Below are 57,671 nucleotides of genomic sequence, written 5' to 3'. Positions count from 1 at the left end.
GGCAAACTATTCGGGCATTATTGTTTTGTTTTTCTTTATTCTGGCTATGTTTATAGTTAAAGACGGTTTAAAGTATGTGCTGCTAGGCACCTCTGTTATTTATTTGTTTATTGCCTGGGGAGCATATTTTACCGGTTTTAACTTCTTTATGTTTGAGTACTTTCCGTATTTCAACAAGTTCAGAGACAGCAAGATGATTCTTACCTTGCTGCACCTGTGTCTGGTGGCTGGTTCAATGTTAGGTATCAAGCAAATTGTTGATAACAACCTGTCATTTAAAGATATCAAAAAGCCATTAATTTATTCGTTGGGTAGTATAGCCGTATTTATAATTATTGGTTATTCGCTTATTGATTTCCATTCGCCGACTGATGACGGAATGGTGAAGAGCATGGCGCAGGCTAACGGTCAGGAATTTGCCAATTCTTATCTTTCAGCAATCATTGCCGACCGTCAATCGGTAGTTTTAAGTGATATTTTCCGCTCATTTTTTTTATTGGCCGCCGCAGCCGGATTAATCTGGGCGTTTACCACGCAAAAAATAAAAGCCAATGTTTTTGTTATTGTAATAGGCGTGCTGGCTGCTCTTGATTTGATACTGGTAGATAAACGATATGTTAACAACGAAGATTTTAAACCGAAATCGGCAATCATAACACAATCGTACACCCCTTCGCCTGCCGACGAACAGATTTTGCAGGATAAAGACCCTGATTTCAGAGTACTTGACCTGCACACCGACCAGGGCTTCTGGTCTGATGCCCAGATTTCATACTTCCACAAGTCGGTAGGTGGGTATCACGGCGCTAAGCTGAAAAGAATGCAGGAACTATACGAAAATGCCATGATAAAAGATGGCAGACTCAACCTGCCTGTCTTTAATATGCTGAATACGAAGTATTTTATAACTTCAGGCCAGAACGGTGAGCCAGTAGCACAGAGGAATCCGGATGCACTGGGCAACGCATGGTTTGTGAACGAAATAAAGGTTGTGAAAAATGCTGACGAAGAATTGAAATCGGTGGCTAATTTTAATCCTAAAACTGTAGCTTTTGTAGATCAGCGATACAATAGCTACCTGAATGGCCAATCACTGAAACAAGATACAACGGCAACTATCAGGTTAACAGATTATAAGCCCAATGCACTAAGCTATGAGTCAAACTCACCAAGTAATCAGGTGGCGGTTTTCTCTGAGGTTTATTACAGAGGTAACGAAGACTGGAAATCTTATGTTGACGGAGTGGAGACGCCTCATTTCAGGGCTAACTATGTTTTGCGTGCAATGGTTGTACCAGCCGGAAAACATAAAATTGAGTTTAAATTCCAGCCGAAATCAGTGGTTATAGGTACAAAAATAGATTTATTTTCATCAATAATATTCGTACTGTTGGTTGTTGGTGGTCTGGTAATGGAGTTCAGAACAAATTTTTCACCAGACAAATCAAAAAAATAACTGATTGCAGACTTATTGAATAGTAAACAAAAAACCACAGCTATGGCGGTTGTTTCGGTGTTAATGCCTGTTTTTAATGCAGAAAAGTATGTAAAAGAAGCCATTAACAGTATTTTAAATCAAACGCTGAAAGACTTTGAACTGATTATATTGAACGATTCGTCTACTGATAACAGTAAAGATGTTGTTCTTTCAATACAAGATAACCGTATCAGGTACATTGAGAACGAATCTAATCAGGGGTTGGCGTTTTCCAGGAATCGACTGCTCAGAGAAGCCAAAAGTAAGTATATTGCCTGGCTGGATGCCGATGACATTGCTTATTCTACAAGGTTACAGGATGAGGTTGAGTTCTTAAAGGCAAATCCAGGCCATGCGATGGTTTCAGGTTGGGCAAGGCTGATTGATTCAGATGGAAATGCCACTGGTGATTTCATTAAATCGTACATTCCGGACAAGTACCTGGGGACCTTGCTTTTGTTTGTAAACTATTTCGTTCAATCTGGCATGATGTTGAGAAGAGAATATCTGCCAGAGGTACATTACAGACCTGAGTATCCGCCGGCAGAAGATTACGAGCTCTGGGTTCGTATAGCCGCAAGCCATGCTGTTGCTATTTTGCCGAAAATACTGGTAGACTACCGAATTCATGCTACTAATACAAGTTCTACGCAGCAGGAAAGGTCTGAGAGAGGCATAAAAATGAATCATCGCCATCAGTTAAGCGAATTGGGAATTTATGCCACGCAGGAAGAAATAGATTTGCACTATTCTATTGCATTTAAAAAAGCCGAAAGCATTGAATACCTCCGGAAAGCATCGGTGTGGCTTCAACGCATTAAGGCACAAAATAAAATATCCGGTAGGTTTGATGCGACTTCCTTAGAATATATTTTATCTCACAGATGGATAAAAGTATGTACAAGCAACAAAGCATTGGGTATGCAGGCATTAAAGATTTACTTCAAAAGCCCATTGGTAGAATTAAGTTTAAGGAATATTTTTTTGATATTACAATATTGTATAAAAAATTAAGAACATACACCGAAGCCAAATGTATAGCGCTATCTTTAAATTATTGCCACTTTTTGATGCTATTAGGCTGAGTATATTGTTTTTTGTAAGAAGATACATTTTCAAATTCGGTAAAGTGATTTTCTCGCAAACAGGTGAAGAAATCCTGATTCAATGGATATTAAAAGACGTAAAGAATGGCTTTTATTTAGATGTGGGTTGTCATCATCCATATAAGATTTCTAATACTTTTCAGCTATATTTAAAAGGCTGGCATGGCATAGCTATTGATGCAAACCCTGCCCTAATTGCCAAGTGGAAAAGAAAGCGTAAAAATGATATTCCGATTATGGCTGCGGTATCGGACCAGGAAAAGGAAGTAACATTCTATGAATTTAAAGAGAGTGAAGTCAATACAATGGATGAGGGGATGATGAGAGAATGGAAGCAAAAGTTTAATTACAGGAGCGCGAGAAAACTGACAACTCAGACCCTGACATCGGTTTTAGATGCGCACTTACCCAAAGGGCAGAATATTGATTTGATGACCGTTGATGTAGAAGGTAACGATTTCAATGTGATTAAATCAATTGACTTGGCTGTTTATCGCCCTAAGCTAATAGTGGTTGAGATTCATAATACTGATTTATCTGATATTCATGAGAACGAAATTTACAAATACCTTTCAGGTAAGAATTATACGCTGGTAAGTTTTGCAACTATGAATGGCTATTTCCTCGATGCCACGCAGGCTTGATTAGAATAGCCTTTTGATTCAGAATTCTAATATGTATCAGAATCTTAATTGTATAAATGATTAACTTCTTCTAATAGGCAAATTACCTGAATTAATATCCCAAACACCTAACAACACTGGTGTTTGGGTTCTTTTTTATAAATAATAGCCTTAACTTTGCGCTCATTTGAAATTTTCTGTTTCTAATCATCAATTAAAACTGAGAAAATAGTGCTTATTACTCCTAAACAAAAAGGTTTTTTCTTTCCAGCTGAATGGCATCCGCATCGCGCAACATGGTTGAGTTTCCCACAAAGTTCTGATTCCTGGGATTACGGCGAGCGTTTGGAAAGAATTTATCCCTCATACATGGCTTTCATTAAAGCAATTGCTGAAAGTGAGAAAGTATGCATCAATGCCACTAATGAAGAGCAAAAATCATTAATAACGAAATTACTTGAGCAATACGAGATAGACCCCTTGCAGGTTGAGATTCCTGTGCATCCATCAAACGATTCCTGGTGCCGGGATCACGGCCCGGCTTTCCTGATCAACCCCAACTCAAAAGAGCGGATGATAGTAGAATGGGGCTATAATGCCTGGGGCGGAAAGTATCCACCCTATGACGATGACGACCGCATACCGGTTAGAATCGCTGAGTATCTGCGTTTGCCTTATGTAGAGCCGGGTATTATTATGGAAGGTGGGTCTGTTGAATTTAATGGCAAAGGAACCGTTCTTACCAGTAAATCCTGTTTATTGAATCCCAATCGGAATCCACATCTGAATCAACAACAGATTGAACAATATCTGCAGGATTACTACGGAGTTGAACAGATTTTATGGGTAACTGATGGCATAGTAGGAGATGATACAGACGGACACATTGATGATACCACACGTTTTTATAATGAAGACTCGGTGCTGACGGTAGTAGAACATGATAAAACAGATGATAATTACCATCCGTTAAAGCAGAATCTGGAAGACCTCAGTAAAATGACATTGCTGAACGGAAAGTCTTTAAATATTAAAGAGTTACCAATGCCGGATGCTGTATATGACAGCGGCATACGTTTACCGGCATCTTATGCTAATTTCCTGATTACAAACGGTTCTGTTATTGTGCCAACTTACAGATGCAATAAAGACGATGTAGCACTGGATATTATACAATCCTGCTTCCCGGACAGAAAGATAACAGGTATAGATGCCACAGAGATTATCTGGGGGTTGGGTAGTTTTCATTGTTTATCTCAACAAGAGCCTATCGTTTAAATGTTAAATCTTCATAAAAAAACTTTCCGTGCTGTGCGCAATGCTGCCAATGGCGATGTTGACGATGAAACCCTTTTCCACTATAGTCAGGAAGCAGATGTGGTATGGGCTGAGTATGCGGGTGGCGCAGTTGTAAAAGGATTTATTATTGCTAAGATGCTGCAAAACAGTGTTTTAGATATGAGGTACGAGCATTTGAATACAGCAGGCGAGCTAATGACCGGCAAATGCATATCTACACCAGAATTACTGCCCGACGGGCGTATCAGGCTACATGAAAAATGGCAGTGGACAAGCGGGGATTTATCGTCTGGAGAGTCTGTTGTGGAAGAAATAATCGGTTAAACTTCGTAAAAAGCAGATTTTTCCGTTATTTTTGATTTCTTTAAGTTATATAGTTTTATGCGACTTTTTTAAGAGGTGGCAAACCTAAACAAAGTTAGTATTCATCACAATAATTTTTAAACGCTCAGAGTTTAGTTATTGTAAAGCAGTAGCATGTATTTTTCATGTTGCTTTGATGATTGACAAGTGCAATTTATGAAGCCATTTTATAAGATACTTACATATACATTATTGATATCTTCCCAGTTTTCGTGCCAGATTCTGAAAAAGGCACCAACTGATACAGATAAGACATCAAACAACAAGTCGGTTACCAAAAGCCAGTCGGTGCCGGAGCAGGGGGTTCCTGTAGGTCAGGTTAACTCAGAACCAGTGGGGCTAACGGTTGGTAATCAGGAAGTTCGTGTTTCTGAAGTAAAAAGGGAAGTTGAAAAACTGGTAGTTTCAGACTCGGTTACTGTTGAAAAGGCATTAGAACAGGTTATTCAGGATCAGCGTATAATGTTAGAAGCGCAGAGAAGAGGCTACGATAAATCTAAAGAGTTTAATGAAGAATTGCAGACCTACCACAATATTCTGGCAGATGCTTACCTGACAGATAGCGTAACAATTAAGGCTTTATTGAAAGAAACCTATGACTGGCTGCTACAGGAAGTGAGTGGGGGGCATATAATGTTACAGCTACCAGAGTTTGCAAGCCCGGCTGATACTGCTGCGGTATATAGCCGTTTGGTTGATATACGCCGTAGAGCCGTAGAAGGAGAAAGTTTTGAGGTATTGGCCAATCAGTTTTCTGACGATAAAAAGACAAGTATTAAAGGAGGTGACCTGGGCTGGTTTACTGCATTGCAACTTGTGTATCCGCTTGAAAAAGCCGCCTTTACTATACCGGTAGGCCAAATATCAATGCCGGTAAGAACCAAAGCCGGGTATCATCTGGTAAAAGTACGCGAGCGCAGACCAAACAGCGGAAAAGTTCTGGTGCAGCATATTTTAAAAGTAGTGCCGCCCAACGCAGCAGATTCAGTAGCTTTGAGAGCCAAAACAGAGATAGACTCATTGTATGCCGCTTTAAAACAGGGAACTGTTTTTGAGGCGCTTTGCGAAAAACATTCTGACGATTACCGGACCAGGAATAATGGTGGTTTACTGCCTGTTTTTGGTATTGGTACCAGAGAAGAAACGGCGTTTGAAGAAGCCGCTTTTGCGCTAAAAGAAGGTGAGATTTCAAAGCCTGTACGAACTTCAGCAGGCTGGCATATTATCAGGCTGGCAAGAAAATTACCGCTGGAGTCTTACGAAGAATTACTGCCTAAATTGAAAGAAAAGGTTGTTACAGATTCAAGAGGAGATCTGGTAAGAGATAATGCACTGAGCAGATTGAAACGAGATATGCACTTTGCTGAAAATGATGAAACCGTTAAAGGTGCCATTGCCACAGCAGATACTAACCTCTTTAAGCGCCGTTGGGGGTACTCGCTGAGCAGCCCGCTTGCTGCAAGTACCATTTTTACCATTAATAGTAACGAAATAAAAGCCAAAGCATTTTTTGATTATGTAATGGAGAGGCAATTGGTTGAAAGAGTGCCGTCTGGCTATACTCCCGAAATCTGGATGCGAAACTTTTATAAAAAGTTTGTTGATAAAAATGTAAAAGAGTATGCCCAATTGCATCTGGAAGAGGTTAATCCTGATTTCAAATCAATGATGCAGGAATACAGCGCGGGTTTCTTGAAGGTGCAGTTGTTGAATGACCTTGTTTTTGAAAAATCTGTTGCCGATACGCTGGGTCAACGTGCGTTTTATGAGAAGAACAAAGAAAAATACAGAATGCCAGAGCGTATTCAGGGTAGTCTGGTTGTAGCCAAAGACGCCAGAACGCTTGAGCAGGTAAAGGAAATTTTTGCTAAGGGTGTTCCGTATCCGCTTAACAGCACCATGAGAACCCCACTTTATTACGATAAGTATGCCAGTGAGCTAACCGCCGAACATAAAAAAATACTGGCCAGCCTTCTGGAAATAATGCGAGCCAACAAAGGGTATATAGTTGAAATAGGCGGTTACGCAGATCATAACGAAAACAATAGCAATTCGGCAGAAAGAATTGAGAAAGTAAAGAGCTTTCTGATAGCAAACGGTTTGCCAATAGAAAGAATAATTGAAAACGACTATGTAAAAACAAAACCTGCCGACCGTTTTGACTGGACAAAAAACCAGCGCGTAACGTTTATTTTCTTTAGCAACTCTAAAAAAGATGTAGAAAAAAGATTCAATAGAAAAGATAACGAGGCTGTTTCAATTGAAGAAGGGTATTTTAAAAAGGGTGACAATATTTTTGTTGATGGATTTAAATGGGAGCCGGGAAGCCGTTCAATGACTAAAAATGGTAGTTTTGTAGAACTGAATATAGAAAGGATTGAACCGGCAAGGTATAAAACATTGCGTGAGGCTCGCGGACAGGTCTTGGCTGATTATCAGAAGCAACTGGAGGTCCAGCTAAACAAGGAGCTGGAGCAGCGATATCCGGTTAAGATAAATAAAGAAGAATTAGAAAAGGTAATTGATAACCGAAAACAATAAGTTATAGTACTGCAACGATAGAAAATAACAGACTCCCAATTTTATGCTTAAGAAATTAGTTTTATTCATTTGCCTTCCCTTTATGGCTCTTGCACAGGAAAGCAAGCCAATTAATATTGACCGTATAATTGCCAAAGTAGATAACTATATTGTACTTCGTTCTGAGGTAGAACAACTCTACCTCCGCTCAACGCAGCAACAACAGCCTATTACCAAATGCCAGGCGCTTGAAAGCCTGGTTGTAAACAAACTGTTGGTTGCTAAAGCAGAGATTGACTCAGTGGTGGTTGATGATAAAATGGTTGATGACCAGCTTACTGCCCGTATGCAACAAATGATTCAGCTTTATGGTAACGAAAAAAATATTGTTGACCAGTTTGGTAAATCACTTGAAACATTAAAAAACGAGGTACGGTCGCAGGTAAGAGAGCAGCTTACGGCGCAGAAAATGCAGGGCGAAATAACCAAGAATCTGAAAGTTACCCCGAATGAGGTAAAGAAATTCTTTAATCAGATTCCGAAAGACAGTATTCCGGAGGTGCCGACTGAGGTGCAGATTGGGCACATTGTGCGACTGGCCAAGGTAACTAAAGCGCAGAAAGGAGAGCTGTCTGAACGCCTGCTTGATTATAAACGAAGGATATTGGCAGGCGAAAAATTTGAAGACCTTGCCAAAGAATATTCAGAAGACCCTGGTTCTCGCCAGTATGGTGGTGACTTGGGATGGTCAAAAAGAGGGCAGATGGTGCCGCAGTTTGAGGCAGTTGCCATGAAGCTGAAGCCCAACGAAATGTCTGATGTGGTTGAATCTGACTTTGGCCTTCACCTGATTCAGACACTTGAAATCCGCGGTCAGGAGTTCCATGCACGTCATATTTTATTACGCCCTGATTACAACCGTCTGGACTTGTCGGAGCCAACCAGATTTCTGGATAGCCTGAGAAGAGAAATTGTTCGCGACAGTATTACATTCGAGAAGGCCGCCAAAGAGTTTTCAGAAGACAAGCAAACGCAAGATGCCGGTGGCATGATTTCTGACCCGCAAACAGGCGCTTCAAAACTGGCATTAGACCAATCAATGGACCCAACATTGTATTTTACCATCGACAGCATGAAGGTAGGCTCTATTACACCTCCTATGCCGTATAGAAGTGAAGATGGCAAAACCGGTTCAAGAATTATATATTATAAGGCCAAGTATGCTCCGCACATAGCCAGTTTAAAGGATGATTTTGAAAAAATAAAAGATTTTGCCCTGATGGATAAGCGAAGCAAGGAAATAGATGTTTGGTTTAAAAAGGCAATCGCTGATGTGTACATAAAAATCGACCCGGAATTTGAATCCTGCAATATATTCGGGCAGGCCAAAGTCGGAAACTAGAAAAGATTTTCTTATCCATACCTTATATTAATGAGCAAAGTTCAATTTAATTCAGATGTTGAAGCAGCCGATGCCCTGAAAGCTTCTTTTAATGATTTAAGAAGCGAAATCGGACAAATAATTGTAGGTCAGGATGACACAGTAAGATTATTGTTAACTGCTATTTTTTGCCAGGGGCATTGCCTGCTGGTGGGGGTGCCGGGTCTGGCAAAAACATTGTTGATTCAGACAATTGCTTCTGCACTTGATTTAGACTTTAACAGGATTCAGTTTACGCCAGACCTTATGCCTTCTGACATTGTAGGTTCAGAAACACTGGACAACGAACGCAATTTCAGATTTATTAAAGGGCCGGTATTTGCCAATATTATTCTGGCAGATGAAATAAACCGTACGCCTCCAAAAACGCAGTCTGCACTATTAGAGGCCATGCAGGAATACGCAGTTACAGTTGCCGGACATAAACACAGCATCGGCCGACCGTTTTTTGTATTGGCCACCCAAAACCCAATTGAACAAGAAGGAACATACCCGCTTCCTGAAGCTCAGCTGGACCGCTTCATGTTTATGGTGCATTTAGACTACCCATCTTATAAACAAGAGCTAGACATTGTAAAGAGTACTACTTCTGATACAAAAAAGACAGTTAAGAAGATATTAACGGGAGAACAGATACTTTATTTCCAGCATTTGGTTCGCAGGGTTCCAGTGGCTGACAACGTGGTTGAATACGCTGTTGGCCTTGTACATAAAACACGCCCCAATTCTGAACTGGCCATTGCCGATACCAATAAATATCTCGAGTGGGGCGCTGGCCCGCGTGCATCTCAGAACCTGATACTGGCTGCCAAATGCAATGCGCTGATTAATGGCAAGTATTCGCCTGATATTGAAGATGTAAAAGCAGTGGCGATTCCGGTTTTAAGGCATCGGGTAGTAAGAAACTTCAAGGCTGAGGCAGAAGGGGTTTCGGTGCAAGATATAATCAAGCGGATGTTGTAATATTCAGGCATAAAAAAAGAGAGAAGCGGCCGCTTCTCTCTTTTTTTATGCTTTGTCAGTACTTTATTGCCCAGTACGGATTCCTGTATGATTTTATACTATCTTTAATATGATTGGCTATAAGGCGGTCAAAATCTACATCTTTAATCTTTTTACCTTTCAGCTTCGGTAATTTCAGTTCGTCGGTAAGTTTCTTAAACTGAACAGAGCTGGCAGTAATTATTACGTCGCCATCGTTTATTTCCAGTTCCATAATCAAGCCGGGCAGGCCATAATATCTTTCCGGGCCAGCCGAAATCGGGATATCTCCCGTGAACCACGCAGTTATTTTCTGATGTTTAACGGTGTCTTCGGTAACGGCTTTCATACAGATATAACCTGCTACATCCTTTATCTGGTTTAGTACTTTCCAGTTAGGTGCCTTTAAAGAATCTTCAACAACATAAGTTTTACCCATCATTTCTATCAGCTCAATTTTCTTTTCTTTCTCAAAATTGCGATAAATGTAGTAATCCTCTGTTCTGGAAGACCACCCATATTCGCTGGCTTCCTCCACATTGGTTAACAGACTTTCATTGGCATTAAAGGCAAGCTTGGTTTTTGATTTCCAGCCATCATCATTCTTACCCCAGGTTTGTTTCACGCGGTCTTTTTCTTCATTTGAAAGATACGTGAGCTGTCCGATAATTTTCGTCCAGAATTCCTGGCGTTCATATATAACTACACCCTCAGTTTTTTGAGAAAAGCCAAGTAACGGACTTAACAGCGCAAAAAACACTAAGCTGAACCGGAATTTTAAAATAGCTTTCATAAGTATATTTTTTAATAGTAATTAACTAGTTTAAATTAGAACCAACCCTGGCGGCGCATCTTTGCGCTTACACCTCTCATATTATAAGTAAAGCTTAGCATAAAGTATCTCGACAACGTCTGGGTTTGTTCCTGAGAAACGAAGTTCTGAGAAGCATATTGGTTAATACCTATGTTTTTCTTTAGCAGGTCATAGCCAGATACGCGTATTTCAGCCTTTTTAGCCTTACCAACAATTTTATAAAACGATGCATACAGAATCGGGATATGCTGGTTGAAGCCAAAACGGTCGTTTTTATAAATGCGATAGTTAAGGTTTGAACTGAAATAAACACCAGCAGGCAAAGCAATATTCATTTCTCCACCCAGCGTATGGTTAAAAATCTGCTGGTTCTGGGTATCATTAATTGAATACTTGGTATTGGTAATACCAAAATTACCGTTTGCATATAAGGTGAATTTATCACTTGGCGTCAGGTCAAGTCTGAAACCTATGTTATAGTTGTTATTGGTGGTAGTATTAAGCACATTGTTAATGTAAACAAGGTTTTTAGAGATGTTGGTACCACCGCTTAAATTAAGGTTACTTTTGGTCTTTTTAATTGGGAAACCAAAGCCCAGATAAGAACCAATATTTTGCCCGCCCGAAATATTGGTTGGCTTGGCAGTTGTTACCAATGTTACAGGGTCTACTGTCTGGTTATATATTACCTGGTTTATGCGGTAACTATAGTTAACATTAATAAACATATTGGTAAAGCTGGCAGGGTTAAACATGTTATAACCAATATAACCCTGATGCGAACTCATCGGTAATAAATCGGGGTTACCAACGCGCAGGTAAAGAGTATTACTGTTGTCAACAATTGGTTGCAGGTCTGTTATAGATGGTTCAGAAACCTCTTTGCCGTAGTCTGCCCATATATATCGATTGTTTTTAAGGTCAATGCTAATAGTTGAGGCCGGTATCCAGGCAAAAACATCACGGTTGATTTTCTGGAAATTGTTCGCATTTTTGCTGCGGGCAAAATTTCCTGTAAAATGGAACTGTTGCGCAGCCACACCAAATGAAATGTTTACTCCTTTATGATTATACCTTAAGCTTGTTCCGAGCCTGTTATACACAAAATCGTTGTTGTAATAATTGCTCAGCGAGTCAATTCTTATGCCGTCTGTGGTTTGTACATTTCTGTCAACGGCATCGCGGCGCAGGCTGAAGTTATAGAAGGTCTCAGAGAAGAATTTTTTCGATAATGGCTCAACATAAAGCAAACTCGCCTTTACTAAATTACGAGGACTATTGGTGGTATTAAGCTGGTTGATATTTCCCGGTATCAGGCCTTCTGGTGCACCAAATAATTCATTGACCGAGCTCTGGCGGGCCTCGCCATCTGATATGTTATAATTGTAGGTAAGGCTGGCTGCAAAGTTCTTGCCCTTTTTCTTGAACTTATGACGATAAATACCAATCAACGAAATTGCTGTTGAATTGAAATCGTTGAAATTGTTGATATTGGTTTCATTTGATTTCGTTGTGCCATTTCTAAAAAACTCTTGTTTACTGTTAAATTTAGTTGTTCCGTCTCCAATACGGCCATTGCCTATCAGAATTAAAGTATTCAGTGAGTCAATATTCTGCTCATATCTCATGCTAACTCTGTGGTTTCTGCTGATACGGTTCTGATAGCTGTTTTCCTGGCTTTTGAAAGAAACATTATTTTGCAGGAAGTTCTCTCTTTGAGATTTCTTAGATACCAGTTGCTGTGTTTGGCTATAATAATAATTTGAGCTGAATTTGGTTTTCTTGGTGTCAAAGTTATAGTTGGCACCACCGGCATAATTTTCTGAAAAGCCCTGGAAATTACGACCACCAACCGGTATGCTGATACTTTCTTCGGTGTCGTTATCATAGAAGTAATACACACCGCTACTGAAGCCGAAGTCGGCGGCGTCTCCCCAGTTATTGGCCTGGCTTCCTCTGAAATCCTGAAAATCATCTCTTGATATACCCGTCTGGTTAACATTGTTTCCAAGGCCCAGTACCGAAAACTGTTGTTTGGTATCAAATCGGTTATAATTACCTCTCAGCTCGGCACGTTCATTGGTACCTGCACCGGCAATTATTTTACCAAACCCACCTTTCTTAAAGTCTTCTTTCAGTTCCAGATTTACAGTCTTTTCTTTTTTTCCATCATCTACGCCTGTTGCTTTGGCCTGCTCAGATTTATCATTAAAAATCTGAACTTTGGTAATTGCATCTGCCGGAAGGTTTTTGGTGGCAGCTTTGGGGTCATTACCAAAAAAGTTTTTGCCATCAACCGTTACTTTTTTAACATCCTGCCCTTGTGCTTTGATGTTGCCGTCCTGGTCAATCTGTACTCCGGGGAGTTTCCTTAACAGATCCTCAACGGATGACCCCGGCGGCACCTTAAATGAGGCCGCATTGTACTCAATGGTGTCACCTTTAATATTCAGGGGTGCCCGGGCTGTTCTTACAACCACCTCCATCAGTTCTTTGGCAATGGGTTTAAGTTTCAGGTTACCCAGGTCATTCACGGCGCCTTCTACGGGCTTTACATCAATCTGAAAGGGGATATATCCCACAAAAGAGATTTTCAAAACATAATTGGCCTTTTTTACGTTTTTAAATTCAAATGCACCGTTTTCATCGGTTCGTCCGAAATTGACAAGCGTAGAATCTTTGGGCTGCAAGAGCATAACAGTGGCAAAGGGCATTGCTGCATTTCCTGAGTCAATCGCTACGCCTTTGATAGTGAATTTTGCCGGATTTTGGGCAAATAAGAGGTTACAAGCCAGCAGGAGAGCTGCCAGCAGAGGTAATTGCTTTTTCATAAATTGTTTAGTAAAGGATAGTTCCCGTTTTAAATAACTAATTGCTTAGTTCATAATGGTGCGAAGATATACATAATTTTAAAGCTAATAAAGATTTTAACTTTTTTTAATGTATAATTTTCCACAAACGTTTTTTTTAAGTGGCAGGCGTTCTATATTTGGCTTTACGTTTATCTGGCACCATTAAATAAATGCTGGTTTAAAGCCGCCGAGTTATTTGCAAAGCATATTACTGCTATTGGCTTTCTTAATAGCAGACTTCTATAATGCCTGGTGATTATTGTTGAACCCAATCAATATTATGCTGAAAAAAATCATATTGAGTTTGTCTTTTTTTGTTGCTGTATGTACTTGTAATGCACAAGAGGCCCCTTTAATGGCTGAAGCACATCAGCCTGAATCTACAGATTCTGAATGCCTTAGTTTAACTGATGAGATTCAGGTATTTGCCAGGCAACTATTAGGAACCCGATACAGATATGGCGGTAAAGCTACTCATGGATTTGATTGCTCAGGACTTGTAAATTATGTTTTTGGTTATTTTGGCATTCAGGTTGCCCATGCAAGCCGCGATTTATACAGGCTGGGCAATAAAATGAGCATTGAAGAGGCGAAGCCTGGCGATTTGATTTTTTTCCGGACCAGTTCCAGAAGGAAGGGGGTGTCTCATGTAGGCATCGTGCTTGAGCCTGACGAACATGGCCTGAGATTCATTCATTCAGCTACCAGTAAGGGCGTTATTATAAGTTATTTGAAAGAAAAATATTATAATCTGAGGTTTGTTGGCATACGCAGGGTTATAGATAATGGCAAAGTGGGTAATTCATGATTTTTGCCAAATAATTGTTTAAGAAATTATTAAATTTCAAAATAAAGAGATGCTTTTTATTAGAAGTATCTCTTTGCTTTTTATAGGCTGCGGTTATCGGTAAATTATAAGTAAAGGTAAAATATCGGCAATTGGGCGGTATTAATAGATAATTTGTCCAACCAAAAAAGTATTTAAAGATAATTTCGATAAACAAACTAAGTATTATAGATATATTTGCAGATTAATTTTTGCATTTGTTTCACTAATTAGCTTATTTTGCGTAAGTATCAAGAAATTCCCTTATGCGGAAACCCAACCGAGTAGAAACACTACGGTGGTAAAAAGATGCGGGCAGTAGAACTTTCGTTTTCTATTTGTCAAAAACAGTTTCTTTTTCTTTCTGCACAGAGTTTTTGCATACTCTTTTTGAAAAATCATTTAACAAATAACAAGATTTATGGCGTACCTATTTACTTCCGAGTCTGTTTCGGAAGGACACCCCGACAAAGTTGCTGACCAAATTTCTGATGCCCTTATTGATAATTTCCTGGCGTTTGACCCTTCTTCTAAAGTAGCGTGTGAAACGCTGGTTACCACCGGCCAGGTAGTTTTGGCGGGGGAGGTAAAAACCAAAACCTATCTTGACGTGCAAACCATTGCGCGCAATGTGATTGCAAAAATTGGTTATACCAAGTCTGAGTATATGTTTGAGGCTAACTCTTGCGGTATCCTGTCGGCTATTCATGACCAGTCTGACGATATAAACCGTGGGGTTGACCGCTCGGCGGATGAAAGAAATTTTGAAGAAAAAGCCGATGCTCAAGGTGCCGGAGACCAGGGTATGATGTTTGGCTATGCCACCCGCGAAACCGACAATTATATGCCGCTGGCATTAGACCTGGCACACAAAATTTTGCAGGAGCTGTCGGAGATTCGCCGCGAAAACAAGCGCATCAAGTATCTGCGCCCTGATGCGAAGTCGCAGGTTACGATTGAATATGCCGATAACAATAAGCCTATCAGAATAGACACTATCGTTGTGTCAACACAACATGACGATTTTGCCGCTGACGAAGCGATGCTGGCCACAATAAGGAAAGATATTATCAGTTACGTAATACCGCGCGTAAAGGCAAAATTGAAGCCTTCTTTACGTAAATTATTTAACGACCAGATTACTTACCATATTAACCCGACGGGTAAGTTTGTAATCGGCGGGCCGCATGGCGACACCGGTCTGACAGGCCGTAAGATTATTGTAGATACCTATGGCGGCAAAGGTGCACATGGTGGTGGGGCATTCTCAGGCAAAGACCCGTCTAAAGTTGACCGTTCGGCTGCTTATGCAACGCGCCATATTGCCAAAAACCTGGTGGCAGCCGGCGTTTGTGACGAAGTGCTGGTGCAGGTATCTTATGCCATTGGGGTTGCTAAGCCTTGTGGTGTTTATGTAGATACCTACGGCACAGCTAAAGTTAAAGGCGCCAACGGCAAAAAGTTATCAGATGGTGAAATAGCCAGAATAGTTGAGAAAGTATTTGATATGCGCCCTTTTGCCATTGAGCAACGTCTGAAATTACGAAACCCAATATACTCTGAAACCGCTGCTTATGGCCACATGGGTCGCGAGTCTAAGTGGGTAACAAAAGTTTTTAAAGGACCAGAAGGCGAAAAACAAGTTGAGGTTGAGTTATTTACCTGGGAAAAACTTGATTATATAGATAAAGTAAAAGAAGCATTCGGTATCTGATAATGATTGAATATACAGTGGTAAGGAGAAAGTAGAACTTTCTCCTTATTTTTTTGAATAAGCTATCTGTACTGAAATTACTATTTAAATAGAATATATTAACAGAAATGTTTAAACGAAATAAATAAAATATATGATATAGTTAGTTTATATTGAAGTTTCAATAATAATTGAATGTTTAATTTAAAAAGTTAAAAACTAAAAAGCCAATAGCTGCTTTTGTATAAAGCAATCCTATTGGCTTTTTAATAAATATGATAGGTGTTATCAGCGTGCTACTTCTACAAACTTGCCGTCTTCATATTTAACGATTGGAACAATCTTGTTTTCATGCGAGCGATTGGTGTAATCAAAACCATCGAGCGTGTAGCCTTGGGTATAATCTATGGCGTCCAGATTAGCTCTGAAACGGCTTTTACCCATTCTTAGCATTCTACCATAAAACAGCACCATATCGTAACCCCAATAAGCGTAGTATGAAGGTGAAATGTTCTGTGCATTAATAAACGCACTTCTGAAATTTTTGACTTCCTCTTTGTCGCGGTTTATATAATCTAACTGAATAAGAAATAACTCGCGGTTGAAAATACTTAGAGAAGATGATTCAAAATCAAATGCAGAAGATGCCGCTACTACCGGCGCCGAAACTTTCTTTTTATCTAATGCACTGATTATTTTCGGGCCCAAAGTAGGGTCACTGCATGACACAAAGATGTGATCAGCCTTTCTTTTGGTATCAATGTCGTCAATAGTGTTGAATCTTCTGATTGTAACAACGCTTAAACCTTTGGCAACGGCTTTGTCGCGGTATATATAAGCGAATGTAGAGTCTTTGCGGGTGTTACCATAATAGATGCTGACAGAGCGCGCTGATTTCTCGTTTACAACGTATTCAAGCGCTTTCTGCGACTGGGTTTCATAAGACGGAGACGCCAGAAATGCAGACTTATCATCGCTGACCAGCTGTAGATTATTTGAAAGCGGATGCACCTGAACTGCATCATTCGACTTCGCAAACGTGTTTACTATTTTGTTTACTTCCGGATATAGTGGCCCTATAATAACATCAACCTTACCAAAACCTCTGTTTGCTACCAACTGATTCATTTGCTTGGCATCTTTCTCAATGTCAAAAGCAAATAAGTTCAGGTTGATTTGTTCAGAGGCTAGTTTTTCCTGAGCCAGTTTCATACCTGCATACAAATCATACACATACTGATTTGCCCTTGTTGCTTTGCTGGCATCAAATTCAAACAACCGGAAAGGCAGCATCACAGCCACGTTAATGGCATCAGAATCATCATTCTGCCTGGGTTTTTTCGGCGAATTACTGCCAGCGTTTCTCTGGCTAAACTGATTGGTAAGCCTGTCTGACAGTTCCAGGTCATCTCGGCTTGCATTTTTACTTCTCTGAATAGCATCGATAATCAGTTGTGCCAGCACCGGGTTATCCGGCGACTTTTGATACAACTGCTTTAACTGGCTTAAATCTTTTATCTTGCTCAGAAACGCATACTCCATGTTCTCGATAGAGGCTTTCCAAGACTTTGAACTAACACGGTTTAAAGCCTGCAGGGCTTCTTCAGGTTTGTTTTCGGCAAAAGCAACATTGCCATAAAGATAGTAGGCGTCGTCTATTTCGCTCCAGCCCGGAAAACGCTCCAGAAGCTGTCTCAACATAATACGTGCATCATAATACTTGTTCAGCTTATAAGAAGAAGAAGCAAAATAATAATGTGCGTAAGGAGAAACCGCGTTATTGTATTTTTTACTGGTCAGAGGGGCAAGTAAATCTCTTGCTTCGTTAAATTTCTGGTCGGCATATAGTTGCACAGCTTTTTTATATCTCAACAAATAATCTTTCTCATTCAGATTGGCCTGTTGTTGAGCTATGGCAGAATATGATAGGAATAAAAAAATGAAGAAATTTTTTGTCCTTCTCATAGGCATTGTAATGGAGTTTATATGAAAGCGAGCGCAAAACCCTGTAAAGATGTTTTGCGCCCAGCTTTAATTTTTATTTTTTACCCTGTTGTTTCTTTTTCAGCTCTTCCTGCTGTTTACGGGTTTCTTCGGCCATTTTTACCTGTTTTTCCATAAACTGGGCAAACTTGCCTTTCTTGGCACCTTGTGGGTTGGTCTGATACTTTATTTTATTATTCATCAGTATCTCCCGTATTTTATCTTCATCAACGAATCTGCGCACAATTTGTTGCTGCGCAATGGTAATAACGTTTGAAACAAGATAATAAAAACTTAGCGCTGCCGGAAAACTGTTCAGTACAAAGAAGAAAACAATCGGGAAAACATAGCTTAACTTCTTCATGTCAATTGGGCCCGGCTGGTCTGGGGTTATCTGGTTGTTGTAGTAAGTAAAAGCCAGACTGGAAACCGTCATTAGCACTACAAACAAACTGATGTGATTACCAACAACAGGCAGGTTAGTCGCCCAGCTAATCGGGTAGTCGTAAGTTGAAAGGTCAGATGCCCAAAGGAAATTTTTCTGACGGAACATAATCATATTCGGGAACAGGAAAAACACCGACATCAGAATAGGCATCTGCAAAAGCATAGGCACACAACCACTCAGCGGATTGACACCAACCTGCTGGTATAGCTTCATTTGCTCTTGTTGCATTTTTACCTGGTCGTCACCTACTTTCGCGCGAATTTCGTTCAGTTCAGGTGCAAGAATTCTCATTTTTGCCGAACTCACATAAGAACGATAAATAAGAGGGGTTAATACCAGCTTAATGGTTAATACAACCACAATGATTAGCAAACCATAGTTACTTATCAGACTTTCTGCCAGATTAAACAGCGGAACAAAAATGTAACGGTTAATGGGCTTCACGAAGTCGTATCCTAGATAAACGTTTCTATGAAAACCAGTGGCTACTGTTTTTACCAGATTATAATCGTTCGGGCCAAAATAGAAACGGTAATTACCTTTGCCGGTCTTTAAATCTGACATTGGTATGTTAGCCTCAACTTCGGCTGTTTTTACAATATCAAGACTGGTTTCTGGTGTGGTTAATTTGAATTTCGGTGTTGCCAGCGGCTGATTCTTAGCTACAAAACCTGTAATAAAGTATTTTTGTTTGAACGAAAACCACTGAATAGGGTCTACAATATTTAGTTCGTCGCTTTCAACTTTGTTTGAACCCAGGTCGTCAAAGTCATCAGCTTTGGCATCCCAGTAGTTAATCTGGGCTGCTTTACGGTTTTCTGTGATGTCATGCTCAAGCACTTTCAGGTTGTCCTGCCAGTAAAAACGAACCGGCTGATTTTGAACAACGGCGTCAAGGCCTGTCAGATTAACGTCGTAGTCAACCGTATAGCCTGTACCTTTAATGGTATAAACCTGCTCAATAAATTGGTTTTCGGCCAATGCCAGTTTGAAAACTACTTTAGTTGAGTCTCCTGATTTGATAACTGCCGATTGATTGTCTGAAGCATAGTAAAGCTTTTTTAAATCAATTTTACCTTTATTGGTTTGTACTTCCATGCTCATAGTTGAGCTTTTGGAGTCAATCAGGGTCAAAGGTTTTTTATTGCCACTTTTAAAGTCGTCATAAGCCGAATACTTTTTAAGAACTACTTCTTTTACATTACCACCCAGGGTGCTGAATGTAAACCGGGCATCTTCGTTTTCAACAACTATGTCGCGGCTGGTTCCGGTGGCGGCAGAAGCAAAGTCTCCGAAAGCGGCCTTCAATGCAGTTGTATCGGTGGTTTGCTGAGTATTCTTGGGTACAACCTTTGTAGCTTCTGCCGGAACCGCAGGTTTAGGTTCCTGAGGTGGAGGAGAAGGCATAAAATACGTATAGCCTGCCCACATGGCCAGCAACAACACAATACCAATTATCTGGTTTTTGTCTATTAATTTTTCCATTAAAAATTTAAAATTCGTAAAAAATGCAATCGCAACTTTCATATTGACGCACAAAAGTCGCAAAGAATCGTAATAAATCCTAATGATTAGGCACTCACTAAGGCGCTGGCGTTCAAAGAATTAATTTAGTTGAGCACCTGTTTTTTCTTCAAAGAATAATCAATTGCCGCTTTTACAAAATTAACAAAAAGCGGGTGCGGATTCATAACCGTACTTTTCAGCTCCGGGTGAAATTGCACACCAATAAAGTAAGGGTGGTTTGGCAATTCTACTATTTCAACCAGGCCGCTGTCCGGGTTAATGCCCGATATCACCATGCCTGCTGCTTCATAGTCTTTCTGGTATTTGCTGTTAAACTCCCAGCGATGGCGATGACGCTCGCTGATATTAGCCTTGCCGTAAATTTTACGTGCCAGTGTTTTTTCTTTCAATTTACAGGCATAAGCCCCCAAACGCATGGTACCACCTTTGTCGGTTACATTTTTTTGTGCCTCCATCAGATCAATAACAGGAAAAAGCGTTTCAGGTGCCATTTCGGTTGAATGCGCCTCTTTCATGCCTATTACGTTTCTGGCAAATTCAATACAGGCCATTTGCATACCCAGGCAGATTCCGAAGAATGGTATGTTGTTTTCTCTTACATATCTTACGGCCTCAATTTTACCTTCAATACCACGTTCGCCAAAGCCCGGGGCAACCAACACGCCATCAAGCCCGGCAAATTTCTGAGCAATGTTGTCTGTTGTCAGGCTTTCAGAGTGTATCCATTCTACCACTACCTTGCATTCATTGGCCGCGCCAGCATGTATAAACGACTCCGCTATTGACTTGTAAGCATCCTTTAATTCAACATATTTACCAATCAGGCCAATGGTTACCTGCTCAATCGGATTCTTGAAACGGCTCAGGAATTTCTTCCACGCATCCATATCGGCATCCTGATCGTTATAGATGTCGAGCATATACAATACGCGCTGGTCAAGTTTTTCTTTCTGCATCAACAAGGGCACATCATAAATCGTTTCAGCATCCATTGCCTCAATAACAGAATTCTGCTCAACGTTACAGAAAAGCGCAATTTTTCTTCTGATATCCTGCGGTAGCGGGTGTTCGGTTCTGCATACAATAATATCAGGCTGCACGCCAGACTCCTGCAGTTGTTTAACCGAGTGCTGGGTTGGTTTGGTTTTAAGCTCACCAGCCGACTGCAGATAGGGCACCAGTGTAAGATGAATTACAAGCAGGTTGTCTTCTCCTAAATCCCATTTCAACTGGCGAACAGCCTCTACATAGGGTAAAGATTCGATATCACCCACACAGCCACCCAGCTCGGTAATAATAATGTCAAAATTGCCGGTTTCGCCTAGTTGCAGAATGTTTCTTTTGATTTCGTCTGTAATGTGTGGAATCACCTGTACGGTTTTACCCAGATAATTACCTTTCCGCTCTTTCATAATTACATTATAATAGATGCGGCCGGTAGTTACGTTGTTAGCCTGAGAAGTAGGCACATTCAGGTAACGCTCATAGTGGCCCAGGTCAAGGTCTGTTTCGGCGCCATCGTCTGTAACATAGCATTCGCCATGCTCATACGGATTCAGCGTGCCGGGGTCGACATTGATATACGGATCAAATTTCTGGATGGTTACTGATAAGCCTCTGGCTTGTAGTAGTTTGGCTAAGGAAGAGGCAATAATGCCTTTACCGAGTGATGAAGTTACACCGCCAGTAACGAAAATATACTTCGGATTTCGGGGTTGCCCGTTCATTGACATGTGGTCTAAATATCTTTGATTACGGGATACAAAGGTACGCTTTTTTGCTGAACTCTTTTGGTTAAAATTTGATAAGTTTTAGTTTTTTATTTTATCTGTTTGATTGTCAGTAGCTTAGAAGAATCCCCGATTGCCAATGTGTTTTTAGACAAATGATTTGTTTTGCTGCTTCATACAATTTTTTTTGGTTATTTAACAGGCTCTGCTTAAACTTTTCTGATGGATTTAAACCGGTTGGTATTTATAAAACGGAATCTGGAAAAAGTTGTGCTTTTTATATACATTTGCTAAGCTGATTTGATACACTTTCATGTATGCAATGGCATTTAAAACAATTGTCTGAACCTTTTTGATTGACTGACTAAAACTACTACCATGAAAAGAATTATCCTTTTTCTGAGCATAGCGCTCATTATGTTTTCATGCCATACATCGCGTTTATCTGGTTCCAGACAGGGCGAAGTGGCTGTTACTTTTCTCCATCTGAACGATGTATATGAGATTTCGCCGCTTGACAATGGCAGAATAGGCGGCTTAGCCCGTGTAGCTACTTTACGGCAGGAACTGCTAAAAGAGAACCCGAATACGATTACTGTTCTTTCCGGCGATTTCCTGAGCCCTTCTGTTACCGGTACGCTCAGATACGAAGGTAAAGGTATTAAAGGCAGACAAATGGTAGATGTTATGAATGCCGTTGGGTTTGACTGGGTATGCTTTGGTAACCATGAGTTTGACCTGGACCAGAAAGATTTACAGGAACGCATTAATGAGTCTGGGTTTGAGTGGCTCAATACCAATGCCCTGGAGCAAATTAATGGCAAACTTGAGCCTTTTGGTAAAGTAGTAAAAGGGGTAAAGGTGCCTTTTGCCAAAACCAGAATTTTTAGTTTTAAAAATGCAAAAGGTGATGAGGTAAAAATGGGGATGTTTGGTATTGTGTTGCCCTCAAACCCGAAAGAGTATGTTTATTACGATGATTTCTTCGAGGCGGCAAAGAAAGCGTATGAGGAGCTGAAGCCCCAATGCGATTTTGTGGTTGGCCTTACGCACATTAATAAAGTAGATGATATCAGGCTGGCTGGTATGTTGGCCGATGTAAAACTGATTATGGGTGGCCATGACCATGACAACATGATTGAAAAAATAGGAAACGTGATTATGGCTAAGGCCGATGCTAACGCCAAGACCGCATACATACACCGGATTGTCTTTAATAAAGCCACAGGAAAAGCCTCAGTTAAATCTGAATTAAGAAAAATTGATAATCAGATTCCTGATGAACCCACCACAGCTGCAGTTGTGAAAAAATGGGAAGACATTGCCGATGCCAGCTTTAAAGCCATTGGAATTAATAAAAATGAAGTAATTGCTGATTTGAAAGAACCGCTTGATGGTCATGAGTCTACTGTCCGTAATCAACAGGCGCCTATGGGCAATATGATAGCCAGAGCCATGACAGCCGCCACACCTGGAACAACCGATTGTGCGTTTTTTAATGGTGGGTCTATCAGAATAGACGATGTGGTGTCTGGCAGAATAACCCAGCTGGATGTACTCAGAATTTTGCCTTTTGGGGGTAAAGTAATAGAAATAAAGATGAGAGGGCGTTTGCTGGAACAGATTTTAGAAACGGGTCTGAAAAACAAAGGCAGTGGCGGGTATCTGCAATGGGACAGAATTAACTACGATGCCTCTAAAAACGATTGGCGCATCAACGGGAAACCCCTGGATGTGAATCAGGAATATACAGTGGTAACAAACGATTTCCTGATTACGGGCAAAGAGAGAAACCTTGATTTTTTTGTAAGAACCAACCCCGATATTATTTCAGTGAATGATACATTTCCTGAAAACGATGTTCGAAATGATATCAGAAAAGCAGTAATTGCTTATCTGAAAAAAAACTGAATAACTTTTACAACCTTTCCTAAGCTGTGGCTGTCATGGCCTTAAAGGCTCATGAAACCATCCTGAAAACCAGATTTTTATGAAAAAACTATACCTGCTGTTTGTCATGGCTCTGGCAAGCGGCTGTGTTCCACACCTGGATGATGAAAACACAAATAAAAAAGTAATGGGTTATAAACCTGTTTACATTGATTATGCATCAGCCAGAAAAATTGAAGTCCAAAAGGCCAGAAGTTTGTCTCATCCAGGCAAAATTTACATAAAAGGTAATTATCTGTACGTGGGCGAAGCCGGTGAGGGTATCCATATCTTTGACAACACAGACAAGGCCAGTCCAAAACCTGTGGCGTTTATTTCTATACCTGTCAATAAAGATATTTCTATTAAGGGCAATATACTTTATGCAGATAATGCAGACGATTTGGTAACCATAGATATTTCAGATTTGCAGAAAATTAAAGTCTTGAAACGCATTGAAAAAGCTTTTCCTTTTCCTTCTTTTCCGAACGAAACAGGTTGGTTTGAGTGTGTGAATCCTAACAAGGGCTATGTAAAAGGCTGGGAATACGTAGAATTATCGAACCCTAAATGCCGCCGGTAACCATGAATAAAATTATTTGCCTTTTTATGCTTACGGCATTTATGTATGCCTGTAAGGGTGATTCAATGTCAACAGGCCCCGAAACAGTTGGCAAAGGCGGGTCAACAGCCCGTTTTACCATTGCAAAAGACTATTTATATACGGTTGATAATCAATCTCTAAGGGTATTTGGTCTCACAAACCCTGCCGACCCTGTTTTTATCCGGAAAATCAACCTTTATACAGTGGTAGAAACCATTTTTCCGCTGGGCGAGTACCTGTTTATAGGTACCCAGACAGGTATGGTTATTTTCAGCATTCAGGACCCGCAAAACCCTTTGAAGGTGTCTGTTTATGCCCATATTGCGGCCTGTGACCCTGTTGTAGTGGAAGGCGATTATGCTTTTGTAACGCTGCGTAGCGGAACCAACTGCAACCGTGGGGTAAATATGCTTGATGTGATAGACATAAAAAAAATGAACAGCCCCCAACTGATTAGCAGTTATCCGATGCAAAGCCCGCATGGCCTTGGTGTAGACGGCAACCTTCTTTTTGTAACCGAAGGCGAAAACGGACTTAAAGTATTTGATAAGTCAAACCCCAAAGAATTGAAGTTAATTAAGCATTTCCAGGAGTTTTCAGCGTATGACGTAATACCCGACAACAACGTGCTTATAGTAACCGGAAGACAGGGGATTTATCAATATAGCTATACCGACCAGCAAGAACTGAAACTGCTAAGTGTAATCAGAACAGAATCATGAAACAATTTATACTCATTTTGCTCGCGAATATGTTTTTTCTGAATCTGTCTTTGGCACAGGATTCACTTCAAAAGAAACATTTAATTGTAAAGTTTGCTCCACTGGCTATGTTTGATGTCGACAACACCTTTCAAATGGCCGCCGAACACAATTTGAGTGGCAAACGCTGGACACTTTCTGAAGAATTTGGTTATGGCACAGGTAAAGCTAATTTATGGGGCAACAGCTTTAATAGCTCTAAAAGCGATTTTCGCGAGAATTTTAGAGCCAAAATTGAAGCAAGAAAATATAAAGAGGCATTTACCGGAAGGTACGCCGCCTACGAACTTTTTTATAAGCAGATAAATGACCGTTACAGTAAAAACGTTGCAAGAGAATGCGAAAACGGCGCTTGTAATTATTACGAAACCGTCAGTTATCCGGTAAATAAATTTGTGGTGGGTTTAACGGCCAAAATAGGTTATCAGTTAAGAATACGTGATGAATTCAAAAAAAACACCAAATTTGTATTTGATTTTTATGTGGGCGCCGGAATAAGAAGAATCATCATCAATCATCATGACAATAGTGGGCCGGGTGAAGACTACTGGAATTATGGAAGAAAAAGCTTGTTTGATAACTCAGGGCTTGGCTACAAAGATGCACGGTTCAATATCCCGCATCTGGCGCTGGGTTTCAAGCTGGGGTATATTATTTTCTAACCCGTTTGTTATTATTTTGTTTTTATGTGCAAGCTGTTTTTGTGCTGAATTAAACGCACAAAACAGCTTTTCTTTTTTAACCCTGCCCAATAATGCACGTCTAAATGCCATGGGGGGTGTAAATGTATCGCTTTCAGATAAAGACCTGAATCTGCATGTGGCCAACCCGGCCTTGCTGGATACGGCGCAGGGTGGGCAAATTGGGTTTAATTATTCTCCGTATCTGGCGCAGAGTAATTTTTTCAGCTTAAATTATGCCCCCCGCTCTAAGAATAACCTCAAAAACAGCCAGTGGGGTATAAGCCTGCAAAATCTGAATTATGGTTCATTTCAGGGAATGGATGCCATTGGTAATCTGACTGATGTGTTTTCAGCCAATGATTTTTCTTTAGGCGTAACTCATGCCCGGCGTATTAGCCATATTTCTTTTGGGGTATCGGCAAAGCTGGTCGGGTCGGTGCTTGAATCTTATAATTCAATGGCTGTACTGACCGACTGGGGTGGTACCTTTAAACACCCTGAATATGACTTGAATATCGGAATTGTGGCCAAAAATGTTGGTTTTGTTGTGAAGAGCTATGGAAGTATCCGTCCCGATATACCTTTCGATTTACAGTTGGGTGCCTCTTTTAAACCAGCGCACATGCCCGTCAGGTTTTCGTTAACTGCCCATCATTTATATGTTTTTGACATTGCCTATAACGACCCCTCATTCAATTATATTTACGATAACCAGGGTAATAAAGTTTCAGAAAAAATATCGGTGGCCGATCAAATGCTAAGGCACCTGGTTGTAGCTACTGAAATTCTTGTTCACAAAAACTTCAGGCTAATGGCAAGTTACAATCATCTGCGTCATAAAGAACTGGCGGTAAACAACCTTGGTAGCGCCGGAGGGCTTTCTTTTGGGGGAAACATCCGCCTCAATAAATTTGGCTTTTCATTTTCGCGCGCTGTGCTTACCAACGGCAAAGGATACTTTACGTTTAGTTTAATTTATGACTCGCTCGCTAAATAAATTCCTGTTATAGGGTTTCTCCGCGTCCGTTTACTCTTTGTAGTTTTCCTTTTATTGGGTTTGTGTATTCAAGGTAAATATCCTGGGCATTATACTTACCTGCGGGTAAAACCACCACCTCGTTTAATACCGCTTTTGAAGCGATAGTTTTGGTAATTGACGTACTATTTTTAGTGTTTTTAATGGTTATTTTAAAGCTTTCGCCAATTTCCAGCTTAGATTCAACCGCTGTCAGTTTCAGTATGTTTCCCTGCAGGCGGCCCACAGCCGGAAACTGCCCTGTAATAATCTGTTCGGGGTGGGCAAATGCCAGCACTTTGTCGGTTTTTTGCCAAAGGCCATAAACACGGTTTTCGGCTTGCATCTGGTACATTTTAGCAGCCCATTGCCGGTAATTTCCCAAATGCCCCTCTTTTTTGGGTTGTCCGGCGCCGTCTCCAAAGTATTCCTGTGCAAAAGGTTTGCCCTCTGGTGCAGAAACGTGCAGGCCGGGTATAAAACTGCCGTTAATCCAGGCTCCTTTTTGGGTAAGACCAATATTTCCACCTGTAACGTTCGACCATATTAATAGGTTATTAAGCAGTGTATATACTAAAGCCGCATGCCATTCTGAAGTAATGCGGTCAATGGGACGGTAGATATTCGTAAACGGATTTGACTCCAGGTCATGTCTCAGAATACCAATGGTTTGGTATGGGTTATTAATAGCATGGATACTCTGAAAATCATCGCCCAGGCCGCAGTCTTTGGCAAGCATTTGAAGCCGGAAGAAAATTTCTGAATAATAGCCCCCAAACTGATTAACTGCATGGTAAAGCTCCGGCTTAAGCCTGTATTCGCCAAATTTGTGCCCTTCATCAATAGAAATTTCATTCCTGCTGCCCGCAGCCGAAAACCGGATAATTTCCCCGCGTTGCGATTCTTCAAAAAAATCGTTCCTTAGAACTCTGTCATCATTAGAATCAACAATAAACCGGCCCTGGGCATCTTTCTGATACATAGGAGTGGTAATGGGCAGGTTCACTTTCGGATAACTGACCATAATGTTATACATCAGGTCTTTACCGCGGAAATAGTTATTGATAATGCCATTGCCTGCCTTGGCCTTAGCCTCATTGTAGCTGTGCTTGGAGTAAGGGAAAAATTTCTTGTCTTGCGGCACTTGGTCTCCATCATAATAATAGCCGCTTTGCCAGTAGGTAAAGCCCTTGTTGGGTGCAAAACTATACAAGATAACCACGTGTTTGGGGTTATCTGATTTGGCGGCATTGTAATAGCCTTTCAGAAAAGAACTGATTTTCGAGAAGTCAGTTACACCGGCTTCAATATCAAGCATGGTGTATGAAAACGGAACCATTCTGCCTTCAGAGTCAATAGATTGATGTTTAATGGCATTATAGTTTTCAGCACCCAGTTTCTCCAACTCTGTGTGGTTATTCTGCCAGAACAGAAAATCATTGAATAACGCCCATTTATATCGGTGTTCAGCCGGAACCCCCTTCGATGTATTCAGAAAGCAGTTGTCGAATCCGGTTGCCAGGCCTTTTTGAAGAGCTATGGGCGGCGTATTGCCACTATGATTCAGAAATTCAACACCGTTGCCCCAGAGAAACCGGCAGTTAAATTGAGGTGTCGGCTGGCCGTTGGTATCCGGAAAAACCTCAAAATCTAGTCGATTTTTACCCGCTATGTCATTTGTGCCGCTTATAAGCGAAGGTAGCGAGCGGGTTTCAAATAGAGTAAAGGTGCCGTCAGGAACAATTTCTTCCGGCATAGGAGGCACCGAAACGTCAGCCAGTTCGGTTTTGCTTAATGTAGATTGAATGGGGTCTCCACCGAAAACCTTTTTGTAAATTAAATACGCTGCACCTAACACAGAAGTACCTACAAAGAAACGCCGGCCCGTATTCATGATATTTAAAAGTTAATGGATAGAATCAATGAAAGAATTACTTCATTTTACCTCTTTTAACCAGAAAAGCAGAAAGAATCTGGTCGAAGCCCTGAGCGATATCAGCCTCAATAAAATCTATTTTATATTGGCCACATTTCAGGCGCAGGTCGTGGTAAAATTCTTTAATGGCAGCCTGATACTGTGTTTTAACCTGCGACGGTTGTATTTTTACCTTCTCACCCGTTTCAAGATCTATAAACTCGTAAGGTCTTTCTTCAAAATTGAAGTCTTCTTCAGTATTCTTGTCGGTTACATGAAACAGCAGCACCTCGTGCAGATTGTGGCGTAAATGCTGCATGGCCGAGAATAGGCGCTCGGTATTGGCAATGTCGTCAAACATATCACTGAAAATAACTACCAGCGAGCGCTTATGGATTTTTTCTGCAATTTCGTGCAGGGTATCAACTACCGATGTCTTTTTGTTCGGTTTGGGTTTCAGGAGAAGCGAGTCAAGGTCAAGAAATAGCTTGTGTATGTGCGAGGCCGTTGATTTTATGGGTGTCTGCAACTCGATTTCGTCAGAGAAAGTAGTTAAACTTACCGCATCACGTTGTTTCTGAAGCATATAAGCAATAGCGCCGGCTGCCATAATACTGAAATTGATTTTACCATTGGTTTTTTCAGGATAATACATCGATGACGACGTATCAATCAGCAGGTGGCACCTCAGGTTGGTTTCTTCTTCATAACGTTTTACATACAGGCGGTCGGTTTTGCCAAATACTTTCCAGTCAATATAGCGGGTGCTTTCGCCAGTATTATAGAGGCGGTGTTCAGCAAACTCTACTGAAAACCCATGAAACGGAGATTTATGCAAACCCGTAATGAATCCTTCAACCAGCTGCTTGGCCAGAAACTCAATGCTACCGTATTCGCGTATCTTTACTAAGTCAATCATAATTTCATCCTCATTCAATCAATTATATTGTAAATTTTCTCTGCGGGCAATTACCGTCTATTTATGGCCAGTTTTGCTTCTTCTCATGGCTCTTTTCTTATTGGCCGCTCTTGAAGGCTTGCTTAATATAGTTTTGTGCCTGGGTTTCATGGGCACTTTTACTTTGCCATCATGCGGCTCATTGACCATCAAGTCGGCAGAGCTTTTAATCATTGAGCCTGCGCTGGCAATGTACACTTTGTTGTTTTGGCCTACTATGGTTATTTTAACATTAACTACTCCGTGGTGCAACATGTTTAGCCTTCTGGCTGCGGCATGTGTCAGGTCCAGTACTCTTTTTTTTATAAATGGCCCTCTGTCATTAACCCTTACAATACACGAATTATTGTTTGTGAGGTTGGTTACTTCAAGCATAGTACCAAACGGAAGTGTCTGATGTGCACAGGTAAGCATATTTTTTTTAAGAATTTCGCCGTTTGCAGTTTTTTTGCCGTAAAACACATTTTCATAGAAAGATGCTTTACCGAACATTTCGGTACCCAGATAAGACGCCTGGCCTTGTAACAATGTAGAATTAAGCAGAACGAGTAAACACAGAAAGGTTACTGTTTTATGGGTCATTCAGGGTTGAAATTTGATTTTGTACTGCATATATACAAAAATTTCGGCAAGGCTGAAAACAATCAAAAATTTTGTAATGAAATCATAATTAAAATATTTATGTTGAGAATTGCTGATTTGAATTAAAATTAACATTATTTTTGTTTGAAAATCCTAATAAAATATTTTGCATAAAATAATAAAAACCTATATTTGAAAATCATTCTAAACCTCTAAAACTTAACAAGGATTGTGGAAAGAGAAGACAGAGACAAAATTTACTCCAAACGTGTAAGAGCGGGTAAGCGTACTTATTTTTTTGATGTAAGAAGTACCCGTTCAAGTGACTATTACCTGACTATTACCGAGAGTCGTCGTTTTCAGAAAGATGGCGGTTTTGTATTTGAAAAGAGCAAGATGTTTGTTTACAAAGAAGATTTTAACAAATTCCTTGAAGCTTTGCAAGATACAATTGATCACATTAAAACTGAACTGATGCCTGATTTTGACTTCGATCAGTACAAAAACGAGCAGGTTACTGCAGCCGGCGAAGAGACAGACGACTATGCTGCGGGTGGTGGCTCTGACTTGAAATGGGAGTAGTTCCTGACAAATTATCAATTATCAATTTTTGCTGCTGATTCGGTTTTATTTCACTAAACCGGAATCTGTAATTCTCTCTTTTTTTTTTGATAATTGCTTTTTGAGTATGGGAGTTAAAGACATTCAGCCTTTGGGAGTCTCTCAAAGGCTTTGCTATTATAGGCCTGTGTCAAATTATCCTTCCCTTTTGCATTTACTTTTGCCATTCTGATGCTTTTAAAGTAATTTTGCGCAAAATTTATTCAGACAAAAGTTTAACAAAATTATATGCCTTTACAAGCCGGAATTGTGGGTCTGCCCAATGTTGGGAAATCAACACTTTTTAATGCCGTTTCTAATAGTGCCAAAGCACAGGCAAGCAATTATCGTTTCTGTACCATAGACCCTAACGTGGGTTTGGTTGATGTACCAGACAGCCGTTTAACCAAACTGGCCGAACTCGTAAAACCTAACCGGATAGTGCCTACCCAGATTGAAATTGTAGACATTGCCGGGCTTGTTAAAGGTGCCAGCCGTGGTGAAGGCCTTGGTAACAAGTTTTTGGGAAACATCAGAGAGGTTGATGCCATTATACATGTAATCAGATGTTTTGAAGATGATAACATTCTTCGTGATGAGGGAGACATAAACCCCATAGGCGACAAGGAAATTATAGATACCGAGCTTCAACTGAAAGACCTTGATAGTATTGAGAAGAAAATACAGAAGATTGAAAAGCAGGCCAGAGTAGGTGGAGACGCCAAAGCAAAAGCCGAGTTTGATGTATTAAAGCGGTGCCAGGAATGGCTTTTGCAAGGTAAGAATGTACGCGGACTAGGCCTTGCCAAAGAAGATTTACCAGCTATTGCCGATTTGTTTTTGCTTACCATTAAGCCTGTTTTGTATGTGGCCAATGTTGACGAAGCATCTATGCACACCGGCAATAAGTTTTCTGAGATACTTCAGAAGGTAGCAGATGCCGAAAACGCCCAGATGATTGTGCTGAACAACTCTATTGAAGCGCAGATTACAGAAATGGAAGATCCTGACGATAAAGCCATGTTTCTGGACGAATATGGTCTGAAAGAACCTGGTTTGAACAGGCTGATAAGGTCTGCTTACAAATTACTTACTTTGCGTACTTATTTTACTGCAGGTGTACAGGAGGTAAGAGCCTGGACGATTCAGGAAGGCTGGAAAGCCCCGCAGGCGGCTAGTGTAATACATACCGACTTTGAGAAAGGGTTTATTAAAGCGGAGGTAATTGCTTATGATGATTATGTAAAATATGGCTCTGAGGCTGCCTGCCGTGAGGCCGGGCGCCTACGTATAGAGGGCAAAGAATATGTTGTAGCCGATGGCGACATTATGCACTTCAGATTTAATGTATAGTTGATTCGTAAGCAGGTTCCGGAATACCAGAACGCCGGAACCTGCTTTGGTTATGTATCTTTATCAGATAATTACCCTGCTTTTCTTCCTAATTATTACTCCGTTGACTGGTTTAACTCTTCGGACGGAATTCCTTCATTACATCCTGATTACAAACCAGAAAAGGGCCTTCTATCAGGTCTATGCAGTAGGGCACAGCCGGAAAAACAGCGTCGAGACATTGACGAATGGCTCTTGGCTTTCCGGGCAGGTTAATAATCAGGCTTTTGTTGCGTATGCCGGCGGTTTGTCTTGATAATATTGCCGTAGGTACGTATTTCAGGCTTTCCATGCGCATCAGCTCTCCAAAACCCGGCATCATTTTTTGGCATACAGCTTCGGTTGCTTCAGGTGTTACGTCGCGCCTGGCGGGGCCGGTTCCTCCGGTGGTTACTATCAGGCAGCATTCATGCACATCTGCCATTTCAATCAGAGTTTCTGAAATCAGGGCTTGTTCGTCTGGTATTACCTTATAAACCGTTTCAAACTCAGACACCAGATATTCTTTTAGTGTTTCAACTACCGCTTTACCCGGAATATCCTCATAAATACCTGCACTGGCTCTATCCGAAACATTAATCACTCCTATTTTTATCATACCGTTCAGCTAAGTTTTTAATGGCCTAAATTAATATATAAACCAGCATATCTCGAAAGATAAGGCAAAATTAAGCCAAATGAATTTGCTTTGCCTGTTATTCAGTCTTCAAAACTTAAGGCTATGTTGGCTTGGATGCTCCGTCTTGTATAGGTTCGGTTTTTTTCTTTCTTATAACAGCCATCAGGTGGTTATGCCAGTTAAGCATATTGCCTACTACAAAATAATCTTTCAGGTTGTTTCTGATGCTGCTTCTCATAATTTTAACTACCAGGTTTTTTTCTACTTCGCCAACTTCTTTTACTCTTACAAGAAACTCTAAGGATAGCAGCGCCAGCACAGCGCCAATGATAAAAAGGAAGTTCCATTGGTGAAGCGACAAAATTCTGAAAACTTTGTCGAGGCTGGGGCTTGTCCATTCTATTCTGATATTCAAGTGTCGGTTGGCAAAGTAGTCGGCCAGAAAACCACCTATAAGCGGACCCATAAAAGAAAAAACAGCGGTAACCGAATTTTTAACCGATAGATAGGCAATGGCTTCTTTGCGCGGTGCCAGCTTAAGCCCAATGTTGGTTAACGAAAGGTTAATGCCCGCCGTTGCAGCGCCCATAAAGGCGTAAATTCCCACCAGCAAAGCAAAGTTTGAGGCAAATTCGGTATAAATGCCAACAAAAGACCATGCACCAATGCATATAATGTAAATTGGTGCACAAATAGATAAAATGGTTTTATTACTATATCGGTCGGCAAACACACCCCAGCTTCGTATAGTGGCAATGCTGCAAAGCTGGCTTATAATGGTAAGTGTAATAATATATGAAATGCTGTATTTCATGTGGTTCATAAGAAATACAGTAAAAAAGGGTGTGGCAATACTAAGCGAAAATACCCAGAACGAATTAAAAATGAGCAGCCTCAGGAAGTTGTTGTCTTTAAGCGGCAGAATAAAAAGCCTGAATACGTTTTCATTACCAAGAAAAGACTTAGGTTCAGGAATGCGCGATAACATTAAAACCCCTGCCAGGCCAATAATACCACCTGCAACAAACATAATACCGTAGGCGTCTAATTCAAATGCCGGGAAGTTATCTTTTACATAATCAATTGCCAGTGCTGTAATCAGGCTCAGGCATACATTCAGCGTTTGCAGATATCCGCTTCGTCTTGAAAAATATGTACCCATTACTTTCTCCGGTATCAGGTCTTTCATCCACGCATTCCAGGTCAGTCCGGCCATAGATGCAAAAAAGAAATTGAAGAAAAGAAAGAGTATAATAAACTCAATAGAGATGTCGTGCGGAAAAAACAAGGCTATTATACCAATCACCAATATAGGGATACGCCCCAAAACAGAAAACAAAACGCTGATGCCGCGCCTGTTATTAAAGCGTTTTACGAGCCAGATGGTAATTAACTGCGATATATTAGAGAATGCAGGCAATGCAGCAATGAACCCTATCTGCAGGTTGGTAGCACCCAGAAGCAGGCTAAGGGCAGTAAGAAAGGCGCCACTGGTAAGCACGGTCATGGTTTCAGTGGCCAGCCCTTCTCTGATACTCAGTTTCATGCCGCATTCTATTTCTTTTTCTGTAAGTGTGTCTTGTGGTTGTAAATTGAACATGATAATCTGCTTGTTTCATTAAAATTTAGCCATTAACAATTTCTCCGCCATTTACATGAATAACCTGGCCGGTAATATAGCTGGCATCTTCTGAAGCAAGAAAAACATAAGCAGGGGCTACTTCAGCAGGCTGGCCTGCTCTTTGCATTGGAGTGTCTTTACCGAATGTCTCTAATGATTCGTCCGGAAAAGTAGAAGTAATAAGTGGTGTCCAGATTGGGCCGGGAGCAACGGCATTCACTCTGATTTTTCTGGCGTTCAGAATACCCGAGAGAGACCGTGTAAACGAAACTATGGCTCCCTTGGTGGCCGAATAGTCAAGTAGGAATGGGTTGCCTTTATAAGCAGTTACCGACGTGGTATTAATTATTGAGCTTCCTTCTTTCAGATGGGGTAGAGCTGCCTGAACCAGAAATAACTGTGAGAAAATATTGGTGCGGAAAGTCTGAACCAGTTGTGGCTCTTTGATATTCTCGATTTCTGTCTGCGGATACTGAACAGCCGCATTATTGACCAGAATGTCTACGGTACCCCAGGTTTTAATTACTTTGTCTATGATTTTTCTACAGTTTTTCTCAATACTGATATCAGCACTTACAATAATGGCTTCACTTCCTTTTTCTTTTACCAGCTTGCGGGTTTCTTTAGCGTCTTCTATGTCTTTTCGGTAAACAATGGCAACTTTTGCTCCTTCACGGGCAAAAGCCACACAAATGGCTCGACCAATGCCGCTGTCTCCACCTGTTACAATGGCAACTTTACCTGCCAGTTTCTGGGGTTGTCTGTCATATTCTCTTTCAAAAACAGGCTTGTGTTTCATTTCTGCCTCGCCTGAGGCATTTGAGTCGATTTTTTTCTTTGAAGATTTCATAGTAAATGTGTGAATTTTATTTGTTTTAATTATCCATCAGCAAACTTAATCGTTGGCAATCCAGACAGCTGCGCTTCCGGCACCAACGCCAAACTCCCCGTTTCCTGCTTCATCAATATAAACTGCCTGCGCATCGTCTCTCAGCAAATCAATAAATCTTTTGCCTGCATACTGCATACCCACATGCATAGTTTTTACGGCCTCTCCGGCGTTTGACAATAAAACCACGCAACCACTTTGGCCATTAGCCCCTTCTCTTGTCCAACCCACGCAATGGGCGTCGTCAAAATAATCATGTTGTGGTCCGTAAGCATATTTTTGTCTTGCATATAATAATTTTTCCAAGGCCGTAATTTTGGGCATTACTGCCTGTTTTTCTTCGCCTTCATGGTTTACATGGGTATAGCAGGTGCCATACAGATCGCAGTAAAAAACACAGGGATGCCCTTCCTGTCTTAGCAATATCAAGCTGTAGGCTAATGGTTTAAACCATGCATCAACCGGAGATTCAAGGCTTTGAAACGGCTGGGTATCATGGTTTTCAACAAAGGTTATTGACAGGTCTGGTTGCCTGCTAACCAGAGAATTGCCAAATATATGGCGCATATCATAGTTACTGCCTTCTATTGAGGCGGTATGAAAATTATAATGCAGCGGAGCATCAAATAACTGAATAGCCGCACCGGTTGCCTCAATGTATTTCTCTAGTACATCAACCGTACCCGACGTCCAGAATTCACCAATTACAATTAAATCCGGCTTTACTTGGGTTTTCATGTAGCTGAGCCATTCATTATAAAAATGGGGGCTTATGTGTTTCAGGGCGTCAAGCCTTAATCCATCAAACCTTACCGTTTCAAAATACCATTTACCCCAGCGTTTCAATTCATCCAGTACAGCCGGGTTTCTCGATTCAATATCAGAGAACATCAGGTAATCAAAATTTCCTTTTTCTTCGCCCACCACTTCTTCCCAGGTATCGCCATACTCATTTATTATTTTGTAAATGCCTCTTTCACCACTTTCTGTATCATGGTCAATGCCAGTAAAGCAGTGGTAGTCCCACACGAAGTCGGAGTATTTTTTGTTTCTGCCCGGAAATAAAAACTTAGTATCTGCTTCAATTTCTACAGGCTCTTCAATAAAAACATTCCTGTTTTCAGGGTCTACCTTTCTGGCCATAATTTTTTCTTTTTCATCTGCGCCTCCCATATGATTAAGCACAACATCAACCAAAACCCTTATTTTGTGCTTTTGTAGGTTTTCAATTGCGGCAATATATTCTTCTCTGGTGCCGTATTTGGTGCGTATGGTTCCCTTTTGGTCAAACTCGCCCAAATCGTAGATGTCATAAACGTCGTAGCCTTCGGAAGAAGACCCACTTACGCCCTTAAAGGCAGGGGGGAGCCAAATAGTATCAATACCTAATTCTTTAAATGTTTCTACCTCAGTACCAACTTTGTTCCACAGCGAACCATCATTCGGGTAATACCATTCAAAAAACTGCATCATTACCTGATTCATAAGTACATTTCTTTTTTGATTTTGATGTTGTTATGCAATGGCATTTGAGCGGCCAGCCATGTGCTAAGCCAGATATTAACCTACCTGCATGCCACCAATACAGGTTTAAAAATCTATGCAAGGCTAAATACCTGTTGTGGGCATTAGGGTATTTTATCTGCCATTGGTCTGGTTTTTCTTCTACAAGGTAATTTTACTTCATTTTTTTAGCTCCAACACATCTTTTGGTTTTCAGGATATGTAGATGTTTTTACGTTTGGGTATGAAGAGAGTCAGGAAGGTGCGCAACTAATTCCACAAAACAGACTTGGTTTGAAATTTTTGTATTGGGCTACCTGAAACATCAATACTCTGAGTACGAGTATCGGTATGCCAAAAATTTAATATGAGTAATACTAAAGCAAGTCCAAAAAATTTGTGGCTCATTACCAGAAAATCGTTTGAAGCCTGGAACGCCGCCGACCCATTCAGGCAGAGTGCCATTATTGCTTATTATGCTATTTTTTCCATACCCTCATTGCTGGTAATAGTTGTGGCCGTGGCAGGGCTTGTATTTGGGAAAGAGGCTGTACAGGGCGAAATCTCAAACCAGGCGAGTGCAGCAATGGGCGCCGACACAGCCCGCCAGCTGGAAGAAATCATTGCAAAAGCCGGAGAAAGAAAAAGCTCCATAGTGGCTACTATTATTGGAGTTATTTCGCTGATACTTGGCGCGCTGGGAGTATTTCTTCAATTGCAGACATCGTTGAACCAGATATGGGAAGTTAAAATAAAGCCGCAGTTAAAGGGGAAAGAAAAATGGCTGAAACTGGCCAAAGACAGACTTTTTTCATTTGGTCTCATCATTTCAATTGGTTTTTTGCTTCTGGTGTCTCTGGTTCTTACTACGGCACTTGCCGCTTTCAGCGCCTGGATAAAGTCTCATCTTCCAGATTTTACTTTGTTTCTGTTACAATTCATCAATTTTTTTATATCGTTTGCTATCATCACCGTGCTTTTTGCACTTATGTTTAAAATTCTGCCAGATGCCCGGATTAAATGGAAAGATGTCTGGATTGGCGCCATGGTTACTGCTTTGCTTTTTTTATTGGGTAAGTTAGGTCTTGGGTTTTATTTCGGTAAGGCAGAGCCGGGCTCAACCTACGGTGCGGCTGGCTCTATCATTCTGGTTATGTTGTGGGTTTCTTATTCATGCATGATTGTGTTTTTTGGTGCAGAATTTACCAAGCAATATGCCACGCATTTCGGCAGGGGAATTGAACCGAATAAAGACGCCATATTAATTGAATTAACGGAAGAAGAGGAATTGCTGATTGAGAAAAGTATAAAAACCCAGAGAATAAACGTGAAATAAAACTGTGTACTGAACCTATAAGAAGAATAGGTAACAGGAGTAAAAAGGATGATTTTGAGTTCGGAATTATAACCATTTTAACAATTTAAAAAAACAATAGCCATGAAAGATTCTGACCAGCCCGTTGATAATAAAAAAACCGAGCAATTACGCATTCATAGCGCCGATGCTACCAACCAGACCATGACAACCAATCATGGCTTGCCTGTTAATGACGACCAGAACTCGCTGAAAACAGGCGATAGAGGTGCTACCTTGCTGGAGGATTTTATTCTGCGTGAAAAAATTACACATTTTGACCACGAGCGTATCCCTGAACGTGTAGTACATGCCCGGGGTGCGGCGGCGCATGGGTATTTTCAGGTCTATGAGTCAATGGCTGAATACACCAAAGCTCATTTCTTGCTGGACCCTGGCTTAAAGACCCCTGTATTTGTAAGGTTTTCAACGGTGGCGGGGTCGAGGGGCTCATCAGATATGGCCAGAGACGTAAGAGGGTTTGCCGTGAAATTTTATACCGAGCAGGGTGTATATGACCTGGTTGGTAACAATATACCGGTGTTCTTTATTCAGGACGCCATGAAATTTCCGGATCTTGTTCATGCCGTTAAACCCGAGCCGCATAACGAAATTCCGCAGGCTGCGTCGGCTCATGATACATTCTGGGATTTTATCTCTCTGATGCCCGAAAGTATGCACATGATAATGTGGGTAATGAGCGACAGGGCGATTCCGAGAAGTTATCGCATGATGGAGGGTTTTGGGGTACACACTTTTAGATTCGTAAATGCAGAAGGTAAGGCGCATTTTGTAAAGTTTCATTGGAAACCACTTTTAGGCGTACATTCCGTATGCTGGGATGAAGCCCAGAAAATCTCTGGTAAAGACCCTGATTTTCATCGCAGGGATTTATGGGAAGCAATTGAGAACGGCGCTTTTCCGGAGTGGGAGCTGGGTGTTCAGATAATACCAGACGAGGATGAGTTTAAATTTGAAATTGACCTGCTTGACCCCACCAAAATAATACCTGAAGAACTAGTGCCTGTTAAGAGAATTGGGAAAATGGTATTGAACAGGAATCCCGATAATTTCTTTGCAGAAACAGAACAGGTGGCTTTTCACCCGGGTAATGTTGTTTCCGGAATTGATTTCACGAACGACCCTCTGCTGCAAGGCCGTTTGTTTTCATACACCGATACGCAACTCATCAGGCTGGGCGGCCCAAATTTTCATGAGATACCAATTAACAGGTCTGTGGCACCGGTTCATAATAATCAGCGTGATGGTTTTATGAAACAAACCATAAATAAAGGCAGGGTGAGTTACAATCCTAATTCTTTGGCTGGTGGTTGTCCGTTTCAGGCAAAAGCGGCGGAAGGCGGTTTTCAAAGTTTTACGGAAAGAATTGACAGTAAAAAGATTAGAAGCAGAAGCAAAAGCTTTTTAGACCATTTTAGCCAGGCAACTTTATTTTATGAAAGCCAGTCTGAGCCTGAAAAACAACACATTGCCAATGCACTGAAATTTGAACTGGGCAAGGTTGAGACAATTGAAATACGGCAAAGAATGCTTGGTTTGTTATCTAAGGTCAATAAAAAGCTGGCCAAAACAGTGGCAGACGGGCTGGGCCTTCCGGTACCTGAAATACTGGAAGAACCTATGAATCATAGTATACCTGCTGACGCAGACCCACAAGACTATCAGCCCATTTTTACTAACTCGCCAATCAGCAAATCTGCTGCGTTGAGCATGAGCAATACTATTAAAGATACCATAAAGACCAGACAAATTGCGCTTTTGGCTGCTGATGGATTTGATGCAAAATCATTAACTGATATTAAGAAAACCCTGGAAAAAGAAGGCGCGAAAGCATCAATAGTTGCGCCAAAACTTGGCACTATCAAAAGCAATGAGGGTAAAGAACTGAAGGTAGACCAAAGCCTGCTGACAGCAGCTTCTGTACTGTTTGATGCAGTTTACATAGCAGACGGCACAAAAAGTGTGGAAGCCTTATTGGAAGAACCAGAAGCTATTGAATTTATAGAAGAAGCCTACAAGCACTGCAAGCCCATAGCCACCAAAGGCAAAGGGGTGGAACTGCTACGAGCAACCAGAATAATAATGAAAGAACTGGCAAAGGAGATTAATCCGCTATCCGGCTTGTTAATTAACCAGTCTGATGAAGAATTAGTAAACGCTATTGCACAGCACAGGTTTTGGGAAAGAGAAAAGAAAGACAAACACCTTAACTGATTTTAAAGCGAAAGTTTAATTTTTTGGCACAGGCAATGCAGTTGCGTTCTGTTTTAAATGCGTATGGTTTGTCGTTAACGGCAGGCCATGCGCTTTTATATTTAATTAAAATTATCAGTGTGGCAGGGTTGTCTGAAGTTTATTCATATTTTTACAAAAGCATCTATTCAAATTTCTAGTAGTAAAAAATGAAAAACAAATCACAAAGAAGCCTAGCTGTAATAATGTGCCTAACAACATCTATAGCTATGGAAACATTCAGCCAGCAATCTGGTATAATTGCCGACGGGGCAAAACCACAATTGGTTTCTAATCAGTTTTCGTTTACAGAAGGGCCTGCGTCAGACAAAAAAGGCAATGTGTTTTTTACCGACCAGCCCAACAACAAAATCTGGAAGTATGATACAGACGGTAAGCTATCAGTTTTTTTAGATAATGCCGGCCGCTCTAACGGTACTTACTTTGACAAAAAAGGTAACCTAATTACCTGTGCCGACGAACATAATGAGATATGGTCGATAAGCCCGGATAAAAAAGTAACGGTCTTACTGAAAGGTTATCAGGGGCATGTGTTTAACGGGCCAAATGATTTATGGATTGATAAAAAAGGCGGTATGTATTTTACTGACCCGTATTATCAGCGCAATTACTGGGAAAGAAAAAGCCCTGATGCCGGTATAAACGGAGAAAAGCTCTACTATTTACCCAAAGGAAAGAAAGAGGCTATTCTGGTTGACCCAGAAATTAAGAAACCTAATGGATTGATAGGTACACCAGATAACAAATACCTGTATGTATCTGATATGGGCAACCGCGCTATTGTTAGATATGATATAAAGGCCGATGGCACGTTGACTAACAAGACAGAGTTTGCCAAAGATTTGTCAGATGGAATGACAATAGATAATCAGGGTAATGTGTATCTGGCGGGCAGGGGAGTTAGTGTTTATAACCCGGAGGGTAAAAAAATTGAGCAGATTGACATACCTGCCAAATGGACAGCTAATGTTTGTTTTGGTGGTAAAAACAAAGATATTCTTTTTATTACTGCCTCTGAGTCAGTATTTGTATTACCCATGAAAGTGAAAGGGGTGAATTGAAAATTCGGTAAAAGCCAGTAATAATAAAAATAGCGGACGCATGCGCCCGCTATTTTTATGTATTGTTATTTCAGATTAATAACCCGGATTCTGAACCAATGATTTATTGGTATCTATTTCGCGTTGCGGAATAGGAATAACCAGTTTATTATCACTAAAAGTAAGACCTGCCACGCCACCTTTGGTGCGTTTTACGTCATGTATCTGTTCTCCTTCAAAAGCCAGCTCCAATTTACGTTCTTTCAAAACATCTGTTACCGAAACTGTTGTAAGTGGCGTTGCGCCTGCTCTGCTTCTGATGAGGTTAACATCGCTTAGTGGTGTTGCCCCAACTGTGGTTCCTAAACGAAGGTTAGCCTCAGCACGAATCAGATATACTTCAGCCAGACGTATTACAGATACATCGCCATACTGGTCAAGGTGCTTTCCTGTATAAGTATTATTTGAAGCTCTCACAAAGTAAGTACCTCTTGTATCACCGGCGCCATAAAGGTTAAGGAAAGGGCTCAGTACACGAATATCACCACGACCCTGATAAGAAGCTGGTGCATAGTATGTATTCAGGCTGTTGGCACCATCCTGGTCTGTAACTATGATTCTGAAAATAACTTCACTATCATTAGTTGCATCCCTGAATGCTTCTTGAAAAGTAGGGGTTAAAGAGTATAATTTACTTGCAATTACTTTATTGGCTGCATCACGAGCCTCAGCATATTTACCTTGTTGCATGTAAACTCTGGCCAAAATAGCCTGTGCAGCTCCTCTGGTTGCAAAGCCGTTTAAAGACTCACTAGTATTATACTTTTCAGAACTCTGGGTAAGAGGTAGCAAGCTTTCTGCTTTTGTAAGGTCTTCAATTACCTGTGCATAAATAGCAGCAACAGTAGCTCTTGGGCGATAATCAGTATCAGTAATACCACGGGTTGGGGTGGTAACTAACGGAACACCCAGGTTAGTAGTAGGGTCGCCGTCTGCCCAGGCTTTGGCCCAAAGTCTTACCAGGTCAAAATAAACCAGACCACGTATAAATCGTGCTTCACCTTCAACCGAAGCCTTTTTAGATGTCTCTACTTTATCTAATGCCGATAAAACGTTATTGGTAATATTAATTGCGTTATAACTCTGCAACCAGGTAGCCTGTGTCTGAGAGTTGGTCGTGGTAAAAGTTTTACGCCATAATTCGTCTAAAGTAACAAATGTTCCGGCAAAGCGCATTTCTGTAGGTTCTGCGCCTAGCAAATCACCTGAGTACTGCATTGCACCACCATAAACGTTACTGCTGCTAATGGCATCATAAGCACCAATAAGCGTAACTTCAACAGCCTGCGAGTTTGCCAGCGCCTCCGTTTCTTCAATGGTAGCAGTAGGCAATACGTCCAGCTTTTTGTCACAGCTTGCCAGAAAAGCTACTGTGGCAAAGGTAAAAACCCAATTTTTTATATTTTTATTCATTTTATTTTCTGATTGCTTTATTTAATAAATTAAATTACTGCATTCTGTTTCGTTAAATGCTGAAAAAGAAATTAGAAATTGATTGTTAAACCACCCGTAATAGTTTTTGCCTGAGGAGTAGTGTAAAAATCATAACCTAAAGCAATGTTAGACACAACGTCATCGGCATTTACTTCAGGGTCCCAACCAGAATATTTGGTGAATGTCAACAAGTTCTGGCCGGTTACGTATAACCTTACATTGCTTAGTTTTACTTTATTAATTAAAGATTTTGGCAGGTTGTAAGCCAGCGTTACGTTACGAAGGCGTATAAATGAACCATCTTCAATAAAGCGGCTTGATGCCTGCGCACCGTTGTTAAAGAACAAACGGGCCTGAGGCACTTTTGTATCACGGTTTTCAGGTGTCCATGCTGCCAGCTGGTTAACAGTCTGGTTATCTTCATAACGGCCATTAGCAGAAGAGAATCGACCTACTCCGTAGAAATTTAGTTTATTACCAAAAACACCATTAAAGAATACGCTCAACTCAATGCCTTTGTAGCTGAAAGTATTGGTAATACCACCTATCCATTTAGGTAGTGGGCTGCCAACTACAACGCGTTGAGCCTGTGAGTAAACATTAGTAGTTGATCTGTCTAATGTTCCGTCTGCATTTTTAGTGTTTTTGTAGAAGAGTGCATCTCCGTTGGCAGGGTCAACACCTGCATACTCTACAGTATAGAATACACCCAGCGGCTGGCCTTCTACAGCGCGGCTCATATTGCTCAAACCGCCCTCAATTACCTGTCCTTGCAAGCTGGTAATTTCGTTTTTATTGGTAGAGGCATTGATGCTCGTTTTCCATTTAAATTGCCCTACAAAGTTTTCGGTATTCAACACAAATTCAAAACCTTTGTTGGTTAAAGAGCCTACGTTTTTACGTTGTACCGCAAAACCTGACGTACCAGGTACGTTTACGTTCAGTAACAAACCGGTAGTCTTTTTCTCGTAATAATCAATTTCTCCATTGATTCTGTTTTTAAACAAACCAAAGTCTAAACCAATATCAACCTGTTGGGTTTCCTCCCAGCGTAGGTTAGGATTTGCTAATTGTAATGGACGCTGGCCTGGTAAAGTGCCATAACCTGCATCGCCGGTAAATAAGCCCAAATGATCAAAATTGCCAATTTCAGCATTACCAGTTAAGCCCCAGCTACCGCGGATTTTCAGGAAGCTAAGCGCATCGCTGTTTTTAAGGAAGCCTTCTTCTGAAAGAATCCAGCCTGCTGATACCGCAGGGAAGAAACCATAGCGGTTATCTTTACCAAAGCGAGAAGAAGCATCAGTACGTGCACTCAGACCCAACAAATATTTTTCGTTGAATTTGTAATTGATACGTGCAAAATATGACAAGAAGTTATAAGCTGCCTCAGAAGAGCTGGCGTCTGTTTTTCTGGCAGCACTGGCAATCATGCGGTAGGCGTCAGATGGAAAATCTTTTCCTTCTGCTGCAACCGTTTTTCTGAGCGAACTCTGAAACGACATACCAGCAGTGGCATCTATTGAATGAACGCCAATTGTTTTGTCAAACACAAAGTAATTGTTGGTGTTGTAGTTTTCAACTCTTACAAACCTATTATAACCATAGCCAAGCGGAGCGCTAAAGTTACGTTGGGTTTTGCTGTTATAGTATTGTTCTTCCTGTTGGTTCAATAAATCAACTGCCAATTCAGAACGGAATCGAAGGCCATCAAAGAATTTGTACTCACCAAATACATTACCAATATTACGATGCACCGTAGTGTTGTAATAGGCATTGCCAATATTGATAAGGGCATTGTAATAAACCGGAATATTGATGTCTCCGGGAGGCATACCTACCGGTAAACCTGTATCAGGGTCAGTAGCAGGAGTCATCGGAGGAAGCGCCACCAACTGCTGTGGGTTGTCAAACTGGCGGTCGCCTGATACACGCTCGTTAAGTGTGCGGGTCATGCTCATGTTCATTCCCACCGATAATTTGTCAGTTACCTTATGAGATAGATTCATACGACCCGACATCCGTCCGAATGCGTTTCCGGCAAGAATACCTTTCTGGTCAAACAACTGACCAGAGATAAAGATGGTAGTTTTCTCAGAACCTCCGGTAATGCTCAGGTCATATTGTTGCATCGGAGCATCCTGATATGCCAGGTCGGCCCATTTTGTATCAGCTTGTTTGGCAGTTCCTAAGGTACCCAGGCTTTGGGTAACAAAGAAGCTTTCCATATAAGAAGTATAAGAATCAGGGTCGCTTGCTTCATATCCGTCAATGGCGTCTGAATTGGCAGCTGCCATGCGGTAAAAATCCATATATTGCTTGGTGTTCAGGAACTGCAACACATTGGTTGGTTTGCTTTTTCCATATAGCATACCAAACGAAACGCTGGTTTTTCCGGCCTTACCTTTTTTAGTTGTAATAAGTACCACACCATTGGCAGCACGCGCACCATAAATAGCACCTGCAGAAGCATCTTTAAGGATTTCGATTGACTCAATGTCTTGTGGGTTGATGTCTACCAAAGGGTTAGTTGTACTGGTTGAGATGGCTTGGCTTTCTTGCGTAAGCGGGATACCATCCAATACATAAAGTGGCTGATTAGATGCACCAACCGACGACTGACCACGAACCCGTACCTGGATACCCTGGCCCAATTTACCGGTACCCTGGTTTATCTGTACACCGGCGGCCTTACCCTGGATACTTTGCTCAAACGTTGTAGCAGGTACATCAGCAATTTCAGCAGCTTTTATTTTGGCAATATTACCTGTCAAATCACGCTTGATTTGTGAACCATAACCGGTTACAACCACTTCGTTCAAATCTTTAGTAGTTGGTACAAGATTAAAATCAACAATTCTGCGATTATTAATCGGTTGTTCAAGCGAGGCAAAGCCAATAAAGCTGGCCTGTAGTGTACCATTAGCCGGAACTGAAATTTTGTAGGTTCCGTCTATGTTGGTTGTTGTACCCTTTGTTGTACCTTTTACTGTAATCGAAACACCTGGTAGCGGACTACCGTCTTCGGTAGACGTAACTTTTCCCGTTACATCTACATCTTGCGCATTTCCCCAAAATGAAATAAAGAGGAACAGGCAGCCTAATGAAACCCGTAAAAGTTTGTTCATTCGTATTTAGTTTGTTATAGATTAATTAAAGTGATTAAAAATAAATTAAAATTGCATATATACCTCAAAACATGAGTCAAAATAGCTAATAAATGATGATAAATCATTTATTGTACAAGACAAACTTTATAAAGTACAAAAAATAAGGCTTGCTAAAAAAGGAATTAACTACAGATATAAGTAGCGGTACCGAAGCTTAGATGAAACTGGTGATTTTTAATTTTCATAGGTCAGATAATTTATAGTATTAGTTTAGTTTTAAAAAATTACCGCAAACTTTACAAAATAGTTATTTGCTAAAACAAGGCTTAAAGAAAATCATTGCTTAGTCAAAAGACGAAAGTTTAAAAGATTATGCTGTATTTCAGACATACAATTTTAGAAAATTTTGTGAATTCACAAAAAACTTCTTATAATCTGACAACGAATTCTTTATTTGCTGCAATATTTCAGCCTTTTTGTGTTTAAAATAAACCACGGGGTTTAAAGTCTGGCCCGGGTGGTTTTACCACATTAAAGGTGATTAAGGTTATTAATTGCCTGTTAATATCTGCTTTTTTTTCAATTCTGAAGGTGATGTTTTTTTTATCAGCCAGAAATTAGATGCCTGTAAGCAAATGTAAAAAAATATTTCAAATCAAACTCTGGTTTTCAGTTTATTCATTTATTTGCGGCTTTTTCGCCAAAACCACTCATTTTTATATATGGCCATTGTTAAGGAAAAGCAATACAGCAATGAATCATTTCTGGCTGTCTGGAAGATAGAAGAGTCGCATGATGAGCTGCAAGCTTTGTTACCCTCTGAAATATTGACCGATGCCGAATTGGCAGGCATTAGCCATGCCCAAAAGCAGATTGAGTTTTTTTGCAGCCGGTTAACTATTAAGTATCTGACAGACAAACTGGGAATTGAGTATCTGGGTATTAAAAAGGATCAATATGGTAAGCCTTTTCTGGTTGGCGCTGATTGGCAGTTTTCATTAACGCATACTGCTGAATACGTGGCTGTGGTAATGCATAAATACCTGCCATTGGGCATTGATATGGAACACCCAAGCGAAAAATTGCTTAAAATTGCCCACAAGTTTCTGTCAGATGCCGAAAGGGCCGATGCTGCTGGTAATCTGGATAAACTTTGTATTTACTGGTCGGCAAAGGAGGCGCTTTATAAATTGTATAGTAAGCGCAAGGTAATTTTTAACGATAACCTGCTGATAGCACCTTTCAGTATCAATCAGCAGGTTATTAATGGCAGGCTCAAGATTAATGAAATAGACCAGACATACCAGATATTTGTAGAGAAAATAGACAAATACTATCTGGTAGCTGTGTGTTAATTTATTCGGTCAGGAGCTTTAGTACATTTTCTATTTCCTGCGCTCGTTCTACATCAGATACTTTCTCAAACGACACAATCAGGTTTCTCAATACTCTGCACACAATATCAAGGTTAGTGCAGGGCTGATAAAAGCTATCTTGTGGCAGCAAGTGCATTTGTTTAATGTAGTTGCTAATATCAATCTTAGAAAATATTAACCCCCTGTTAAATACATTTATATAAAACTGTATCTGTGGGTTTTTATAGGTCAGTACAAACAAACTGGGTAAATTTACACCGCTTACAGGCATGCCCAGCCGCTTGGCCAGCAACATATAAATGATACAAAGCGAAATCGGGTTGCCTTTGCGTTGTTCAAAAACCTGATTCAACATAGAGTTGGCCGGAGAATGAAAGTTCTTCGTATTGGCCTGAAACTTATACTTGTCAAAAAACACCTGATTCAATATCCTTACCTGGTCGTGTGGGTGCAAATCGTCCCTGAATTCCAGCCAGGTATCAAAATAAATATCGTTCAGGCTCTGGCGTAATTTTTCAAGACTGATATCAGGATACTGATACGTTGCCACAATCCACATACCTTCCAGCAAATCCTGGTGCCCGTTATTTTTCCAATCTACTAATCTGGTAACTAATAAGTTGTATTGCAAGTCATGAATAAGGTCTTCAATTTTCTTTTGCAACACCGGATTCAACCCGTTTTCCTGCCAATGGTCTTCCAGCAAAGGAATCACCGCGCCACCAATCGTTCTCAATTGTTTTTCTACATGCTGTACTACTTCCATATCCTCATCGTCGAGAAGTGTTACCAGCGCTTTTATTTCTGATTCTTTCATACCTGCTCCGTTACGGCTTTAAATAGCTGACAGTCAGTGTGCTAACTGCTATGCTACGGCTATGTTAAAACTTCAAACCTCAAAATTTTCTAATTCCACCTCTAAATTCATACTTTTGCCAAAAAAACAAATAGTTTTGCTAAAAAACTTTTTCAAAAACTTTAACAGGATAATTTAAGCTTATGAAAATCTTAGTTACCGGCGGTGCCGGATTTATTGGCTCCCACACAGTAGTTGAACTGGTGAACGCCGGTTATGACCCTGTTATTATTGATAATTTCAGCAATTCTGAAAAAACCATGCTGCAAGGCCTGGAAAAAATACTGGATAAGTCTGTAAAGTATTATGAAAACGACTGTAACGATATAGCATCTCTTGAAAAGATTTGTGCAGAAGAAAATATTGAAGGAATCATCCATTTTGCTGCCTATAAAGCCGTAGGTGAGTCGGTGCAGCAACCGCTTAAATATTATGAAAACAACATAGGCTCAACCCTTAATGTACTGGAGGTGATGCTGAAACTGAATATCAAGAACCTTGTTTTTTCATCGTCATGTACGGTATATGGCCAGCCAGATTCAATACCTGTAACAGAAGATACGCCGCGTAAGCCAGCGGCATCGCCTTATGGCAACACTAAAACTATCTGTGAAGACATACTTCGGGATACGATAGCAGCAGGTAATGCTTTAAAAATTATATCATTACGTTATTTTAACCCTATTGGTGCGCACCCTTCTGCTCATATCGGCGAGCTGCCAAGAGGCGTGCCTGGCAACCTTGTTCCGTTTATTACACAAACAGCTATAGGCAAAAGAGAGAAACTGACTGTTTTCGGGAACGACTACGATACCCCCGATGGTACCAACGTAAGAGACTTTATACATGTGGTTGATTTAGCAAAGGCGCACGTTTCGGCATTAAAATTGCTTTCAGAGAAACAAGATAATTTTTATGAGGTATTTAATGTAGGTACAGGCCGTGGAAATACTGTATTAGAGGTTATAAAAGCCTTTGAAAAAGTGAATAATGTAAAGCTGAATTATGAGATAGGGCCGCGCAGGGCCGGAGACGTAGAGAAAATATACGGAAGTGTTGAGAAAGCTGAAAAACTAATGGGCTGGAAAACCGAGAAGTCGTTGGAAGAAAGCGTGGAAGATGCCTGGCGTTGGGAAAAGAAAATAGCTGAAAACAAATAATGCCATGTACTACAACGCCGGTAGTTAACCTATTTGCCGGCCATTTGTAATACCTAAACTGAAATAGAAAGATGCAATCAAAACACATTTTAATAACCGGCGGAGCAGGCTTTATTGGTTCTCATGTAGTTCGCCTATTCGTTACCAAGTATCCCGATTATCAGATTGTTAATCTGGATAAACTAACCTACGCCGGTAATCTTGAAAACCTGAAAGATATTGAGCACCTGCCTAACTATACATTTGAGAAAGGAGATATAGTAGATGCTGATTTTCTGAAAGGCCTGTTTCAGAAATACAATTTTGATGGCGTTATTCACCTGGCCGCTGAGTCGCACGTTGACAGGTCAATAACAGACCCGATGGCATTTGTGATGACCAACGTTATAGGCACCGTTAACTTGCTTAATGCGGCCCGCGAGGTATGGAAAGAAAGTAATTATGAAGGTAAGCGATTCTACCATGTATCGACTGATGAGGTGTATGGTGAACTGCATGACCCGAAGGAGTTCTTCCTTGAAACCACCAGCTATGATCCGCGTTCTCCTTATTCTGCCTCAAAGGCTTCATCTGACCACTTTGTAAGGGCTTATCATAATACCTACAAGCTACCGGTGGTGGTTTCTAACTGCTCTAATAATTACGGGCCGAATCACTTTCCTGAAAAACTGATTCCGCTAATGATTAACAACATCATGCATCATTTGCCTTTGCCGGTATATGGAAAAGGCGAAAACGTGCGCGACTGGCTTTATGTAAAAGACCATGCACGTGCCATTGATGTTATTTACCACAATGGCGGTAATGGCGAGACCTACAACATTGGCGGCTTTAATGAATGGAAGAATATTGACCTGGTGCATTTGCTTTGCAAAATTATGGATGAAAATCTCGGCCGCCCTGAGGGTACCTCTGCCGGATTAATCACTTATGTGCAAGACCGTGCCGGGCATGATTTAAGATATGCCATAGATGCCACCAAACTAATGAACGAACTGGGTTGGCAGCCGTCTCTTCAATTTGAAGAGGGCCTTACAAACACAGTAGAGTGGTACCTTGAAAACACCACCTGGTTAAAAAACGTAACCAGTGGCGATTACATGAAATACTACGAAAGCATGTACACCGGAAGGTAAGATTCCGGAAGTTTATAAAAGAGAAAAGCACGGGCAGCCGTGCTTTTTTGGTATCGTATGATACCGTGAAGACTAATCTACCGGCCTTTTACTCCAGAAGCTGGCAAGCAGCGAGCCGTTTATGTTCATGATTGGCCCGAATAACGCAGGGGCTATGCCCACTGTAGCCAGTTTACCCATGGCCTTTGCTAAGCCAGAGGCCAGCCCGGCATTTTGCAGCCCAACCTCTATGGCTACGGTGCGGCAATCTTGCTCGGGCAGCTTAAATAATCTGGCGCCCCAGTAGCCCAAAATAAAACCACCAACATTATGAATAACAGTAGCAAAAACCAAAGCTAAACCTACGGCTTGAATTGATTTTTGCCCGGCAGCTGTAATTACCACAAGTATTATTGTTATACCCCCCATTGATATAAGCGGAAGTATTTTCTGTAACAGCGCATTATGATTTTTTAGTAATTTGTTAACCAGAAAGCCAATGCCGATGGGAACAATTATCATTTTAACGATATCTGACATCATAGACCAGAAATTGATTTCAATAAATTGCCCACCAAGCATTTTCATCAGAAAAGGTGTAAGAAAAGGTGCCAGAATGGTTGCAAGTGAGGTGATAGTAATTGATAAGGCAACATTGGCTTTTGAAATATAAGATATAACGTTTGACGCTAGCCCGCTGGGCGAGCAGCCTACAAGAATAACACCCGCAGCAATTTCAGGAGGGAAATTGAAGGTACTGGCAATGGCAAAGCCTAAAAATGGCATAATAGTAAACTGGCATACCAGCCCGATAATAACCGCCTTTGGCATTTTTATTACTCCCAGAAAATCGTCGTAGGTCATGGTTGTACCCATACCAAACATAATTATTTGCAAAAGAGGGATAATCAGCTCTTTTAACTGAAAACCATTGACTTCAATAAAATATTGCGGATAAAAATAGGCAAGGCTAACTGCCGCTATCAGGCAGAGGGTGTAGAGGTAGTTTTTCATCAAGAGTCATAGTTATAGGTTAAATGTTGCGGTTGGCAGGCACCAATCAGGCCTTTGGATGTGCCTGTTGATATACTTTCTTTAGTTTTTCAATGGTATTGTGCGTGTAAACCTGGGTTGCGGCCAGGCTGGTGTGGCCCAGCAAATCTTTAATAGCGTTCAGGTCGGCACCCCGGTTAAGCAGATGCGTGGCAAAAGTGTGCCTTATTACGTGGGGGCTTTTTTGTTCAAGAGAGGTAACGGGCGTTAAGTGTTTTTTCACCAGCCGCTGTATAAACATCGGATACGCCTGCGCTCCGCTGTCAGTTAAAATCAGGTAAGGGGTATCTTCGTAATTGCTCAGAAACTCTTTTCTGTAAATCAGATAAACGGCAATGGCGTCTGCCAGGCCTTTATTGACAGGAATAACCCTTTGCTTGTTTCTTTTGCCCAGCACGGTAAGTGTCTGGTTAAATAGATTGACATCAGCAGTTTTTAGGCCTATTAACTCAGCCAGCCGCATACCTGTGCCGTAAAGTAGTTCCAGAACCAGTTTATCCCGGTGGCCGGCAAAATCGGCTTCAAAACTGGTTTCGTCCAGCATCGTTTTCATGGGTTTTTCCTCAACAAATTTCGGCAGGGGTTTGTCGGTTTTCAATGCCCTTACTTTAAGCATCGGGTCGGTATTGATGGCTTTGCGGCGAAGCAGATAATCATAAAAACTGCGGAGAGTGGCTATTTTCCGGTTAATGCTCCGGTTATCCATTCTTTCTTCAGCCATACCGGCTATCCATGACCTTATCATCTGTGAATCGGCCTTTTCAGGCTCAGTCAGTTCGTATTGAAAGAGGAGATAAGACGAAAACTGCTTCATGTCGTTTTCATAAGCGGTAAGCGTATGCCGACTAAGCCGTTTTTCGAATTGGATATACTGTAAAAAATAAGAAACCATACTAGCATTAAACAATTTGCTTTAGGCAATTGAAACTGCTAATATGGTTTAAAATATATCTATTTACAATTAACCACCGAAATTTAGTTTCGGAATTGATGTTAATTGACTTTAGATTTCTTCGTTGCTTCTTAGTTTTGTTACATAACGGGCATGGATAACCTCGTTACGACGAGCTACAGAAGGTTTCTCAAAAGCCTGACGTTTACGCAACTGACGCAACACACCAGTTTTTTCAAATTTCTTTTTAAAACGTTTCAACGCTTTATCAATAGACTCGTTTTCTTTTACATTTACTACTAACATATAGATACACCTCCTTTTGTTTGGGCTGCAAATGTAGAAATAATTAATTATTTTTTCAAGTATCCGTCAGGTTTTTATGAAATTTAATCGGGGCAGGTCTGCAAGTCTTTTTTTAAAAGGTGTAGTTTTGCACCGGAAACATCACCAGAATACCGCTTCATGAAAATCGCCGTCATTGATTTAGGAACCAATACTTTTCATTTATTGATTGTTGAGAACAAGCAGACTCTCTACCGCGAGTCTATCCCGGCTAAAATAGGGCAGGGGGGCATTAGCAAAGGCATTATTTCTGAAGAGGGTATCCAGAGAGCCTTAGGGGTTCTGAGGCATTTCAAGGGCATTATTGATAGCCATGAGATAGAAACTAAACAGGTATTTGCCATTGGTACCAGCGCTATCAGAAATGCGGCCAATAAAGATGAATTTGTTAATCGTGTAGCAGAAGAAACCGGTATCATGATTCAGGTTATTTCAGGCGATAAGGAGGCAGAGCTGATATATGATGGCGTAAAAGAAGCCGTGCCAATTAAAGAAACATCAATGGTGATGGATATTGGCGGTGGCAGTGTAGAATTTATTATTGGTAACGAAGACCGGATTTTATGGAAACAGAGTTTTGAAATAGGCGGGCAACGCCTGATGGACAGATTTATGAAGACTGATCCTGTTTCTATGCGCTCGGTGCAGCAAATGGATGATTACTTCCGCGAGCAGTTATTGCCGCTTGCCAATGCCTGCCATCAGTATGACCCTCAAATTTTAATTGGCTCGTCAGGTTCTTTTGATACCTTGATTGATATGCAATACATGCGGGAAAAAGGAGTATTACCTGCAGAAGAACAAGTTGGATTTGAATATTCAATTCAGGAATTTTACAGGGCTTATGACGAACTGCTTTTTAAGAACCACGCAGAAAGAATGGCGATTGCCGGAATGATTGAATTAAGGGCTGATATGATAGTAGTAGCGGTTTGCCTAATTAAATATGTGATACAGGCTTTTGGAATCAATCAGGTGTTGGTTTCAAGCTATTCGCTCAAAGAGGGCATTTTGTCAAGGATTATGGCAAATCATGCGCTTTAGTATTACGAAAAAAGAGCCAAGGCATTGCCCTGGCTCAACAAAATTTCCTTTCTTTCTTGTCATTACACACCTTCTGCCACTACTTCTTTTACCTCTGGCACCATTGTGGTCAATAATCGCTGGATACCGTCGCGCAGCGTAACTGTTGATGAAGGGCAACCGCTGCAAGAGCCTTGAAGGTAAACCTTTACCTGGCCTGTTATTTCATCAAAAGAGGCAAAGTTGATAGCGCCGCCGTCAGACTCAACTGCCGGCCGAACGTACTGGTCAAGCGTTGATTTGATTTTGGCTACTACTGCCGAATCATTGGCGTCAATGATCAATGTATTTTTATCAATGGTTTTTTGTGTAAAAACCGGGTGGTTCTGCTCAAAATATATTTTCAGAAACTTTTTAATATCATAAACTACATCTTCCCACTCGGTATCATCATCCTTTGTGATGGTAATAAAATTGGCTGCAATAAAAATTCTTCTTACAAAAGGGAATTGGAAGAGGTCTGCCGCCAAAGGCGATGCCTTACCTTCTTCTGCAGTAGAAACAATGGTGGGGTAGTCGAAAGACAATCCGTCCGGAGCCAGCTCAAAATTCAATACGAATTTCATTGAATTCGGATTCGGGCTCAGCTCGGTATATATCATTGTTTGGCGTTGAAGCATGACAATTGTTGGTATTTTAAATGAATTAGTGTCTTGTTAAGAACATAAAACACCAGAAATAAGTTTAATAAGGCACAAAAAAACCTGCCCGTAAAGGCAGGTCTCCAAGTCGTTTGCAGCGTGCTGATTAAGCTTCTGCTACTACGTTAACGAATGATTTTCCGTCACGTCCTTTTTTAAACTCTACGATACCGTCGGTTAACGCGAAAAGTGTATGGTCTCTGCCCACACCTACGTTTACACCCGGATTATGTTTGGTACCACGTTGACGAACAATGATGTTACCAGCGATAGCCGTTTGGCCACCAAACAATTTAACGCCTAAGCGCTTGCTTTCTGATTCGCGGCCGTTTTTTGACGAACCGACACCTTTTTTGTGTGCCATGACCTTATTCTCTTTTAATTAGTGAATTGCAATGAATAAATGTTTTTGATGCTGAGCATTTCACTCAACCAGTTTTACGCTCCGATTTCGTCAATTTGAATTTTGGTCAAATACTGACGGTGACCGTTCTTTTTAACGTAGCCCTTACGACGTTTTTTCTTGAAAACAATTACTTTCTCGCCTTTAAGGTGTTCAAGGATGGTTGCTTTTACAGAAGCACCAGCTACGGTTGGAGTACCTACAGAAATGGTTCCACCGTTGTCAACAAGGAGTACCTTGTCGAATACAAGTTCAGCGTTCGTTTCGCCCTCTAATCTGTTTGTGTAGAGCGTACGACCCTTTTCAACTTTAAATTGCTGACCTGCGATTTCTACGATTGCGTACATTTTTTGAATGATAGATTTACAATGAATACTGTTTTATTCTGAATAAGCGCTGATTAATGTCTGAAACGCATTATTTAGGGGTGCAAAGTTAAGAATATATTTTTGTTTTTCAAACTATTGCTTTCTATGATTTTTTTTATAAAATTGTAGGAAGTTTCAATCAACCATAACGTACACACCTATGAAAATTCGTCAGATATTGCAGAAAAAGAAAATCAATGCCCTGTTCTCGGTTTCGTCAGATACAACTGTATACAATGCACTTGTAGAAATGGCAGATAAAAACATAGGGGCGGTTTTAGTAATTGACAACGGAGCCCTTTCCGGAATTTTCTCTGAGCGCGACTACGCCCGTAAGATTGTCTTGAAAGGCCTGCACTCAGATGAAACAAAGGTAAAAGATGTAATGACCTCCAAAGTTATTACCATAGATGTGGAAGATAAACTGGAAAATGCCATGCAGATAATGTCTGACAGGCACATCAGGCACTTGCCAGTAATGGACGGCAGCACGCTGGTAGGCATTATTTCTATCAATGACCTGGTTTCAACGTTAATCAATGAACAAAAGTCTCAGATAGCTTCATTGGAAAGTTATATATCGGGCAGCTACGCTTAAATTCTTTACAAACTCTTTGGCTCATGCGAAACGATTGATTTCGCTTAATACTATCTGATGGAATTGACAATTGGTACTCCGGCACTTCTTTTTTCTACGGTTTCATTACTGATGATTGCTTTTACTAACCGGTTTCTGGCGCTGGCTAGTCTTATCAGAGATTTGCATTTAAAATACAAAACTGAAGAAGAAAAAGAGAACATAGTTGCACAGATTATCGGTTTACAGAGGCGCATCAGAATTGTAAGGAATATTCAGATAATAGCCATTTCGAGCCTGCTTTTAAGTGCGGTTTGTATGTTGTTGATTTTTGTTGGCCGCGAACTGGCAGCCAAATGGATGTTTGGCGGTGCATTGATGCTACAGATAGCAGCACTCACTCTGTCGGTACGTGAAATAACATTATCGATGAATGCCCTGAAACTGGAGCTGAGCGATATGGCCGAATTGATTGCTCCGGAACCGTCTTATCGCAGACGCAAAAAACATGAAACTAAGAGCGACGACTGATGAGCAAACCGTGGATAATCAGGTATTGCGCTACCACATAAGTACTCATTATCAGAAAACCAGCCATCGGCACTGATACTACAAATTTGTTAAGGGCTATAAGCGAATCGGAGGCAATAAATAATACCGCCCCAATGAGTACAACTTCATAACTTTTGTCTTTTACCTGCCGCTCGCTGGCACGAATACCCATTAAGGTTATTACTATGGCATACAAAGTTACCGGAATCCTGAAGTCGGTCGGAATTCTGTGCAATAGAAAAAACAGTAGCAAACAAGCATAAGAAATAAAAGGTAGCCAGCGGAAATGGCGTGATTTACCCTCTTGCCGGAACAATAAAATATAGCAGACATGCCCAAGCAGAAATGCACCCAGGCCCATCAGAAAGTAATTGGGGTTTAATTGCTGAAACATCAGAAAGGTGTCTCCCAGGCAAGAGAAAAATAAAGCAAATAACACAAGCCGGTCTCTTTTACTAAATGTGGCACGGGTGCGCAGGTAATAAAACAAACCCAGGGTAATCATCAGCAGCGGTTTAGTAATGTTGCCAAGCCATTCGGTTTCCAGCAAGCCTGAGGCAATGTTTATCGCAGACAGGCCAAAGAAGATAAAAGTCTGGTTACGATTCATAGTAAGGTGTTTAAGAAATATTGAGTTGTTCTCCGATTTTCTCTGCTAATATAACAGCCTTTTCTATAGGTAAAAAATCTACGTTTGCCAGCACATCTGTTGGTCGGTGGATGTTAGGCATTCGACCGTGCGCATCAAGTGCTGCCAGCGTTACAGCCGGAATGCCCGCCCGCTGAAACCAGACCGAATCAAAGTCAGCCGTATGCCATGCACCTGTGGTTACATTTTTAAGAGCCGGAAGCTGTGCAACGGTTTGTTTGGCTATTTGTATCAACTGGTTGTCATAAACAATGTTAGACCAACTGCCCGTTTGGGTTATGATTTTCAGATTACCGCTGCCCAATGTATCAAAATTAACCAGATAGGTTTCCTTGTTAAATTCGGTATAATGTTTTTTCATGTAGGCTCTGGCGCCTATCATGCCTACTTCTTCGGCACCTGTCAGAACCAGTTCCACATCCAGATTGTCTAAATTTTTAGCCCACAACTTCTCGGCGGTGGCAACTGCGGCGGCTACTCCGGTAGCATTGTCAGAAGCGCCGTTTGAATAGCCTAGGCGGAAATAGTCTACCGTACCCACTACCCCCTGCAACAGAAAGTAAAAAGCTAATACG

General features: G+C 40.9%; 49 protein-coding genes and 1 riboswitch (2 of these 50 cut by a window edge). Of the genes, 26 read left to right on the top strand and 23 right to left on the bottom strand.

Going from position 1 to position 57,671, the window contains the following annotated elements; genetic code table 11:
• The 8 genes from NZ848_RS15160 to NZ848_RS15125 all read left to right on the top strand — a co-directional run.
• Positions 1 to 1,456: the 3' portion of a YfhO family protein gene (locus NZ848_RS15160; RefSeq protein ID WP_259016224.1), read on the top strand. Its footprint begins 1,022 nt before the window's first position; 1,456 of the gene's 2,478 nt are visible here — the last part of the coding sequence; its start codon lies beyond the left edge, outside the window; it ends in the stop codon at positions 1,454 to 1,456.
• Positions 1,457 to 1,498: 42 nt separating this feature from the next.
• A complete protein-coding gene (locus tag NZ848_RS15155) occupies positions 1,499 to 2,491 on the top strand; it encodes a glycosyltransferase family 2 protein (protein WP_259016222.1) in 993 nt (330 codons plus the stop codon).
• 19 nt (positions 2,492 to 2,510) lie between these two features.
• Positions 2,511 to 3,227 (top strand): FkbM family methyltransferase, encoded by a 717-nt coding sequence (locus NZ848_RS15150; protein ID WP_259016220.1) that lies wholly within the window; start codon positions 2,511 to 2,513, stop codon positions 3,225 to 3,227.
• Between the two features lie 216 nt (positions 3,228 to 3,443).
• Entirely contained in the window at positions 3,444 to 4,484 is a 1,041-nt protein-coding gene (locus tag NZ848_RS15145) for an agmatine deiminase family protein (RefSeq protein WP_390890886.1), read from the top strand.
• Positions 4,485 to 4,829, top strand: a complete 345-nt coding sequence (locus tag NZ848_RS15140; RefSeq protein WP_259016217.1) for a n-acetylglutamate synthase — start codon at positions 4,485 to 4,487, stop codon at positions 4,827 to 4,829.
• Between the two features lie 195 nt (positions 4,830 to 5,024).
• Positions 5,025 to 7,409 (top strand): peptidylprolyl isomerase, encoded by a 2,385-nt coding sequence (locus tag NZ848_RS15135; RefSeq protein ID WP_259016215.1) that lies wholly within the window; start codon positions 5,025 to 5,027, stop codon positions 7,407 to 7,409.
• A 43-nt stretch (positions 7,410 to 7,452) separates the two neighbouring features.
• A complete protein-coding gene (locus NZ848_RS15130; RefSeq protein WP_253533961.1) occupies positions 7,453 to 8,790 on the top strand; it encodes a peptidylprolyl isomerase in 1,338 nt (445 codons plus the stop codon).
• 30 nt (positions 8,791 to 8,820) lie between these two features.
• Positions 8,821 to 9,792 carry an AAA family ATPase gene (locus NZ848_RS15125; protein ID WP_259016213.1) on the top strand — a complete coding sequence of 324 codons (972 nt, stop codon included), beginning with the start codon at positions 8,821 to 8,823 and terminating at the stop codon, positions 9,790 to 9,792.
• 55 nt (positions 9,793 to 9,847) lie between these two features.
• On the opposite strand, the gene NZ848_RS15120 is transcribed toward NZ848_RS15125, so the two are convergent.
• Complete coding sequence (locus NZ848_RS15120; protein ID WP_259016211.1) at positions 9,848 to 10,603, bottom strand: GLPGLI family protein; 756 nt, start codon at positions 10,601 to 10,603, stop codon at positions 9,848 to 9,850.
• 35 nt (positions 10,604 to 10,638) lie between these two features.
• Positions 10,639 to 13,455, bottom strand: coding sequence for a TonB-dependent receptor (locus NZ848_RS15115; RefSeq protein WP_259016209.1), 2,817 nt, complete (start codon positions 13,453 to 13,455; stop codon positions 10,639 to 10,641).
• A gap of 376 nt (positions 13,456 to 13,831) precedes the next feature.
• Between NZ848_RS15115 and NZ848_RS15110 the strand changes: the two genes are divergently transcribed.
• Together NZ848_RS15110 and metK are read left to right on the top strand one after the other, a co-directional pair.
• Positions 13,832 to 14,284: a C40 family peptidase gene (locus NZ848_RS15110; RefSeq protein WP_253533965.1), complete on the top strand. Its 453-nt coding sequence runs from the start codon at positions 13,832 to 13,834 to the stop codon at positions 14,282 to 14,284.
• A 261-nt stretch (positions 14,285 to 14,545) separates the two neighbouring features.
• Positions 14,546 to 14,661: riboswitch (SAM-I-IV-variant riboswitch) on the top strand.
• 62 nt (positions 14,662 to 14,723) lie between these two features.
• Positions 14,724 to 16,016 (top strand): methionine adenosyltransferase, encoded by a 1,293-nt coding sequence (gene metK, locus NZ848_RS15105; RefSeq protein WP_253533968.1) that lies wholly within the window; start codon positions 14,724 to 14,726, stop codon positions 16,014 to 16,016.
• A 267-nt stretch (positions 16,017 to 16,283) separates the two neighbouring features.
• Here metK and NZ848_RS15100 read toward each other — a convergent pair whose 3' ends face one another.
• The 3 genes from NZ848_RS15100 to NZ848_RS15090 all read right to left on the bottom strand — a co-directional run bounded on the left by NZ848_RS15100 (position 16,284) and on the right by NZ848_RS15090 (position 21,686).
• Positions 16,284 to 17,960, bottom strand: coding sequence for a hypothetical protein (locus NZ848_RS15100; protein ID WP_259016207.1), 1,677 nt, complete (start codon positions 17,958 to 17,960; stop codon positions 16,284 to 16,286).
• A gap of 73 nt (positions 17,961 to 18,033) precedes the next feature.
• A complete protein-coding gene (gene yidC, locus NZ848_RS15095) occupies positions 18,034 to 19,911 on the bottom strand; it encodes a membrane protein insertase YidC (protein ID WP_253533970.1) in 1,878 nt (625 codons plus the stop codon).
• A gap of 125 nt (positions 19,912 to 20,036) precedes the next feature.
• Positions 20,037 to 21,686 carry a CTP synthase gene (locus NZ848_RS15090; RefSeq protein WP_101725331.1) on the bottom strand — a complete coding sequence of 550 codons (1,650 nt, stop codon included), beginning with the start codon at positions 21,684 to 21,686 and terminating at the stop codon, positions 20,037 to 20,039.
• A gap of 375 nt (positions 21,687 to 22,061) precedes the next feature.
• Here NZ848_RS15090 and NZ848_RS15085 point away from each other — a divergent pair, with 375 nt between their 5' ends.
• The 5 genes from NZ848_RS15085 to porQ all read left to right on the top strand — a co-directional run bounded on the left by NZ848_RS15085 (position 22,062) and on the right by porQ (position 26,657).
• Positions 22,062 to 23,594, top strand: coding sequence for a bifunctional metallophosphatase/5'-nucleotidase (locus NZ848_RS15085; RefSeq protein ID WP_259016205.1), 1,533 nt, complete (start codon positions 22,062 to 22,064; stop codon positions 23,592 to 23,594).
• 79 nt (positions 23,595 to 23,673) lie between these two features.
• Entirely contained in the window at positions 23,674 to 24,195 is a 522-nt protein-coding gene (locus NZ848_RS15080) for a hypothetical protein (RefSeq protein ID WP_259016203.1), read from the top strand.
• Positions 24,196 to 24,197: 2 nt separating this feature from the next.
• Positions 24,198 to 24,938, top strand: coding sequence for an LVIVD repeat-containing protein (locus NZ848_RS15075; RefSeq protein ID WP_259016201.1), 741 nt, complete (start codon positions 24,198 to 24,200; stop codon positions 24,936 to 24,938).
• Positions 24,935 to 25,639 carry a hypothetical protein gene (locus NZ848_RS15070; RefSeq protein ID WP_259016199.1) on the top strand — a complete coding sequence of 235 codons (705 nt, stop codon included), beginning with the start codon at positions 24,935 to 24,937 and terminating at the stop codon, positions 25,637 to 25,639. Before NZ848_RS15075 ends, NZ848_RS15070 begins: the two co-directional genes overlap by 4 nt.
• Positions 25,578 to 26,657 carry a type IX secretion system protein PorQ gene (gene porQ, locus NZ848_RS15065; protein ID WP_259016197.1) on the top strand — a complete coding sequence of 360 codons (1,080 nt, stop codon included), beginning with the start codon at positions 25,578 to 25,580 and terminating at the stop codon, positions 26,655 to 26,657. Before NZ848_RS15070 ends, porQ begins: the two co-directional genes overlap by 62 nt.
• 7 nt (positions 26,658 to 26,664) lie before the next feature.
• Here porQ and NZ848_RS15060 read toward each other — a convergent pair whose 3' ends face one another.
• The 3 genes from NZ848_RS15060 to NZ848_RS15050 are packed head-to-tail and all read right to left on the bottom strand — an operon-like array spanning position 26,665 to position 30,130.
• Positions 26,665 to 28,569, bottom strand: a complete 1,905-nt coding sequence (locus NZ848_RS15060; protein WP_259016196.1) for a hypothetical protein — start codon at positions 28,567 to 28,569, stop codon at positions 26,665 to 26,667.
• A 37-nt stretch (positions 28,570 to 28,606) separates the two neighbouring features.
• Entirely contained in the window at positions 28,607 to 29,509 is a 903-nt protein-coding gene (locus NZ848_RS15055; RefSeq protein ID WP_101725324.1) for a DUF58 domain-containing protein, read from the bottom strand.
• A gap of 57 nt (positions 29,510 to 29,566) precedes the next feature.
• A complete protein-coding gene (locus NZ848_RS15050) occupies positions 29,567 to 30,130 on the bottom strand; it encodes a septal ring lytic transglycosylase RlpA family protein (RefSeq protein WP_253533978.1) in 564 nt (187 codons plus the stop codon).
• Positions 30,131 to 30,361: 231 nt separating this feature from the next.
• On the opposite strand from NZ848_RS15050, the gene NZ848_RS15045 reads away from it, so the two are divergent.
• Complete coding sequence (locus NZ848_RS15045) at positions 30,362 to 30,712, top strand: DUF3276 family protein (protein WP_101725322.1); 351 nt, start codon at positions 30,362 to 30,364, stop codon at positions 30,710 to 30,712.
• 267 nt (positions 30,713 to 30,979) lie between these two features.
• Positions 30,980 to 32,083, top strand: coding sequence for a redox-regulated ATPase YchF (gene ychF / locus NZ848_RS15040; protein WP_259016192.1), 1,104 nt, complete (start codon positions 30,980 to 30,982; stop codon positions 32,081 to 32,083).
• Between the two features lie 112 nt (positions 32,084 to 32,195).
• Here ychF and mog read toward each other — a convergent pair whose 3' ends face one another.
• The 4 genes from mog to NZ848_RS15020 all read right to left on the bottom strand — a co-directional run bounded on the left by mog (position 32,196) and on the right by NZ848_RS15020 (position 36,736).
• Complete coding sequence (gene mog / locus NZ848_RS15035) at positions 32,196 to 32,720, bottom strand: molybdopterin adenylyltransferase (RefSeq protein WP_259016190.1); 525 nt, start codon at positions 32,718 to 32,720, stop codon at positions 32,196 to 32,198.
• Positions 32,721 to 32,841: 121 nt separating this feature from the next.
• A complete protein-coding gene (locus NZ848_RS15030; protein WP_259016188.1) occupies positions 32,842 to 34,341 on the bottom strand; it encodes an MFS transporter in 1,500 nt (499 codons plus the stop codon).
• A 25-nt stretch (positions 34,342 to 34,366) separates the two neighbouring features.
• Positions 34,367 to 35,212 (bottom strand): glucose 1-dehydrogenase, encoded by an 846-nt coding sequence (locus NZ848_RS15025; RefSeq protein WP_259016187.1) that lies wholly within the window; start codon positions 35,210 to 35,212, stop codon positions 34,367 to 34,369.
• Between the two features lie 45 nt (positions 35,213 to 35,257).
• Positions 35,258 to 36,736 (bottom strand): alpha-amylase, encoded by a 1,479-nt coding sequence (locus tag NZ848_RS15020; RefSeq protein WP_259016186.1) that lies wholly within the window; start codon positions 36,734 to 36,736, stop codon positions 35,258 to 35,260.
• A 385-nt stretch (positions 36,737 to 37,121) separates the two neighbouring features.
• On the opposite strand from NZ848_RS15020, the gene NZ848_RS15015 reads away from it, so the two are divergent.
• The 3 genes from NZ848_RS15015 to NZ848_RS15005 all read left to right on the top strand — a co-directional run bounded on the left by NZ848_RS15015 (position 37,122) and on the right by NZ848_RS15005 (position 41,443).
• Positions 37,122 to 38,090: a YihY/virulence factor BrkB family protein gene (locus NZ848_RS15015; protein WP_259016185.1), complete on the top strand. Its 969-nt coding sequence runs from the start codon at positions 37,122 to 37,124 to the stop codon at positions 38,088 to 38,090.
• A 102-nt stretch (positions 38,091 to 38,192) separates the two neighbouring features.
• On the top strand, positions 38,193 to 40,343 hold the full coding sequence (locus NZ848_RS15010) for a catalase (protein WP_259016184.1): 2,151 nt from the start codon (positions 38,193 to 38,195) through the stop codon (positions 40,341 to 40,343).
• A gap of 248 nt (positions 40,344 to 40,591) precedes the next feature.
• Positions 40,592 to 41,443: an SMP-30/gluconolactonase/LRE family protein gene (locus NZ848_RS15005; protein WP_259016182.1), complete on the top strand. Its 852-nt coding sequence runs from the start codon at positions 40,592 to 40,594 to the stop codon at positions 41,441 to 41,443.
• Positions 41,444 to 41,518: 75 nt separating this feature from the next.
• Here the strand turns inward: NZ848_RS15005 and NZ848_RS15000 are convergent, their stop codons facing one another.
• Together NZ848_RS15000 and NZ848_RS14995 are read right to left on the bottom strand one after the other, a co-directional pair.
• Positions 41,519 to 42,895, bottom strand: coding sequence for a RagB/SusD family nutrient uptake outer membrane protein (locus tag NZ848_RS15000; RefSeq protein WP_259016180.1), 1,377 nt, complete (start codon positions 42,893 to 42,895; stop codon positions 41,519 to 41,521).
• Between the two features lie 71 nt (positions 42,896 to 42,966).
• Positions 42,967 to 46,044, bottom strand: a complete 3,078-nt coding sequence (locus NZ848_RS14995; protein ID WP_259016178.1) for a SusC/RagA family TonB-linked outer membrane protein — start codon at positions 46,042 to 46,044, stop codon at positions 42,967 to 42,969.
• A 704-nt stretch (positions 46,045 to 46,748) separates the two neighbouring features.
• Here NZ848_RS14995 and NZ848_RS14990 point away from each other — a divergent pair.
• A complete protein-coding gene (locus NZ848_RS14990) occupies positions 46,749 to 47,381 on the top strand; it encodes a 4'-phosphopantetheinyl transferase family protein (RefSeq protein WP_259016176.1) in 633 nt (210 codons plus the stop codon).
• A gap of 1 nt (position 47,382) precedes the next feature.
• Here NZ848_RS14990 and NZ848_RS14985 read toward each other — a convergent pair whose 3' ends face one another.
• A complete protein-coding gene (locus tag NZ848_RS14985) occupies positions 47,383 to 48,219 on the bottom strand; it encodes a transglutaminase-like domain-containing protein (RefSeq protein WP_253533993.1) in 837 nt (278 codons plus the stop codon).
• Positions 48,220 to 48,401: 182 nt separating this feature from the next.
• Here NZ848_RS14985 and galE point away from each other — a divergent pair, with 182 nt between their 5' ends.
• Positions 48,402 to 49,418, top strand: a complete 1,017-nt coding sequence (gene galE / locus NZ848_RS14980) for a UDP-glucose 4-epimerase GalE (RefSeq protein WP_253533994.1) — start codon at positions 48,402 to 48,404, stop codon at positions 49,416 to 49,418.
• A gap of 71 nt (positions 49,419 to 49,489) precedes the next feature.
• On the top strand, positions 49,490 to 50,554 hold the full coding sequence (rfbB, locus tag NZ848_RS14975; protein ID WP_259016173.1) for a dTDP-glucose 4,6-dehydratase: 1,065 nt from the start codon (positions 49,490 to 49,492) through the stop codon (positions 50,552 to 50,554).
• Positions 50,555 to 50,626: 72 nt separating this feature from the next.
• Here rfbB and NZ848_RS14970 read toward each other — a convergent pair whose 3' ends face one another.
• From NZ848_RS14970 to rpsU, 3 genes are all read right to left on the bottom strand, one after another.
• The gene (locus NZ848_RS14970; protein WP_253533997.1) at positions 50,627 to 51,547 is read right to left on the bottom strand and encodes a bile acid:sodium symporter family protein; all 921 of its coding nucleotides are present in this window, start codon (positions 51,545 to 51,547) and stop codon (positions 50,627 to 50,629) included.
• Between the two features lie 46 nt (positions 51,548 to 51,593).
• Positions 51,594 to 52,478: a tyrosine-type recombinase/integrase gene (locus tag NZ848_RS14965; RefSeq protein ID WP_259016170.1), complete on the bottom strand. Its 885-nt coding sequence runs from the start codon at positions 52,476 to 52,478 to the stop codon at positions 51,594 to 51,596.
• Between the two features lie 111 nt (positions 52,479 to 52,589).
• The gene (gene rpsU, locus NZ848_RS14960) at positions 52,590 to 52,784 is read right to left on the bottom strand and encodes a 30S ribosomal protein S21 (protein WP_101725305.1); all 195 of its coding nucleotides are present in this window, start codon (positions 52,782 to 52,784) and stop codon (positions 52,590 to 52,592) included.
• Between the two features lie 159 nt (positions 52,785 to 52,943).
• Here rpsU and NZ848_RS14955 point away from each other — a divergent pair, with 159 nt between their 5' ends.
• A complete protein-coding gene (locus NZ848_RS14955; RefSeq protein WP_259016168.1) occupies positions 52,944 to 53,867 on the top strand; it encodes a Ppx/GppA phosphatase family protein in 924 nt (307 codons plus the stop codon).
• 62 nt (positions 53,868 to 53,929) lie between these two features.
• Here the strand turns inward: NZ848_RS14955 and NZ848_RS14950 are convergent, their stop codons facing one another.
• The 3 genes from NZ848_RS14950 to rplU all read right to left on the bottom strand — a co-directional run bounded on the left by NZ848_RS14950 (position 53,930) and on the right by rplU (position 55,297).
• Positions 53,930 to 54,526 carry a NifU family protein gene (locus tag NZ848_RS14950; RefSeq protein ID WP_259016167.1) on the bottom strand — a complete coding sequence of 199 codons (597 nt, stop codon included), beginning with the start codon at positions 54,524 to 54,526 and terminating at the stop codon, positions 53,930 to 53,932.
• A gap of 127 nt (positions 54,527 to 54,653) precedes the next feature.
• The gene (gene rpmA / locus NZ848_RS14945) at positions 54,654 to 54,911 is read right to left on the bottom strand and encodes a 50S ribosomal protein L27 (RefSeq protein WP_101725302.1); all 258 of its coding nucleotides are present in this window, start codon (positions 54,909 to 54,911) and stop codon (positions 54,654 to 54,656) included.
• A 74-nt stretch (positions 54,912 to 54,985) separates the two neighbouring features.
• Positions 54,986 to 55,297 carry a 50S ribosomal protein L21 gene (rplU, locus tag NZ848_RS14940; protein ID WP_101725301.1) on the bottom strand — a complete coding sequence of 104 codons (312 nt, stop codon included), beginning with the start codon at positions 55,295 to 55,297 and terminating at the stop codon, positions 54,986 to 54,988.
• A gap of 181 nt (positions 55,298 to 55,478) precedes the next feature.
• Between rplU and NZ848_RS14935 the strand changes: the two genes are divergently transcribed.
• Positions 55,479 to 55,916 (top strand): CBS domain-containing protein, encoded by a 438-nt coding sequence (locus NZ848_RS14935; protein ID WP_259016166.1) that lies wholly within the window; start codon positions 55,479 to 55,481, stop codon positions 55,914 to 55,916.
• A 57-nt stretch (positions 55,917 to 55,973) separates the two neighbouring features.
• Positions 55,974 to 56,426 carry a DUF2721 domain-containing protein gene (locus NZ848_RS14930; protein ID WP_253534004.1) on the top strand — a complete coding sequence of 151 codons (453 nt, stop codon included), beginning with the start codon at positions 55,974 to 55,976 and terminating at the stop codon, positions 56,424 to 56,426.
• Here NZ848_RS14930 and NZ848_RS14925 read toward each other — a convergent pair.
• Together NZ848_RS14925 and NZ848_RS14920 are read right to left on the bottom strand one after the other, a co-directional pair.
• Entirely contained in the window at positions 56,410 to 57,057 is a 648-nt protein-coding gene (locus NZ848_RS14925) for a lysoplasmalogenase (protein WP_259016165.1), read from the bottom strand. The genes NZ848_RS14930 and NZ848_RS14925 overlap by 17 nt on opposite strands.
• A 10-nt stretch (positions 57,058 to 57,067) precedes the next feature.
• Positions 57,068 to 57,671 carry the 3' portion of a M28 family metallopeptidase gene (locus NZ848_RS14920; RefSeq protein ID WP_259016164.1) on the bottom strand. It continues 542 nt past the right edge of the window, so the window shows 604 of its 1,146 coding nt (coding positions 543–1,146); its start codon lies off the right edge, out of view — the gene reads right to left on this strand; the stop codon is at positions 57,068 to 57,070.

The organism is Emticicia fluvialis, assembly GCF_024793945.1.
Classification (GTDB): Bacteria; Bacteroidota; Bacteroidia; order Cytophagales; family Spirosomataceae; genus Emticicia; species Emticicia fluvialis.
This window is presented reverse-complemented; position numbering and strand designations above follow the sequence as displayed.

Coding starts and splice junctions, on each gene's coding strand:
- NZ848_RS15155 (WP_259016222.1), top strand. CDS start 1,499: ATGGCGGTTGTTTCGGTGTTAATGCCTGTTTTTAATGCAGAAAAGTAT.
- NZ848_RS15150 (WP_259016220.1), top strand. CDS start 2,511: ATGTATAGCGCTATCTTTAAATTATTGCCACTTTTTGATGCTATTAGG.
- NZ848_RS15140 (WP_259016217.1), top strand. CDS start 4,485: ATGTTAAATCTTCATAAAAAAACTTTCCGTGCTGTGCGCAATGCTGCC.
- NZ848_RS15135 (WP_259016215.1), top strand. CDS start 5,025: ATGAAGCCATTTTATAAGATACTTACATATACATTATTGATATCTTCC.
- NZ848_RS15130 (WP_253533961.1), top strand. CDS start 7,453: ATGCTTAAGAAATTAGTTTTATTCATTTGCCTTCCCTTTATGGCTCTT.
- NZ848_RS15125 (WP_259016213.1), top strand. CDS start 8,821: ATGAGCAAAGTTCAATTTAATTCAGATGTTGAAGCAGCCGATGCCCTG.
- NZ848_RS15120 (WP_259016211.1), bottom strand. CDS start 10,603: ATGAAAGCTATTTTAAAATTCCGGTTCAGCTTAGTGTTTTTTGCGCTG.
- NZ848_RS15115 (WP_259016209.1), bottom strand. CDS start 13,455: ATGAAAAAGCAATTACCTCTGCTGGCAGCTCTCCTGCTGGCTTGTAAC.
- NZ848_RS15110 (WP_253533965.1), top strand. CDS start 13,832: ATGGCTGAAGCACATCAGCCTGAATCTACAGATTCTGAATGCCTTAGT.
- metK (WP_253533968.1), top strand. CDS start 14,724: ATGGCGTACCTATTTACTTCCGAGTCTGTTTCGGAAGGACACCCCGAC.
- NZ848_RS15100 (WP_259016207.1), bottom strand. CDS start 17,960: ATGAGAAGGACAAAAAATTTCTTCATTTTTTTATTCCTATCATATTCT.
- yidC (WP_253533970.1), bottom strand. CDS start 19,911: ATGGAAAAATTAATAGACAAAAACCAGATAATTGGTATTGTGTTGTTG.
- NZ848_RS15090 (WP_101725331.1), bottom strand. CDS start 21,686: ATGTCAATGAACGGGCAACCCCGAAATCCGAAGTATATTTTCGTTACT.
- NZ848_RS15085 (WP_259016205.1), top strand. CDS start 22,062: ATGAAAAGAATTATCCTTTTTCTGAGCATAGCGCTCATTATGTTTTCA.
- NZ848_RS15080 (WP_259016203.1), top strand. CDS start 23,674: ATGAAAAAACTATACCTGCTGTTTGTCATGGCTCTGGCAAGCGGCTGT.
- NZ848_RS15075 (WP_259016201.1), top strand. CDS start 24,198: ATGAATAAAATTATTTGCCTTTTTATGCTTACGGCATTTATGTATGCC.
- NZ848_RS15070 (WP_259016199.1), top strand. CDS start 24,935: ATGAAACAATTTATACTCATTTTGCTCGCGAATATGTTTTTTCTGAAT.
- porQ (WP_259016197.1), top strand. CDS start 25,578: ATGCACGGTTCAATATCCCGCATCTGGCGCTGGGTTTCAAGCTGGGGT.
- NZ848_RS15060 (WP_259016196.1), bottom strand. CDS start 28,569: ATGAATACGGGCCGGCGTTTCTTTGTAGGTACTTCTGTGTTAGGTGCA.
- NZ848_RS15055 (WP_101725324.1), bottom strand. CDS start 29,509: ATGATTGACTTAGTAAAGATACGCGAATACGGTAGCATTGAGTTTCTG.
- NZ848_RS15050 (WP_253533978.1), bottom strand. CDS start 30,130: ATGACCCATAAAACAGTAACCTTTCTGTGTTTACTCGTTCTGCTTAAT.
- ychF (WP_259016192.1), top strand. CDS start 30,980: ATGCCTTTACAAGCCGGAATTGTGGGTCTGCCCAATGTTGGGAAATCA.
- mog (WP_259016190.1), bottom strand. CDS start 32,720: ATGATAAAAATAGGAGTGATTAATGTTTCGGATAGAGCCAGTGCAGGT.
- NZ848_RS15030 (WP_259016188.1), bottom strand. CDS start 34,341: ATGTTCAATTTACAACCACAAGACACACTTACAGAAAAAGAAATAGAA.
- NZ848_RS15025 (WP_259016187.1), bottom strand. CDS start 35,212: ATGAAATCTTCAAAGAAAAAAATCGACTCAAATGCCTCAGGCGAGGCA.
- NZ848_RS15020 (WP_259016186.1), bottom strand. CDS start 36,736: ATGAATCAGGTAATGATGCAGTTTTTTGAATGGTATTACCCGAATGAT.
- NZ848_RS15015 (WP_259016185.1), top strand. CDS start 37,122: ATGAGTAATACTAAAGCAAGTCCAAAAAATTTGTGGCTCATTACCAGA.
- NZ848_RS15010 (WP_259016184.1), top strand. CDS start 38,193: ATGAAAGATTCTGACCAGCCCGTTGATAATAAAAAAACCGAGCAATTA.
- NZ848_RS15005 (WP_259016182.1), top strand. CDS start 40,592: ATGGAAACATTCAGCCAGCAATCTGGTATAATTGCCGACGGGGCAAAA.
- NZ848_RS15000 (WP_259016180.1), bottom strand. CDS start 42,895: ATGAATAAAAATATAAAAAATTGGGTTTTTACCTTTGCCACAGTAGCT.
- NZ848_RS14995 (WP_259016178.1), bottom strand. CDS start 46,044: ATGAACAAACTTTTACGGGTTTCATTAGGCTGCCTGTTCCTCTTTATT.
- NZ848_RS14990 (WP_259016176.1), top strand. CDS start 46,749: ATGGCCATTGTTAAGGAAAAGCAATACAGCAATGAATCATTTCTGGCT.
- NZ848_RS14985 (WP_253533993.1), bottom strand. CDS start 48,219: ATGAAAGAATCAGAAATAAAAGCGCTGGTAACACTTCTCGACGATGAG.
- galE (WP_253533994.1), top strand. CDS start 48,402: ATGAAAATCTTAGTTACCGGCGGTGCCGGATTTATTGGCTCCCACACA.
- rfbB (WP_259016173.1), top strand. CDS start 49,490: ATGCAATCAAAACACATTTTAATAACCGGCGGAGCAGGCTTTATTGGT.
- NZ848_RS14970 (WP_253533997.1), bottom strand. CDS start 51,547: ATGAAAAACTACCTCTACACCCTCTGCCTGATAGCGGCAGTTAGCCTT.
- NZ848_RS14965 (WP_259016170.1), bottom strand. CDS start 52,478: ATGGTTTCTTATTTTTTACAGTATATCCAATTCGAAAAACGGCTTAGT.
- rpsU (WP_101725305.1), bottom strand. CDS start 52,784: ATGTTAGTAGTAAATGTAAAAGAAAACGAGTCTATTGATAAAGCGTTG.
- NZ848_RS14955 (WP_259016168.1), top strand. CDS start 52,944: ATGAAAATCGCCGTCATTGATTTAGGAACCAATACTTTTCATTTATTG.
- NZ848_RS14950 (WP_259016167.1), bottom strand. CDS start 54,526: ATGCTTCAACGCCAAACAATGATATATACCGAGCTGAGCCCGAATCCG.
- rpmA (WP_101725302.1), bottom strand. CDS start 54,911: ATGGCACACAAAAAAGGTGTCGGTTCGTCAAAAAACGGCCGCGAATCA.
- rplU (WP_101725301.1), bottom strand. CDS start 55,297: ATGTACGCAATCGTAGAAATCGCAGGTCAGCAATTTAAAGTTGAAAAG.
- NZ848_RS14935 (WP_259016166.1), top strand. CDS start 55,479: ATGAAAATTCGTCAGATATTGCAGAAAAAGAAAATCAATGCCCTGTTC.
- NZ848_RS14930 (WP_253534004.1), top strand. CDS start 55,974: ATGGAATTGACAATTGGTACTCCGGCACTTCTTTTTTCTACGGTTTCA.
- NZ848_RS14925 (WP_259016165.1), bottom strand. CDS start 57,057: ATGAATCGTAACCAGACTTTTATCTTCTTTGGCCTGTCTGCGATAAAC.